This is a genomic window from Microbacterium sp. AG238 (assembly GCF_003610405.1).
Lineage (GTDB): Bacteria > Actinomycetota > Actinomycetes > Actinomycetales > Microbacteriaceae > Microbacterium.
The window spans coordinates 619,842-675,691 of record NZ_RAQC01000002.1; the positions used below are offsets into that span (position 1 = coordinate 619,842).

The following is a 55,850-nucleotide window of genomic DNA, read 5'->3' on the forward strand; positions in this document are numbered from 1 at the left end:
AGAGCAGGTTGACGTCTGTCAGGGTTCGTTCCGCGAGAGCGTTCGCGATGGTGCGCAGTAGCTCTAGCTTCTCGACGTCTATGGGCATGGGATCTCCTATCGACCGAACTCAGAATCGCCAACCCAGCTCGGTGGCCATCCCGAAGAAGTTCACGGTCCGTACGCTGCGCGCCCGCGCCACATTCGGCACCTTCTGGTTCTTGGGAATGGTGCCGGGTCCTGCTTCTCGCTCGTCGCTGACGACGGTCAAGCCATCGACCTCCGCATGTGCGATGAGGAACGGGTCAGCGGCGTTCTGGGTCTCACGTACCCAGTCCGGGTAGTCCTCCGAGATTTCAGCGGCGATCTCGATCTCCTCCGAGCCGACCTCGCAGATGAAGTCATTCTGGGTCTTCGCCCACTCATACAGCTCGTCTGTGCCGCGGTGCACTTCCTCGTGCACCTCCTCACAGATGCACGCTTCGCCTGCGTCGATCAGCTCCTCCAGGCGCTCCCACACGCTTGGGAAGATGTCACGGGGGTACTGGTTGGCCATGCGGATGAGGATGTTCGTATCCAGGGTGAAGCTCATTGCCCACCCGTCCGGAAATACTCGTCCTGCATCTGCTGGATCATCGGGATGCGAGCGTTCAGCAGGTAGGTCGCATCAAGAGCGGTGAGACGGTCCCGTTCAACGGCTCGCAGCACAGCTCCCAGGTAACGCGGGCCGAGGTCGCGATAGCGAAGTCGCCACGGGGGCACGAAGCCATCGCGAGACGCCTGGATCCTGCGGATCTCCTCCCACTCCGCGAAGGATCGTTCGCGGAACAGATCCAGGTGCTCCTGGCTCATGCGGCCCACAGTGCGCAGCCGCACCGCAGCCGCGAGAGGGCTGACGCGGAAGTAGCGCGCCAGGTTCTCGGGTGTGACGTCTGCTGGCCCGTCGAGCAGTACGCGCAGCGCCCCCGTAGGCATCAGGAACTCCGCCGCGAAGGTGTTGCAGACGGCCTCCTCGTCCACGTGCTCATCCAGCACGCATAGCCCGCTCGTGCGATTCGCGATGTGGGCGACCTCGTGGAACAAGGTGAAAATCTTCCCGTTGGGCGCGTCGGCACCATTGAGCACGATGATGGGCAGCCGATCAGCATGCACGGACAGACCGCGGAAGACCTCCAGCGCGATGCCCGTTGTTTGAAAGACGAGATAACCCGCCGCTTCAAGCTGGCCGCGCCAGAAGTTGAACACGGCGTTGGTCTGGGTCTCGTTAGGCCGAAACTTCGCCGTCAGGCCGAGCATCGCCCGGAAGTCGTTCGCGCGCTCGTGCACCGTCTTGCGGGTCACCCGCTGGGGCACCTTCAATTCGGGAACCTCGTCCGCGAGGTCCAGGAAGGTGCTCCTGTGCGCGGCTGCGCGCTTCAGCTCTTTGGCCAGCGCCGGAGGGATCTCAGCCCCACCGCGCCCGCGGAAGTCTGCCGTTTCTGGCACGTCGGACCCGGACGGTGCCGGTGCGAGGAAGTACGCCAGGGACCTGTCGAGCTTCCGGGCGAGCTTCTGCATTTGCCGGTACGTGGGTTCGGTGTCGCCCGCCTCGAACTCAGCCACGCGGCTCGCGGAGAGATTGGCCGCGCGCCCCAGCTCCTCGCGGCTCATGTGCAACATCTCGCGAGCAGCGGTCAGGGTCGCACCCTTGATCGGCACTCGAACGGTCATCGTTATGGTCCCCGGTCTTCCTTCACCGTTTGCTCGACTCTAGGGCACGCTAGTGCGAGGGCGAGACACTGCCGACGTCTCCAGGCTACGAGCGGGTCAGCGGCCCTTACGGGCTTGCCGTACCGTGGCGCGGGCCTTCGCCGCCTCCGCCCGTCTTGCCTCCGTTGCGACGGCCTCCCATCCGGCCTTGGCCATGTCGATGGAGTAGGAGACATCCGAACGGAACGCGGCGTCCACGAGTCGCCTCATGGCCACCCGACGCTCTCGTCGGTCCTCGTCCGAGTCGAGCGCACCGCCCGCCACCAGCGCATCCAGGTCAGGTTCGTTCGTCACAGAACGCCCTCCATAGCCGCGATGATCTCGGCATCCCTCTGCGTGCTCACATGTTGGTATCGCATGAAGCTCCTCACGTCGGTATGGCCCGTGCGTGCCATACCCTCCGCGAGCGTGGCGTACTTGGCGTACTCCGATGCGTGCACGTGGCGTAGGTCGTGGATGTGCAGCTCGTCCAGGCCGCAGGAGGCTCGCAGAGCCACGAACTTCTTGTTGAAGGTGTGATAGCTCATCCGGCCCCCTCGGGTGTCCCGGAAGAGGGCGTCGTCGTAGTCTCCCGGTGTGGAGGCGAGGTGCTCGCGAAGGGCATCCATGGCGGTCTGGGGCATGCTGAGCGGGCGAACCTGATCCGGGTGCCCCTTCGTGCCAGGGGCAAGCTCGTGGCGCGTCAGATGGCGGCGCACCGTGACCTTGTTGTTGGAGAGGTCCACGTCCCCTCGGTTGAGCCCGAGCAATTCGCCGATCCGCATGCCCGATGCGAGAAGGACGTGCACTTGAAGGCGTAGCTGGCTATCCCCAGCCAGCTCCATCAGCATCTTGGCGTCTGCGGGCGCGAAGGTTGGTCGCCGCTTCGAGACATCGGTTGCACCGCCCTTTACGCGACAGGGGGACAGGGCGATCTCGCCGTCCATGACAGCCTGTCTCATGGTCGAACCCAGAAGGCTGTACGCGTTACGGCGTGCAGAGCCCTCGGGCATCCGAGTCCACCACGAGCGCACCTGTGCCGGTGTGATGTCCGAAAGCCTCTTGGTGCCGAACGTAGGGATCAAGTGCTTCTGGAGCACGAATGTGTAGAGGTGGAAGGTGTCTCGTGCGAGCTGCGACTTCCGGGAGGACAGCAGGTCCTCTGCATACTTCTGAAACCTGACGGTCCCTCGCGCGGCCTCGGACTTCTGAGGCTTGGGCTCGCGCTTGGATTCCATCCCCAGCTCGTGCCGCATCTGTGTCCGGTACGCCTCGTCGTACGTCAAGTAGGTACCCAGCGACCGGTACTTCCCATCGCCTGCATACGCGCGTGCTTGCCACTTTGCGCCAACCCGCCTGGGCCTTACCATCTGATCTTCTCCATGTCCGTTGTACGCATGGAGGGCCGTCTTGATACACCCTGCGTTGGCATGAGTTGGCACCGACGGGACGGGCAGAGCCGTTCTCCCGGTCATCTGGCAAGTCCCTGGGGAGCGTGACTTATTCGTTACCTTCCGGTAGCCTCGAGAAGTCTTCAGGCGAGAAGCCCGCCCGAGACCGCTGCGTGGATTGCCTCTTCGGCTCGTCGTCTCCGCGGTGACACCCGAACGTCGCGTGGACCTACACGCAGTATCGACGAGCCAGCGCAGGTCATCGCGCAGAGGCGCCGGAGGACTGATTTGGCTGAAAACAACGATTCGTCGGTGGACGTACCCGAGGTCGACGCGACGAATCCCGACCGTTCCGGTCGCGCTCTGCGTGGCCGCCGCTTCCCGCTGGCGAAGAAGCAATCGCGGGAAGTCGCGACCGTCGAAAATCGCGCTGCCCGCCGCCGTAATCGCCGGGTGCACCCCGTGCGCAGTACCTTCACGGTCGCGGCCGTGGTGGGTCTCGTCGCCACCGTCGCCATCCCGGCTTTCGCCGCTGTGCGCGGCACGTCGGCCGACGCGATGACGCTGCAGCAGGTCGCCGCCGACAACGCGCAGTCGATCGTCGTCGCGTCCGAGGTGGGCCCCGCCTCCCTCGACCGCAGCGGGTTCACCGCGACCACGCCCGAGGAGATCCAGAAGAAGAAGGACGAGGAGGCTGCCGCCAAGGCCGCCGCCGAGGCCCTCGCGAACCGCATCTCGGCGAGCAGCTCGACCGCGTCGTCCTCGTACGGCGAGCCCATTCCGCTCGTCGCTCCGGGTTCAGGCCTCGTGCGTCGTCCGCTGATGTCGTTCAACAACTTCGGCACCCCGTATGCCGGCCACCGCGGCACCGACTACATGGCCGACCGCGGCACCCCGATCTACTCGGTCGCCGACGGCACGGTCGTCGCGTCGAGCGAGAGCGGACCGGGTTGGGGCGTGTACGTGAAGGTCGCCCACAACATCAACGGCACCAACGTCACGAGCCTCTACGCCCACATGGACTGGGGCACCCGCGCGGTGCAGGTCGGCGACACCGTCTCTGCGGGTCAGCTGCTCGGCCAGGTCGGCGACACGGGGCGCGCGTTCGGCACGCACCTGCATCTCGAGATCGTGGTCGACGGCGCGTACGTCAACGCCGAGTCATGGCTCGTCGCGAACGCGGGCTGACGACACGCATCATCCGTTCATCTTCCGTCGACCTTTCCGAGGTCGAGGGTGTATTACCCTGAACGCGACGCTCGCGCACGCCGAGGGGGAGCTGATGGGACCAGTACCGGGCATTCGAACCGTGAATGCGATCGGTCGCTACGTCCTGCGGCATCGTGTGCACCACTGCGGCCTCGGCCGTGAATCAAGGCGCTGTCTTCATGACGGCGCCTTTTTTCGTGCTCGCACCCTCGCGGGACCTGCCCGCACGGCATGCGCGACGTCGGTCATCGAACATCCGCTGAAGCCGTCAGGGCAGTTCGTGAGGACAGGAAATGCGCACTCTGGTACTGAATGCCGGGTATGAGCCACTCGCTGTGGTGTCGTTCCGTCGGGCCCTCCTCCTGGTGTTGAACGACAAGGCGACGATCGTCGAGCACGTCGTCCACGACCCCGTTCTCGGGATCGACGGGACGTACGAGCGCCCGGCGGTGATCGTCCTGACCCGGTATGTCCGTATCCCGAATGCGCGCCGAGTGCCGGTGACGCGACGCGGGGTGCTCCGTCGCGATGCACACCGATGCGCCTACTGCGGAAAGGCGGCATCGACTATCGATCACGTCATGCCTCGTTCGCGCGGCGGTAGCAACTCGTGGGAGAACCTCGTCGCCTGCTGCCTGCGGTGCAACAACCTCAAGAGCGATCACACGCCGCAGGAGATGGGATGGGAGCTGCGGTGGTCGCCGAAGCCGCCGCGCGGACCGCAGTGGACGGTGCGCGGAACGGAGCGATCCGATCCGCGGTGGGAGCCCTACCTGTCGCTCGCGGCCTGATCGTCGCTGTGCGCTGCTACTCCGGTTGTCGGCCGTAGGCGCGCAGGAACGCGTCGGCGCCATCGGTCATGATCTGCCGAACCCGTTCGGTGTCGGTCCGGCGGCGAGCCGGTTCGTTGAGAACTCGGAGCGTCGTGAGGGCATGAAAATGCTCGGCGGCGAGCCCCGGGTCGTCGAGGTCGAGCAGGCCCGCGGTCGCGAAGTGAGCGAAGCGCTCGGCGAGGACGTCGGCGTGCGCTCGGTCCAGAGGGTGGTCCTCGAGCTCGGGCAGGAGTGACTCGTTCTCCGAGATCAGCTTGATCGCGGCAGCGTAGTTCGTCGACGTGGCGAGGAAGCCCCCGAGTTCGGCCGCGAATGCGCTCACGGCCCGGTGCAGACCGCCGTGCGCTTCGAGCGCGATGGCGTCGGGCAGGTGCTTCTCGGCCAGCTCGCGAAGGGTGCTCACGGCTGTCTCGCCCGCGTTCTCGACCACTCCGAGCAGGAGCCTCCGCTTGTCGCCGTAGTAGTCGTAGACGGTGCGCTTGGACACGCCTGCGCGTGCGGAGACCGCATCCATACTCGATCGCTCGACGCCTACCTCGACGAAAAGCTCTCGCGCCGCCGTCAGTATCGCGGAGCGTTTCTGCTCTTGGCCTTGCCGGACCGGGCTCGCATCGATCATCGTCATCCATCTCCTCGCCCCAAATCTACACCGATCGGTGCAGTGGTACACCACACGGTGTAGTGTATCTGCCGTGCACAAGACAACCGAGTTATCTCTCCAAGCTCACGATCTCGTCAAGCGATACGGAACCGTCACCGCTGTCGACGGTCTCTCGTTCCAGGTGCGCCCCGGGCTGGTGACGGGCTTTCTCGGACCGAACGGAGCGGGCAAGTCCACCACCCTCCGCATGTTCCTCGGCTTGGACAAACCCACGAGCGGCGCCGCGACCGTGAATGGGCGTCGCATGCACGAGTTACCCCATCCGACGCGGGTGATCGGCGCCATGCTCGATGCACGTGCCGTCCACCCGCGGCGTACGGCCGTGGATCATCTGGCGTCCGTCGCGCGCGCCGGGGGCGTGCCGCGGGGGCGGATCGGGGAGGTCTTGGAGTTGGTGGGCCTGGCCGACGCGGGCGGCCGGCCGGCCGGCGACTTCTCCCTGGGGATGAAGCAACGGCTGGGGATCGCTACCGCGTTGATCGGCGACCCCGGCATCGTCATCTTCGACGAACCCCTCAACGGCCTCGACCCCGAAGGCATCCGCTGGGCTCGATCCCTGATGCGCGAGCTTGCTGCGGAAGGCCGATTGGTGCTGTTCTCGAGCCACCTGATGGGTGAGATGCAACTCACCGCGGACCGCCTCATCGTCATCAACCGCGGTCGCCTGCTCGCAGACCAGGCCCTGGACGACTTCATCGCCTCGCACACGAACGAGCATGTTCGCGTGCGCACCCCGGATGTCGCGGTCCTGCGTGATGCGCTCATGCGAGCCGGCTTTCTGGTGCGGGCAGACGCCGATCGCACCGACGTCCTCATCGTCGCGGGGGTGACGACGGAGAGCGTCGGCCGCATCGCCGCCGCTTCCGACGCCGAGGTGTTCGAGCTCACCCTCGTTCGGGATTCGCTCGAAGATGCGTTTCTCGCCATGACCACGACCGAGCAGAAGGCCGCCTGACATGAACCTCTTCGCTTCCGAATGGATCAAAGCCCGCAGTGTCCACAGCACCTGGATTCTCGCTGCCTCGGCGGTCGTCGTGACGGTGATGGTCAGCCTGCTGGGGGTAAGCGGGCTCGTGGCCGATTGGCAGGCCGCGCTCCCTTCCGATTTCGACCCCACCGGTATCAGCTTCAAGGGAATCCTGGTCGGTCAGATCCTCCTCGCGACCATCGGATCGCAGGCCATCACCAGTGAATACGGCTCGGGCCAGATCATTACGAGCCTCGCCATCGTGCCCCGGCGCGGAGCCCTGCTGGCGTCGAAGCTGGCGGTTTCGGCGCTCATCGGCGTGGTCGTGGCCGTCGCGGCGGTGGCAGGCAGCTTCGGTGCCACGCAGGCCGCGCTCGCGGCGGCCGGTCTGCCCGTGTCGGCGCTCGATGACCCTGACACCGTTCGGGCCATCGTCTGTGCGATCGTTTACCTCGTCCTGACGGCCGTCCTCGGCCTCGGGTTCGGCATCATCACGCGAAGCTCTTCCGGTGCGCTCGCGATCATCGTGACCGTGGCGCTTCTCGTGCCCGCTCTCGCCCCGGGCATGCCCGGGGTCATCGGCGAGTTCGCGGGTACTTATTGGCCCACGACGGCCGGGCAGGCCTCTTATGAGGTGTCGACGACGAGCGGGATGCCGCCGCTGGCGGGACTCGGGATCATGGCGATCTTCACCCTGTGGACGACACTCGCCGCTCTCGTCGTCCTCAGAGCGCGTGACGTGTGACGTCGGTACGGACGTCGTCCCGCTTATGCGTGCTTCGCGCGTAAGCGGGCTTTCTTCGCGTGGTTTCCGCACGTGTTCATGTCGCACCACCGCCGAGTGCGGCTCCTGCTGGCGTCGAAGAATGCCGCACGACAGGTCGGTGAGGCGCACAGAGCGAGCGCGCCGGGCCGTGCGCCGGAGATGATGTCCACCGCATCCGCGGCGATGACCCCCAGCGCGGCGTCGACCGTCGCGCGGGAACCGAGGTGCCAGCGCCGTTCGCCGGCCCCGGTCAGCACCGGGTTCGCCGTGCCTCGTGCACTGAACTCGTTGATCAGTGCCACCGCGTCGGGCGGCAACGTCGCATCCTGAGCCCGCGCTGTCGCGGCCGCATGGATCGCCTCGCGCAGGACGTATGCCCGGTCGAGGTCCGACGCCGAGCATCGCGCGACCGCCAGATCGAACTCGTCGAACCAGGCCTGCAGTCGAGCTGGTGTCGGAATGCGCTCGACTCTGGCGCCATGCCGCTCGGTCAGCGTGCCCGTGAAGCTCGTCGCCAGCACCGAGCCGATCCGGAATTCGGGAAAGTCGTCCGACATGGCACCACCATAGCTGGTTCCATTGATTGCGCGTCTCTGGTAGAACCGGCTATGACGGTTCGCACCTGCGTGCTGCGACGAATGGAGTGAACATGACCGCTTCCCACCCGTCAGAATCGGTATCGCCGTTCACTCCGCAGGTGACGGATGCCGAGCTCGACGACCTGCGTGCGCGACTGGGCGCGACCCGCCTGCCCGAGCGCGAGACCACTCGCGCCGACGCCTGCGAGCAGGATCGCTGGGCCCAGGGCCCGCCACTGGCCGATGTCGCCGCCCTCGTCGAGTACTGGCGGACAGCCTACGACTGGCACCCGTTCGAGCGGCGTCTTGCCGAGATCGGTCAGTTCCGCACGGTCGTCGATGGTCTCGGCATCCACTTCCTGCACCGACGGTCATCGCGCCCCGATGCGGTGCCGCTGATCATGACGCACGGCTGGCCGGGCAGTGTCGCCGAGTTCGTCGACGTGATCGATGACCTCGCAGAGCCGAACGATCCGACGCTGCCGGCCTTCCATGTCGTGGCGCCGTCTCTGCCGGGCTACGGCCACTCCGACAAGCCCGACGAACCCGGATGGGGCACCGAACGGATCGCCGCAGCATGGGTGCAACTCATGGCTCGCCTGGGCTACGACCGGTTCTTGGCGCACGGCGGCGACTGGGGCGGCCCCATCACGATCGCGCTCGCCGGACGGTTTCCGAGCCACGTGATCGGGATGCACACGACCACACCGCAAAGTCTGCCGGGCCTCAGCATCGATGGTCTCGACGCGACCGAGCGGCGGTGGGTCGCCGAGACGCACGCATTCGAAGAGAACCGACTCGCCTACGCGAAGGTCATGGCGACGTCGCCGCAGACCATCGGCTACGCGCTGGTCGACTCTCCGGTGGGCTTGCTCGCGTGGATACTCGAGAAGTTCTCCGAGTGGACGGACACGGTCGACACCCCTTTCGAGAGCATCACGCGCGACCGGCTGCTCGACAACGTGACGCTCTACTGGCTGACGCGCACAGGTGCGTCAGCGGCGCGCATCTACTTCGAGAGCCACCAGTCGCTCGACCCCCACCTCCGTGTCGACGTGCCAGCCGCTCTCACGACGTATCCCCACGACATCGAGAAGCACCCCCGTGCGTGGGCGGCGCAGCGCTTCCGAGACATCGTCCGGTGGCGAGAAGCGGAGCGCGGCGGGCACTTCCCGTCGCTCGAGATGCCCGGCGCCTTCGTCGACGATCTGCGGCAGGGGCTCGCCGCCGTGCTCGCGAAGGCCGGAGATGCGGTCGGCAACCTGTGAGCCTCACATCTGGGAGGCGTAACGTCCGGTCATGAGCGCATATTCACACCACGAAGCTCCTTCCACCCACAATCTCGGCCTCGATTCCGTGTTGGTGGGGTCGCTTCCCGCCGGCTTGATGACCGACGACCCGCCCGCGCGGTACACCGTGGAGGCGGTGTTCACCCGGCGTCCGGGCAAAGAGGAGATCCGAGACGTTCTCGGCGGGTCCACGCGCGAGCTGTTGGCGCATTCCGGCTACCCCGATGTCGTGCTGACTGTCTCGGATCGGCGTCTGGAGATCCACAACACGACGCTGGAGGAGCTACGCGACGGCCTCGCGGAGTTGATCGCGTTGAGACTGGCGGAGATCAGTGAACGGGTCCGAAGCGAGAAGGAGGCATCGGACGACAGCGCACGCACGTTCGCGGCGCGAGAGCTCGAGCGGGCCGCGGCGGTCGCGACCCTGGCGGAGACGGTGGTTTTCACCGCGCCGCCGGTCGAGGGCGACGCGGCTCGGCAGCGCGCCGAGGCGTACCGCGTCCAGATCGAGGGGTGGTCCGCAGTAGGGGGCGGCGTCTCTCGGTGAGCCAGGATTCGGCGAGGAGCGCACCCCACGCGGCGGTGGTCTTCCACCCCGGTAAAGCAGACGTCGAGCGGCTTCGCCAGATCGTCACGGCTCATGGGCGCGCGGCGGGTTGGGCACCGCCCCGGTGGTATCCGACCCAACCGGAGGACTCCGGGCGTGGAGCCGCTCAGGATGCCCTGGACGACAAGCCGGCCGTGGTGCTGGTCGCGGGCGGCGATGGAACGGTCCGTGCCGCGGCGGGGGTCCTGCAGGGCACCGGCGTGCCCATCGCGCTCATCCCCGCCGGGACGGGGAACCTCCTCGCCCGCGAACTGGGCGTCGCTCTCGCTGATCTCGATACGGCGGTGTCGGCGGCCTTCTCCGGGTGCGAGCGGCGCATCGATGTGGCTGTCGCCGATCTCAGCGACTCCGACGGCGAGTGGACCTCGCACGCTTTCGTCGTGATGGCGGGGATCGGGCTCGATGCTGACATGGCTGCCAACACGAATGCTCGTGCGAAGAAGCATCTCGGGTGGCTCGCGTACGTCTCGCCGATCGCGCGATCCGTTTTCGCCAACCGGCTGTTCCGCATCGACTACCGGATCGACGGGAGTCGGTCGCGCACCGAACGGGCGCACACCGTCATCGTCGGCAATTGCGGAACGCTCGCCGGAAACATGCTGCTCATTCCGCGGGCGAGCATCGATGACGGGTTCTTGGATGTGGTGATGATGCGACCGCGCGGCCGGCTCGGATGGGCCGGGATCGGTTCCCGTCTGACGCTGCAAGGAGCCGCGCGGCGATCGCGCTTCACCCGCCGTATCCTTGCTCGGGCTCCGGAGCTCCACTCGCTCGCCTATGCACGGGGTCGGGTATTCGAGGCCACGTTCGAGGTTCCGCGTGTGGTGCAGCTCGACGGTGACAGCTTCGGTCACGTCAGTGCTGCGCGCATCACCGTCCGTCCTGGCGCGCTCCTGATCCGTGTGCGCAAACGGGACCCTGAAACCGCTCCGGTGTCAGGGGCGGCGCCCCGCACGCTGTCGGATGATCCCGAACACGAGGGTCCCGATGGTCAACACGACGCCGATGATTCCTAGCCAGAGCAGCCCCTCGAACGCGAACCCCACGATCGACAGCACCACCCACACGATGATCAAGATCACGAGTACTGTCCACATGCTCGTGACCATACGCCTCGCCAGCCGCGGGGGATACGGGTAGCAGCGGCAGCAGGCCTCACACCGACGCGGAGCGGATGTCGGAAGTCGGTCGTATCTTCGATCTCGACATTGATGGTCTAGAACATATGTTCTACCCTTGCTGAGTGAGGTCGATCATGCGCAATCCTGCTGCCGCCGAGGACGTGCAGCGACTGCGCGCGCAGATGGAGCGGATGCAGGGGCGCCGCCTCGACGCTCCGGTGCTGCCGACTCATCCTGCTCTGGCCGGACTGCTGCCCGGGCGGGGGCTGCGGCCCGGCGCCGCCTACTCGCTCGGCTCGTCGTCCTCGCTGCTGTTCGCGCTGCTCGCACAGCCGTCGCAGACCGGCTCGTGGTGCGGCGTGGTCGGGATGCCGGGCTTCGGCGCCGAGGCGGCGGAGCACGCCGGGGTCGATCTGTCGCGTGTGGTGCTGATCCCCGACCCGGGCGCACGCTGGCTCGCCGTCACCGCGACGATCGCCGATGTGCTGCCCATCGTCGCCGTGCGCCCGCCCGAACGGGCGAAGGACTCCGACATCGCCAAGCTCGCCGGCCGGCTGCGCGACCGAGGGACGGTGCTGCTCGTGCAGGGGCCGTGGCCGCAGACCGAGGCGATGCTCGACGTCGCCGATCCGCGGTGGTCGGGGTTGGGCGACGGCGATGGTTACCTCAGCGACCGCGAGCTGACGGTCACCGTGTCGAGCCGGCGGTTCCCGGTGCCCCGGTCGGCGCGGATGCTGCTGCCGGCGCCCGACGGTGCGATCTCGGCCGCTCCGCAGGAGCGGGCTCTCGCAGGCGGCCCCGTGGCCGAGCCGATCCCGATGCGACGGGCGGTCTGACGTGGGGGAGCAGGAGGCGGTGACACCGTTACGCAGCCTCGTGGTGTGGGTGCCCGACTGGCCGGTCGTGGCGTTCGTGCGTGAGAGCGGCGTCGACTCGAACGCACCGATCGCGGTGTTCGAGAAGGGGATGGTCGTCGCGTGCTCGGCGTCGGCCCGCGCCGACGGCGTCTCCCGGGGGCAGCGTCGCCGCGACGCGCAGGCGCGATGTCCCGCACTGCAGGTGGTTGATGCCGACGCGGTGCGCGATCATCGGGAGTTCGCGCCGATCGTCGCGCGTCTCGAAGAGATGGCGCCGGGCGTACAGGTGCTCGAGGCGGGGCTCTGCGCGCTGCGCGTGCGCGGTCCGGCGCGTTTCTACGGCGGCGAGACCGAGGCTGCCGGTGCCCTGCTGGCGGCAGTCGCCGAGGGTGATCTCGATGTGCGGGCCGGTGTCGCCGATGGCCCGTTCACGGCGCAGCAGGCGGCTCGGATGAGTACCCGTCCCGACCGGCCCATCCGGGTGGTCGACGCCGGACACTCGGCGGAGTTCCTCGCGCCGTTGACGATCGCCGTGCTCGACGATGACTCCGTCGACCTCTTCGCCCGGCTGGGTGTGCAGACCCTCGGCGACCTCGCCGCGATCGAACCCGAACGACTGGTCGAACGTTTCGGCCCCCGCGGCGCCCGACTGCACGCCCTCGCCTCGGGTGCCGACTCGCGCCCGGTGACCCCGCGCACCCCGCCGCCCGAACTGCACCGCGAGGTCTCGTTCGAGCCTCCGCTCGACCTGGCCGATCAGGTCGCGTTCGGCATGAGGGTCGCGGCTGAGGAGTTCATCGCCGGACTCGGCGCGGTCGACCTCGTCTGCACCGAGCTGCGCGTCATCCTCACCGGCGACCGCGGCGAGACGAGCAACCGGGTCTGGCTCCACCCCGGCACCTTCGACCCCGCCGCCGTCGTCGACCGGGTGCGGTGGCAGCTGGCCGAGAGCGGCAAGCTCACCAGCGGTGTCGCGCGGGTCAAGATCGAGCCCGAAGCGGTGGATGCGGCATCCCATCACGCCGTCTCGCTGTTCGGCTCGGGTCCTGAGCAGAAGGTGCATCACGCCTTGTCGCGCGTTCAGGCGATGCTCGGCCACACGGGTGTCGTGACGCCGGTCGTCGGCGGTGGACGCTGGCTCGCCGAGCGGCAGGTGCTCGTGCCGTGGGGCGACCGGCCGGTGACGAGCTCGCGCGAGCGGCCGTGGCCGGGCAGCCTGCCCGATCCGCTGCCGGCGACGGTCTTCGAACGTGCGCTGCCGCTGGCGGTCGTCGACCGCGAGGGCGACATGGTCGCCGTCGACGGACGGGGCGAGCTGACGGCGATCCCCGCGGCGCTCGTGTCATCGACCGGGTCGCGCGGCATCCGCTCATGGGCGGGGCCCTGGCCGGTGATCGAACGGGAATGGGACGCCGTGCGAGCACGCCGTGCCCACCGCTTCCAGATGGTCGATGCGACCCAGACCGCGTGGTTGCTGGTGTGCGACGGCGGCGAATGGTCGGTCGAGGGGCGGTACGACTGATGGGCTTCAACAACCCCTCGGTGCCGTGGTCCGAGATCGAACGACTGCTCAGCGGCAACCGTGCGCCGAGCGCGCCGGCGGGCGCCGACGGCGGCGACAGTCCCGCGTGGTCGCGCAAGCGCGGAAAGTACTCGGCGCCGAGGATCGAGCGTCCCGAGAACGCGGTGCCATACGCCGAGCTGCACGCGCACACGTCGTACTCGTTCCTCGACGGAGCCTCATCGCCCGAAGAGCTGGCCGAAGAGGCCGAACGGCTGGGGTTGCACGCTCTCGCCGTCACCGACCACGACGGCTTCTACGGCATCGTCCGCTTCGCCGAGGCCGCCGAGCAGCTGGCGGTGAAGACGGTGTTCGGGGCGGAGCTCTCGCTCGATCTGCCGCAGCGCGTCGGCGCGGCGCGCAACGAGGCCGACCCGCCGGGCGAGCACCTGCTCGTCCTGGCCCGCGGCGAAGAGGGATACCACCGGCTCGCCCGTGCGCTCACACAGGGACAGCTCGCGGGAGCGGAGAAGGGCAAGCCCCGGTACCGCCTCGACGATCTGGCCGACATCGCCGGAGGCCAGTGGAGCATCCTCACCGGATGCCGCAAGGGCGCCGTGCGCCGGGCGCTCATCGAACGAGGACCGGATGCCGCAGCCGCCGAGCTCGACGTCCTGGTCGACCGGTTCGGGCGAGACGCCATCGAGGTCGAGCTGATGGACCACGGCGAGCCGCTCGACTCGCGGCACAACGACATCCTGGCGGGCCTGGCGCGCGAGCGAGGTCTGTCGCTCGTCGCGACGAACAATGTGCACTACGCCGTGCCCGAGCGCGCCCATCTCGCCGCGGCGATCGCGGCGGTGCGGGCCAACCGCGGCCTCGACGAGCTCGACGGGTGGCTGCCCTCCCACGCGGGGGCGCACCTGCGATCAGGGGCCGAGATGACCCGTCGTTTCCGCCGGTACCCCGGAGCCGTGGCCCGCACCGTCGAACTCGCCGACGAGCTCGCCTTCCCGTTGCGGCGGGCCAAGCCCGCGCTGCCCAAGCTCCCCGTTCCCGAGGGGCACACGCCGATGTCGTGGCTGCGCCACCTCGTGTGGGAGGCGGTGCCCCGCAAGTACCCGAACCTGCCGGCCGACGACCGCGACCGCATCGAGCGCGAACTCGCGGTCATCGAGCAGAAGGATTTCCCCGGTTACTTCCTCATCGTCCACGGCATCGTGCAAGAAGCGCGGCGGCGCGGCATCCTGTGCCAGGGGCGCGGTTCCGCCGCGAACAGCGCCGTCTGCTATCTGCTCGACATCACCGCGATCGACTCGATCTACTACCGGCTGCCGTTCGAGCGCTTTCTCTCCGCGCTTCGCGAGGAAGAGCCCGACATCGACGTCGACTTCGACTCCGACCGGCGCGAGGAGATCATCCAGTGGGTCTATGCCACCTACGGGCGTGAGCGTGCGGCGCAGGTGGCGAACGTCATCCAGTATCGGCCGAAGAACGCCGTTCGCGACATGGCCAAGGCGCTCGGCCATTCCCCGGGGCAGCAGGATGCCTGGTCGAAGCAGGTCGAGCGCTGGGGCGCCACCCTCGACACCGGTCCCGACCACGACATCCCCGAACGGGTGCTCGTCTACGCCGCCGAGCTGCTCAAGGCTCCCCGGCACCTGGGTATCCACTCGGGCGGCATGGTGCTGACCGACCGGCCCGTCGGCGAGGTCGTGCCGATCGAGCACGCCCGCATGCAGGACCGCACGGTCATCCAGTGGGACAAAGACGACGCCGCCTGGATGGGGCTGGTGAAGTTCGACCTGCTCGGCCTCGGGATGCTCGCCGCGCTGCAGTACTGCTTCGACCTCATCGAGGGGGCGACGGGCGAGATGTTCGAGCTGTCGACCCTGCCGAAAGAAGAGGCCGCGGTCTACGACATGCTGTGCCGGGCCGACTCGATCGGGGTGTTCCAGGTCGAGTCCCGCGCCCAGATGGGGCTGCTGCCGCGGCTGCAGCCGCGCCGGTTCTACGACCTCGTGATCGAGATCGCGCTCATCCGGCCCGGTCCCATCCAGGGCGGTGCGGTGCACCCGTACGTGCGGCGCAAGCTCGGGTACGAGACCACGACGTACCCGCACGAGAAGCTCAAGCCCGTGCTCGAGCGCACGCTCGGGGTGCCGGTCTTCCAAGAGCAGCTCATGCAGATGGGCATGGTCATCGGCGGCCTCTCCGGCGAGGACGCCGACCTGCTGCGCCGCGCGATGGGGTCCAAACGCGGCGTCGAGCGCATCGACTCGCTCAGACAGAAGCTCTACGACGGCATGGCTGAGAACGGCCTCGTCGGAGATGCCGCCGACGACATCTACGCCAAGATCCAGGCGTTCGCGAACTTCGGCTTCGCCGAGAGCCATTCGCTCTCGTTCGGACTGCTCGTCTACGCGAGCTCGTGGATCAAGCTGCACTACCCGGCGGCGTTCCTCGCGGGGCTGCTGCGGGCTCAGCCGATGGGCTTCTACTCACCGGCGACGCTTGCGGCCGACGCCCGCCGTCACGGGGTCGAGGTGCGACGCCCCGACCTGCAGCTCTCGGGGGCCGAAGCCGTGCTCGAACACGTGTCGGGCGCGGCGGGACGGCCGGGTCCGACGGGACTCGACAGCTGCCTGGGCGAGCAGCCGCCGGTGCCGGTTTTCGACATCAACGCTCCCGACGAGTCGGCGGCGCATCGCCGTGACGGCGGCTTCGCGGTGCGGCTCGGGCTCGCCGCGGTCACCGGTATCGGCAAGAGGTTCGCCGAGCGGATCGTCGCCGAGCGCGAGGCATCCGGCCCCTATCGCGACATGCGCGACCTGGTGCGCCGCACCGGCGCCGACACGACGCAGCTCGAAGCGCTCGCGACCGCGGGAGCGCTGGAGTGCTTCGGGCACACCCGCCGCGAGGCGATCTGGCTGGCGGGGGCAGCCGCGCAGGACCGCATCGAGTACTTGCCCGATTCGCTCATCGCCGTGCAGCCGCCGCTGTTCACCGATCAGTCGAGCTACGACGTGCTCGCCTCCGACCTCTGGGCCACCGGCATCTCACCCGACGACCATCCGATGACCCACTACCGCTCGCAGCTCGACGCCCGCGGGGTGCTGACGGCGAACGATCTGCGCGCACACGAGACCGGGCGCCGCGTCGAGATCGCCGGACTCGTCACCCACCGGCAGCGTCCGGCGACGGCATCCGGCATCACCTTCCTCAACATCGAAGACGAGCACGGGCTGATGAACGTCATCTGCTCGACGGGGATGTGGCACCGCTATCGGAGAGTCGTGCGCGACAGCCCGGCGCTCATCGTGCGCGGCATCCTCGAGCGGTCGAACGAGGGCGTCGTGAACATCCTCGCCGATGCCTTCGAAGACCTGCGGGTGGGGGTGAGGCACCAGTCACGAGACTTCCGGTGAGCCGCGCCGCGACGCGCCCCGGCCCGCCGCAGCGCGCGCCGACCCGACGCGAATGGTTGCCACGCGCGGGGGAGAGCAGCCATCCGGGTCGGGTCGGGTCGGTTCGACGCGACGCGGGTCAGGCGGGGAGAGCCGACAGCACCGCCCAGCCGCGCGAGGGGAGGGATGCCTCGCCGGCGCGCCGGTCGATGTCGCCGGACAGTGCTCCGGCGAGCAATCGCGTCGCATCGGCGACCGGCACCGTCACGGGGGCGTCGCCGATATTGAGGGCGGTGATGACGGCATCCGTTCCGGTCGCGGTCCGCAGCACCATCGCGGTGTTGTCGATGTGGATGACGTCGGTGTGCGCGCGATGCAGCCAGGGATGCTGTCGCCGCACGGCGATGAGCTGCTGATGCGTGCGGAGGATGTGCTGCGCACTCTCGGGCAGCGAATCGGGCGCGGGCGGCGTTTCTGCGAACTCGGGGCGCACCGCATCGTCGCCGCCGAGGCGTTCCTCCTTCACCGCCTCGTAGCCGTATTCGTCGCCTGCGTAGACCGACGGCACACCCGCGACGGTGAAGAGCGCAGCCAGCGCATGCGGCACCAGGTCGAGGCCGACTGCCGAGGCGATGCGTGTGACGTCGTGGTTGCCGACGAAGGTCTGCGGTGCGAACACCGGCAGCAGCTCGTTGTTGCGCTCGATCGCGTGCTTGAGCTCGAACAGGTTGCCGTCGGCGATGCTGTGCCAGATGCCCTGCCACAGCTCATACTGCGTCAGCGAGTCGATCGTCGACTCCTCGACGATGCGGGCGGCGTCGCCGTGGATGACCTCGCCGAGGAACCACGCCTCGGGGTACTCGGCCCGAACCCGCGGCAGCACCTGAGCCCAGAAGGCGGGCGGCACGGCGTAGGCGGCATCCAGTCGCCATCCGTCGATGCCGCGGTCCAGCCAGTGGGTCATCACCTCGACGACGAGGTCGGCGACGGCGGGGGAGTCGTGGTTCAACGACACCAGGGCGTCGTGCCCCTCGAAGACGTCGGCGTCGACCGGCTCGCCCTGCTGCCATCCGTCCCATCGCACGCGGAAGAGGTCGGCGGTGGCGGCGTCGGGGCCCCGCTCCTCGAGCTCGTGGAACGCGGGGTGCTCACGACCCACGTGATTGAAGACGCCATCGAACAGCACACGGATGCCGCGGTCGTGAGCAGCCGCGATGAGGCGGTCGAGGTCGTGCCCGTCACCGAGGCGCGCGTCGAGGCGGAAGTAGTCGGTCGTGTCGTAACCGTGCGTGCTCGAGGCGAGCACCGGGCCGAGCAGCAACCCGTTGAGCCCCAGCTCGACCGCGTGATCGAGCCAGGCCTCGATGCGACCGAGCCGGTGCTCGACGGGCTGGTCCGCGCCGGCGGCATCCGCTAGAGCGTCGTGCTGGTCGGGCCGGATCGGCGCTCCCGTGAATCCCAGCGGGTACACGTGCCACCACATGACGGTCTCGGCCCAATTGCTCATCCCCGCAGTCAACACGAGCGGGCACCCCTCCGGGAACGACGTGCGAGAAGCCGCGCGGAGGCTTAGGGTGCGGCGCCGGGCGCGGGACGGCGGTCCATCAATCGCCACGATCCGCCTGTCAGCGGCGTGAGCGTCACGACGGTGTACACGACGGCGATCACCCCGAACGCGACGAAGAGTCCCACGCCGTCGGCCATGAATCCGCCGACGAGTGCACCCAGCGGAACGCCCGCCCACGTGCCGGCGTTGAGCAGGCCGAAGACCCGCCCCCGCATGCGCGCGGGCACGCGCTCGAGCTGCACGGCACCGAGGATCGGGTTGAGTGCTCCGGCCGCGAGTCCGGATATGGCGACGACGGCGATCAGCACCGCGAAGGGCGCACCGAACGCGAAGACGGCGCTCGACGGACCGCCCGCGATGAGGAAGCAGATCGCGAACGTCAGCCGCCGAGGCACCCGGTGCGCGACGAAGCCGAAGGCGATGTTGCCGATGAGCGCGCACCCGCCCATGACCGCGACGATCACCGCGAGCGCGCCGGCGCCGCCGAGCTCGGCGTTCGCGTACAGCGGCAGAAGGGTCGAGCTGCGCGCGGCGTCGAGCAGGTTCGTGATCAGCACCATGCCCACGATGAGTCGCATGAGCGGATCGCGGACCACGAACCGGAACCCGTCGCGCAGCTCGCGCCAGTACGAGCGCGGGGTTTCGGCATCCGTTTCGGCATCCGCGTCGCCGTCGGCGTTGTCGTCAGCGGCGATCCGGACGGTCGTGGCGGGAACCATCAGGCGGGTGACCGCGGCCGAGACGAAGAACGCGGCGGCGTTCGTGATGAGCGCTGCCATCGGCCCGAGGAGAGCGACGAGGGCGCCGGCGACGGATGCGCCGATGAGCTTCGAGAGGCGCTCCGAGCCGTCGAGGAGTCCCACGCTCCGCTCGAGCCGGATGCGAGCGGCCTCAGTGAGCTCGGGCAGCATGACCCGGCGCGCGATCTGCCCGGGTGTATCGAGAATGCCGCTCGCGAACACGATCAGCAGCAGGGCCCAGAACGGCAATCCCACGGTGAGGGCCAGCGCGGGGATCGCCAGCACGGTCGCTCCGCTCACGACGTCGGCGATGATCGCGGTGCGGCGGCCGCCGACCCGGTCGATCACCACGCCGCCGAAGACCCCGCCGAAGATGACGGGCGCGGTCGCGGCGAACGCGGCGAGACCCACCTCGACCCCGGAGCCGCCCGTGGCCAAGACGTAGAACGGGATCGCAAAGGCCGTGATGACATTGCCGGTCTGCGAGATCGCGTGGGCCGAGAGCAGCGCGTACAGCGCTCGGGATGCCGCGCGCCGCGGAGCCTCGTCGGCGGCGCGCGCCCGGGAGTCGGTCGCCGTCATGGCCGGCGGTAGGCCTGATAGACGAGGGCGACCGGTGCGGCGGTGTCGTCGTCATCGTCGTGCCGCGCGCTCGCTTCCTCCCACCGGTGCATCAGGGATTCGAGCTCGGCGCGCATCGCGGTGAGCTCATCGAGCGTGAGGCGCAGCGTGCGGTCGCCGGTCGCACCGGCGGCGACCCATTCGGCGGGGAGCGTCGGCATCGCGTCGATGTACTCGCTGTAGCGCGCGGCGTAGATCTGCGCGATCGACTTCTCCAGAGCCGACGATGCGGCAAGCTGCGACGGATCGTCGAGGTGCGCGGCCGGCTCCCACGTCGTCAGGGCGCTCGCCGCCTGCCACCAGCGCTCGCGCTGGTCGGCGCTGCGCGGCTCGGCGGGCTCGATGAGGTCGATCGAAGCGAGTTTGCTCAGGTGGTAGCTGATGGTGCCGGGCGCCTCGTCGACGACGTCGCCGAGCTGCGCGGCCGTCTGCGGTCCGTTCTCGCGCAGGATGCCGAGCAGGCGCAGTCGCGTGGGATGCGCGAGTACGCGCATCGCGGCAGCGGTCTCGAGGCGTGACGTCGATCGGTCTGCTGAAGGCATACCCGCAACGCTAGATGCACAAGAACCATTGCGCAACATCTGTTGTGCATCTGGGTGGGCGGTCGGCGGCTCCGCCTGGCCCGCGCTGGCTCAGCTCTGCGCGGCGAGCCACTCCGCGAAGGTGACGGTGCCGCGTTCGGCGTTGGCGTGTCCGCGCAGGCGCCCCGATGACATCGCGCGGCCGAATGATCCGGGCAGGCGCATCTCGAGCGTGATCCTGCGGATGCCGCGGGCATCGAGCAGCGCCCGGACCATGTCGATCAGCAGCTCGTCACGCGGTCCGGTCAGGTCGCGTGCCCGGCCGGCCGGCGCGCCTTCTGCGAGGGTGACGAGGTGCTCGGCGACCTCGTGCGCGGCGACGGGGCGGACCCGGGCCGCGGGCACCACCGTGATCGGCCCGATCTTCCCGCGGACGAGGGTCTGTTCGGCGAACTCGTGGAACTGCGCCGCGCGCAGCAGCGTGTGAGGGAGCGCCCCACGTTGCACGGCCCGCTCGTGCGCGAGCTTGCCGCCGTAGTAAGCGGCATCCACGCCGTCGATGCCGACGATCGACAAGGCGACGAGGTGCCCCACCCCGGCCTCGATTCCCGCCCGCTGCAGGTTCGCCGACACCCTCTCGAAGAACCGGCGCGATCGGTGTCGCGAGAGCGTCTGGATGCCGCTGACGTCGACGATCGTGTCGACGCCTTCCAGCACCGCGGCGGGCAGCGGGCCGTGTTCGAGGTCGTGCCCCTCGCTGCGCGCGAGCGCGACGACCTCGTGACCCCGGTCGGTCGCGATGCGATGGACGTGCCGGCCGACTGTGCCGGTGCTCCCGGCGATCGCGATTCTCACGAGGTCAGTATGACGGGGCCGGAAGCCTCGAACGAGACTCGAGGGTGGATCTCGCGCTCCTGACCGACCCCGCCCTTCGCGGATGCGCGGCGTACCGGGCGAATGCTCGACCGAGGCGAGCTCGTCTGCGTTCGCCTGTCACCTGTCGCCCCTATGCACGTCGTGAAGGGGCGTGACGTGGCAGGTGACGTGGAGGCTCGGGCTAAGCCGCGGCCTCTCGCGGGTCGCATCGAGTTCCGCTGCATCCGGCGAGCGGCCGTCGTGGTGTGCCGCCGACAGGCTCAGCGGTCGACGCTGACCACCCCGAGCTCGTAGGCGAGGATCACAGCCTGTACACGGTTCGCGAGATCGAGCTTCACGAGGATGCGGCCGAAGTGTGCCTTCACCGTCGATTCGCTCAGGTGCAGCGCAGCCGCGATCTCCGCATTGGTCAGGCCCTGTCCGACGTGGCGGAACACGTCGCGCTCGCGCGGTGACAGCGCCGAGAGGGCATCGGGGGATGCCGGTCGGCCTGTCGGCGAGAGATGCGGCATCGCTGCGTCGATGAGCTTCGCGGTGATCCGGGGCGACACGACGGCATCGCCCGCCGTCACGGCCCTCACCGCGGCGACGAGTTCGTCGGGGCGGGTGTTCTTCAACAGGAATCCGGCCGCGCCCGCGCGCAGCGCGCCGAACGCGAACTCGTCGAGGTCGTACGTCGTCAGCACGATGATTCGCGTGTCCGGCAGCCCCGCGGTCAGCTGTCGCGTGGCCTCGATACCGTCGAGTCCCGGCATCCGCACGTCCATCAGCACGACATCGGGCCGCAGCCGCTGCGCGGCCTGTACCGCTTCGGCGCCATCTGATGCCTCACCCACCACAACCAGGTCGGCCTGAGCCTCGAGCACGAGCCGCAAGCCGTACCGGATGAGCTCCTGATCGTCGACGAGCAGCACTGCGGTACGCGCGTCGGCTGCGCCGGGCTGAGTCATCGTTCCTCCGTCGAGAGGCGGACGAGAACCCGCCAGCCACCGCCGGCGACTGGTCCCGCCTCCACCGAGCCATCGTAGAAGGCCGCACGTTCGCGGATGCCGACGAGCCCGCGCCCCGGGGTCGCCGAAGGCAGAGCCGGCGCCGACACGTCCTTCACCAGGATCGTCACCTCGGAGCGCTCGAACACCAGCCGCACGAGCACGTCGCGCACGTCGCGGCCATGCCGCAGGACGTTCGTCAGCGCTTCCTGCACGATCCGGTAGATCGTCAGGCTCACGGCAGCGCCCTCCGTTACCGCTCCGGTCTGTTCCAGGCGCACCGGGATGCCGGCCGACCGGAACTCCTCGACGAGCGCCGGGATCCGTTCCACCCGCGGCACATCCGTCGCCGGCGATGCGTCGCGCTCGTCGCGCACCGCGGTCAGGAGTCGCCGTACCTCGCCGAGCGTCCGCCGTCCGGTCTCGCTCACGCGGCCGATGGCGCGATGGGCCTCGTCGGGCCGCTGGTCGACCGAGGCCTGCGCGCCGTCGGCGAGCGCGACCATGACCGCGACGCTGTGCGCGATGACGTCGTGCATCTCGCGGGCGATGCGTTCGCGCTCGGTCGCGGCCGCGATGCTCGCCTCTTGGTCGCGTTCGCGCCGCAGGTGCTCGGCCCGCTCGGCGAGCGCTGCGGCCTGTCGTCGGCCGTGCCCGGCGTTGATGCCGAGCAGCGTGGCGATGAGGAACGCGGCGACGAGCACGACGGCGACGCTCGCCCAGTCGGTCGGCCAGGCTGCGGCATCCTCCCGTTGGGCCAGACCGAGCAGCGGCACGCCGAAACGGACCCGAAACGCGAGCGCGAGCGACGCCACGATCGCTCCCGCGGTGGCCCACCCGAACCAGAACCAGGCGCGGCGGGCCTCGTCGAGACCGGCGCGGTAGAGCGCGACGACCACGAGGAGCATCTCGGCTCCGGTGCCGACGGCGAACGACATCAGCATCAGCGCGACGGCAGCGCCGAAGCCGATCGCCGGATGCCGCCGCGAGATCACGATCGCGGCCACCCCGGCGAGGCCCAGCAGCACGATCGGCCACAGGGGAGTGGTGATCGTCGATTCGACGGACAGGTACCCGAAGAACGCCGCGATGATCGAATACGAGACGAGGATGACGGCATCCGCCACGTCTCGTCGTCGTTGGGACGGGCTCACGCGTCCCTCGTCCGCAGCGCCACCGCGCCGATCACGAGCGCCCCCGCAGCCCAGACCGCCGCGATCAGCCAGCCCGCTCCGACACTCATGTGTCCGCTCCACAGGTCGAGGAACGGTCCGCCCTCGATCCCGACTCGGCCCATGGCGTCGCCGGCGTTGCCGAGCAGGCCGAGACGGATGACACGCGAGAGGAGCCCGAACGGCAGCAGCGAGCTGAGCACGGGAAGCAGCAGCGTCGCGGCGAACACGATGATCGATCCTGTGGTCGTCGAGCGGACGAGCGTCGTCGCGCCGAGACCGAACACCGCGCAGAGCCCGAGATAGACGGCCGATCCTACGAGGGCGAGCATCACGCCCGGTGCGGTGAGGGGCGCGCCCAGGCCGAAGCCCTCGTAGATCGGGTTCGTCACCGCCCACGCACCGAACACAGTGACGAGCGACGCTGCGGTGACGGTGGTGAAGGTGACGAGCGTCTTGGCCGCCAGCATCCGCACCCTCTGCGGCACCGCCACCAGCGTCGTCTGCATGGCGCCGGAGGAGTACTCGGCGCCGATCGTCATGACGCCGAAGATACCGGCGATGATCTGCCCGAGCACGACCATCGGCACGGTGACGTCGGCGATCGTGCGCTCGATGGATGGAACCGAGGGCACGCCGGATGATTCGAGGGTCAGGCCGAGGAAGAGGCTGCCGCCGATTCCGACGGCCAGGATGCCGACGAGCGCGAGCACGGATGACGGCAGGCTCACGACCTTGATCCACTCGGAGTGCACCACCGCGGTGAACGGCGGGCGCTGGGTGCGGGCGTCGGCGCGGTGCGGCTTGGTGGTGATGGCCATTACTTGTCCTTCTCGCGGTGGCTGGGAGCCGACGGGTATTCGGTCGCCTGCGCGGTGAGGGCGAGATAGGCGTCTTCGAGCGAGCCCGACACCGAGGCCACTTCGTAGAGCACGACTCCCGCGGCACCGGCGATGCGCGCGACGTCCTCGGCGGGCAGGTCGGTGATGTCGAGTGCGCCGTCGTCGCGCGTGATGACCGTCACTCCGGGGCGCGCGACCGCCGCCACGAACCGTTCGGTGTCATGCGTGCGTACCCGGACGACCGGCTGCGTGACTCCTGCGATGACGTCCCGCATCGGCCCGTCGGCGATGATCGCGCCGCGACCGATGACGATCAGGTGGTCGGCGGTCTGGGCCATCTCGCTCATGACGTGCGAGGAGAGCAGCACCGTGCGGCCCTCGGCGGCGAGTTCGCGCAGCAGGCGGCGGATCCACAGGATGCCGTCGGGGTCGAGGCCGTTGATGGGCTCGTCGAGGGTGATCGTCTGCGGGTCGCCGAGGAGCGCTGCGGCGATGCCCAGCCGCTGGCCCATGCCGAGCGAGAAGCCGCCGACGCGCTTGTTCGCTACCGAGTCGATACCGGTGCGCTCCATGACCTCGCGCACGCGCGGCGCGCGGATTTGATGGGTCGCGGCGATCGCGAGGAGGTGCTTGTAGGCGGTGCGGCGCTTGTGCGCGGCGCGCGCGTCGAGCAGCACCCCGACCTCGCGCAGCGGTGCGGGCAGGTCGCGGTAGGCGCGGCCGTTGACCTCGGCCGTGCCGGATGTCGGCTTGTCGAGCCCCACGATCATGCGCATGGTGGTCGACTTGCCGGCGCCGTTCGGGCCGAGGAATCCCGTCACCCGGCCCGGCTCGACGGCGAAGTCGATGCCGTCGACCGCGACCTTCTGCCCGTACCGTTTCGAGAGCGATTGAACACGAATCATGTGTCACCTTTCGTCCCCATCGACGCTACGAAGGGGCGCGAGATGCCACATCGGACCGCGGTTCGGACTTACTCCGGCGACCAGTACCTGGGTCTACATGGGCGGTTCGGGCCGGGTCGGGCCTTGCCTTGATGGGCGCGCGGGACCGCGATGGGATTCACCTGGCACCTGTTGCCGCTACCGGCGCCGGGACAGGGCGCGAAGTGCCAGCTGAGGCGTCGTGTCAGCTCTCAGGCCCCGAGGATCCGCTGGAACAGCCGGTGGTCCTGCCAGCGTCCGGCGATGAGCAGATACTCGGGAGCGAGCCCGAACTCGACGAAGCCGCATTTCCTGAGCACGGCCTGCGACGCGACGTTGTCGACGAGCGTGCCGGCCTGGATGCGGTGCAGCTGCAGGTCGTCCGTCGCGAGGCGCGAGATCTCGTTCACCGCGGCGGTCATGAGGCCGCGACCCGCGTAGCGCTGGTCGATCCAGTAGCCGAGGTTGCCGCTCTGGAACGCCCCACGGGTGATGCCCGAGAGGGTGATCCGCCCGATGATCCGCGATGCGTGGGCGAGGACGAGGGGGAGGGCGGCGCCGGCTTCGTGGCTCGCGATGAGCGCGGCGATTTCGGTGCGCTGACCTGCTTCAGTGCGGAAGTCGTTGGAACGGATCGGCTCGAACGGCGCGAGGTGCGCGGAGTTCACGCGGTACGCCTCGGCGAGGGCGGCGGCATCCTCTGCGCGGAGCGAACGCAAGACGACGTCGTCGTGCAGGTCGATCTCGACGGGAGATGCAGTCATCGTGCTGCCTCCGTCGCCGCTGTCGCCGCCAGAGCGGCCTTGATGCCGACGCGAGTTCCCCACATCATCACGATGACCATGAGCGCGGCGCCTACGAGCACCATGATCCCGAGCGCCGCCGGCGGCATCGGCACGAGCGAGACCACGCCGATCGCGACGGACACGTAGCCCGTGACGAGTGTCGCGCCTTTCGAGCGCACGTGAGCGGCGAGCCAGGCTGCATCGCTGGACATGGTGCTGGGTGTGCGGATGCCGGCGAGCGAGTTCCGCTTCAGCTTTCCGGATGCCGCGGCCCGCGCCATCCAGATCAGCAGAGCACCCGAGCCGGCCATCGTGACGAACAGGACGATGCGGGGGATGATCTCAGCTTCCATCCTCTCGACCCTATCGAGGCGTCTTCGGCGCGCGCGGGCCGGACAGACGAGAGCCCCGGCGTCCGCACTGAGGATACGGATGCCGGGGCTCTCGAAGTCTGTCGGGGTGTCAGCCCCGGACGCCGAGCGCGAAGCTGATCGCGCCCTCGCCGTCGACCTGCGCGTCGAGCACGCGGTCATCGAGCGCGAGGGCTGCGGCCGGGTCGACGAAGATGCGGGCACCGTCAGCTTCGACGACGGCATCCTCGCTGTGCGGGGCCTCGGCGAGGGAGAGTGCGAAGCCGGTCTCGGGGGAGCCGGAGTCGCTGATTCGGATGCCGCCGGTCTCGGCGGGGATCTGGGCGGTGAGGTTCTTCACCGCGGTGGCGGCGTTCTCGGTGAGCGTGAGCATGAAGCTCTCCTTCCGTGGATTGCTGCGGAGCCCGCCACGATTCCGAGAATCCAAGTCGAACGCAAACGTGAGCGCCGACTCCCAGGGGATTCTGAAGGTCGGCGGGCGACTACCGGGTCAAAGGGTGTTGACGAGAACGAAGCTCACGATCAGCCCGAGGAGCAGGCAGCAGACCCACGCGGTCGCCGCCGACACGTACCAGTTCTGCCGGAGCTCGAGACCGAGGCGATCCGGGTGACCACGCGGGGTGCGGCGGAGACTCCGCTGCGTGAAGAGCATCGGCGGAACCATCAGCACGAAGCACAGCAGCAGTCCGATGAGTTGCAGGAGCGCGTTCGATGACCGCCCACCGGGAGCGATGATCTGCCACACCTCGGCCAGAGCGAGAGTGATGTTGCGCGGTCCGCACAGCGCGACGAGTCCCGCGGCGCCGATGACCATGACAAGGATGCGCAGGACGCGATCCGGTCGCGTTACGGAGACTTTCGGCGGCGTAGCTCCGTGGTGCTGGTGGGCCCAGAACTCGCGGTGCGCTCGCCGCCCCGCGAGCGGCCAGACCGCGACCGCGATAAGTCCCGCGGAGAGCCAGCCGAGCCACTCGCCGCCTTGGATCGGGATGCCGAGGGCGTCGAACGCGATCAGTCCGCCGATCCATGCGGCCATCGTGGCGACGAAGAGGACGAACGCAGCGATTATCCCGAGCGCCGTCCGCAGCGGCCTGCGCGTTGGCGCGGTGGCTGGGGCTTCTCGGGTCACGTTGGTCAGCATAGGGCTGGGGCGCGCTGGGGTTGAGGAGGGAGGGGATGCCGCGGCCCGCGGCCGTCTAGACTTGGGGTGCCTTGCCTCTGTAGCTCAGTGGAAGAGCCACTCCGTCCTAAGGAGCGGGTCGGGGGTTCGAATCCCTCCAGGGGCACCGTTTTCGCAGGCTGGCCTACGCGAGACCGTCACATCCGCGAGCAGGGGCAGTCTGCGGTACGGTCACACCGTGACGAGTGAGCCGGTGAAAGAAGCGTTGTCGCAGTTTGTCGAAGAGCGTGACTGGGGTCAGTTCCACACGCCGAGCAATCTCGCCAAGAGCATCTCCATAGAAGCTGCGGAACTGCTCGAGTGCTTCCAATGGAGCGACGATGCTGACGAGACTCGGGTCCGAGAAGAGCTGGCTGATGTCGTAACCTACTGCACGCTTCTCGCGGAGCGGCTTGGTCTCGACCTCGACCAGATCGTTCTCGACAAGCTGGCTGAGACTCGCACGAAGTACCCCGTGGACAAGTCAAGGGGACGGAGCGCCAAGTATGACGCCCTCTGAGATTGAGGAGCTCGACCTCACCGTGTCGGACGTCCGGGCATGGGCATCTGAAGATGAGCGGCGGACAAATTGGCCGGTCGTGTATGTCCTTGACAGTGCCGGCGCCCCGGGCCCTCCACTCGTCTATGTCGGCGAGACCATCAACGCCGCCTCGCGGATGGAGCAGCACCTCCGGAATCCGGCCAAGGCAGCGTTGCGCCGGTCACGGGTGGTGATCGACGAAGCATTCAACAAGTCAGCTTGCCTCGATCTCGAGTCGCACCTCATCCGTTGGCTTGCAGGTGACGGGCACTTCACCGTGCTCAACGGTAACGAGGGCATCATCGATGCGCGCTACTACGAGCGGGAACGGTACCGGGAGAGCTTCCGTGAGGTCTTCGAGCAGCTGCGCGCCGAGGGAGTATTCCAGCGGAGCATCCCCGAGATCGAGAACACCGATTTGTTCAAGCTCTCGCCGTTCAAGGTCCTCACGCACGAGCAAGCTGTTGCCGTCGAGCAGATCGTCGAGGCGCTTCTCCAGGATTTGGCGGCGGGCACTCGATCGACCAGTGTCATCCAGGGGCACCCAGGCACCGGCAAGACCATCGTCGCGATCTTCCTCATGAAGCTGTTGGGTGACATCCGCGACTATGACGACGCCGACGAGGTCGAACAAGACTCTCTGTTCGCGGAGTTCTTCGTCCCTGAGAACCGGGAGTTGCTGAAGGGCGTCCTAATCGGGCTCGTCGTCCCGCAGCAGTCGCTACGCGACTCGATCAAGAAGGTCTTTCGGAAGACCCCCAAGGTCAGCGAAGAGCTCGTTCTCAACCCCTTCGATGTGGGCAAGTCGACGGTGCCGTTCGACCTGCTGATCGTGGACGAAACGCACCGGCTCAATCGCCGCGCGAATCAGTCCTCGGGCGTCCGAAACCGGGACTTCGCTGAGATCAACGCACGGCTCTTCGGATGGGACGACACGGCCAAGACTCAGCTCGACTGGATCCGTGCGCAGAGCCGTCACCAGATCTTGCTCATCGACGAGCGGCAGGGCGTACGGCCAGCAGACCTCCCGAGTGACGTGCTTGACACCGAGATCAGGGACGCGCAGCGAAACAAGCGGTGGTTCCCCCTAGCGAGACAGATGCGCGTGAGAGCGGACGCCGACTATGTCGGATTCACTCGTCAGCTGCTGCGGGGCGAGGCGCGGGCGGGAGACCGCCCTGACTTCGGCGAATACGATCTGAGGTTCTTCGACAGCGTCGCGGCCATGCAAGCTGCGATCCGCAAGCGCGACCGCGAGGTTGGGCTCGCCCGTCTCGTGGCCGGTTACGCCTGGGATTGGAGGACACGAGGGAACAAACCCGGATCCGACTTCGAGCTGGAAGGTATCCCGTTCACGTGGAATCGCACTGACAAGGACTGGATCAACTCTCCCGGGTCGCTGGACGAGGTGGGATCCATCCATACGGTTCAGGGATACGACCTCAACTACACCGGCGTGATCATCGGCAACGACTTGCGCTATGACGGACGAGTCGCTGTGGATCGCGATTCGTACCGCGATAGGAAGGGCAAGGAGAACCTCGGTCAGCTCGGTCGGCCTACGACGGATGCAGATCTCCTTGCGTTGGTCCAGAACATCTACGGTGTCCTGCTGACGCGCGGGATCTTAGGGACGTACGTGTACGTATGCGACCCCGGTCTCCGGGATTACATGAGATCAGTCGTCGATGGCGGCCCGCGAGGAGGCTGAGCCTGATCCGAGTGTGAGTGCACGTGAACGGTTCTCTAGCGGAGTCCCGGTTCGGCTCACCTCCCGCGAGCCAACTCCAACGCCAGCGACGTCCGGTCGCTGTGTCCCAACTTCCTCAGCAGCGCCGAGACCGCGTTCTTGACGGTGCCGTGAGCCAGGTGCAGGCGCGTCGCGATCTCCGCGTTCGGTAGCCCGAGCGCGAGCAGGTCGGCGACGGCCTGCTCCGTCTGCGTCAGCTCGGGGGAGAGCGGGGGAGCGGCACCGCCGTGACGGCTGAGCGCGACGCGAGCGACACGCGGGTCGATGACCAAGCCGCCATCCACGACCTGCCTGATCGAGTCGAGCAGGCGGTCGGCTGAGACATCCTTCAGAAGGAAGCCCGCGACTCCCGCTTCGAGCAGCGATCGAACGAGTTCCGCGTCGTCGAACGTCGTGAGGGCGAGCACCGGCAGACCCGGATGATGCACCGCGCACTCTCGGACGAGCCCTAATCCATCGAGGACCGGCATGCGCGCATCTGCGAGGACGATGTCGGGGCGGACGGTCGGGATGAGCGCAAGCGCCCGCGAACCGTCCTCCGCTTCGCCGACCACCTCGACGCCGCTGTCGGTCTCGAGGATCATTCGCAGGCCGCGACGGAGCAGCTCTTGATCGTCGACGACGAGCACGCGGATGGCGTTCAAGCGATTCCCGCCGGCACGCTCGCATCTTCCGGGACTCCCGCAGTCTCGCCGGCCGCCCGGACGGGCAGCAGCATCGAGAGGCGGAAACCCGACGCTCCTCCCTCAACCGCCAGCGAGCCACCCAGCTCCTCGGCCCGAGCACGCAGCGAGCGCAGGCCGAAGCCTTCTGCCGGCGGTGTCCCACCCTGGGACGCAGTGCCGTCGTCGTCGAGCGTCGCCTGGATCGACGAGGGGCCGACCTCAATGCGCAGGCTGGCCGTCGCGGCATCCGCATGTCGGATGACGTTCGTCAGACCTTCCTGAACGAAGCGGAGGAGAAGCAGCGCGTGCTGCCGAGGCAGAGATCGCTCGCCGTCGATCTCGACCGTGACGGTCAGCCCCGTGCCGCGGAAGCTCTCGGCCAGCGTGCCGAACGCTTCGATGTCGCCGAGCTCTCCGAGCTCGATCGGGTGCATCGCGCGGACGAGCCGCCGCATCGCTTCCAGGCTCTCGCCGACGACCGCTCGGGCGTGGACGACCTCATCGCGAGCTGCAGCCGGATCGGCGACGCGGCTCGCGTAGTCCAGCGAGAGCCCGACCGCAGTGAGGCGATGGCCGAGGTCGTCGTGCAGTTCGCGGGCCGTGCGCTCCCGTTCCTGCGCGAGGACCAGATCGCGATCGGCGGCGTACCGTCGCTGCAACTCGGCATGCGCCGCGTCGAGTTGCGCGAGGGCATCCTGCAGATCATCGTTCACGCGCAGACTGTCTCGCAGCACGACCGCGACCGCCGCCGCGATCCCCGCCAGCACTGCCGTGCCAATGGCCTCCGCGAGCATGAACTCTGCCGGGCTGCCGCTGGTGAGATGCAGGGTCAGGACGGTGATCACGAGCGTGGTCGCATAGCCCCACAGCACTCTCGTCGCGGAGAACGTGACGCCCAGCATCAGCAGAGCCGCCCAGATGATGCCGTAGTAGAGGGCGCCGTTGCCGAACGACATCACGACGACGGCGATGACGGCGAACAGGCCGGCCGCAACACGCGAACGCTGGCCCGATCTACGCCACAGCACCCAGAGGGCAATGGCGATGGCCGTCAGAACCGTGACCGTCGCGGTGAGCCAGAGGGGGCGGATGTCGTAGGAGTAGAGCACCATCAGAACCGGGCCGGCCAGCCCCAGGCTCATGGCGATGTCGAGCAGACCGGTACGGAGAGTCGGAATGCGCGCCATGGCTTCAGCGTATGCAGGCGACGCGGGTCATGGCGGTGACCCGAGTCACGGCTTTTGCCCGGCGGGAAGTGACTGCCGGAATGAGCAGCACTGACCCGAGAACGATGCTCAGCCAAGGGCCGGCTTTTAGCTTTGCGATATGAGCTCCTTCTCGGCATCCAGCGCCGCTACTTCGCGCGACCTCGCTCAGCTTGCGCACCCGCCCCGGCTTGGCGTCGGCCCGCTCGGCATCATCGTGAGAGCAGTCGTCGCGATCGCGATCCTGATGGCGGCGAACCTCGTGGCGGGGGTGATTCCCGCCGTTGTGGTTCTGATTCCGGGGGCGGCGGAGGTCTTCGGTGGTTCGTCCCCGTGGGGGTTCGCGTTGGCCGCAATCGTGCAACTGTCGGTGCTCGGATTCGTCCTACTCGTGCTGCGCATCTGGATGACCACGGTCGAGCGCGCACCCCTGCGAGCCGCGGGGTGGAGCTGGCGACGCAGTTCGGGCCTGTGGCTTGCTCTCGGCATCGGGATCTCCGCCCTCTCCGTGGTCATCGTCTATTCAGCGCTTCCGGCGATCGGTCCCATCCGGGACGACGAACTTTCCGGCGGAGAACAGGATGTCGTGCTCGTCAGCGCGCTGCTGATCATCTACTACCTCGGGCTCGCCTTCGTGCAGCAGTCACTGCCCGAGGAACTGCTGTTTCGCGGATGGCTGCTCTGGCGACTGCGCGACCGCCCCGTCTGGGCGATCACGGTGACCACGCTCGTCTTCACCGTGATCCACCTGGTGTCGCAGGGCGGACAGCAATCGGTCGTGGAGCACGTGCTGTACCTCGCGCTTCCGCTCGGGTTCTCCTTGCTCGCCGTCGGACTGCTGCTGTGGACCGGATCGCTGTGGGCCGCCGTCGGCGTGCACGGTGGCTTCCACGTCGGCAACTACATCGCCGTGGCGGCGATGCCGGAAGTGGATGCCGTCAGCTCGTGGCTCGCGATCGGGGGAGTTCAGGCGGTTATCGGAATCGTCCTGACGGTCGGTGCGCTGAGGTGCGGAAGAGGCATCGTCTGACGGTTGTACGCAGGAGCGTGCTTTCCGTAACGCCGCCTCGGAAGCAACCCTCCGTTACGTCGGGGTGTGATGTGGGTATCTTGCCGTGGCGTCGCGCAACTGGATCGTGCTCTGCGTTCAAGCCCGTCAAAGCCCAGGACTCTCTATCGATCTCAGCGTCACGCTGTAACCACTACCGAGCTGGCCCTGCAGCTTTTCCTTAAGTTCCTGGCCGCGCCTTTTATGCGCCGCTGCCGCTTCGGCGGACATCCAGCCGTCTACTTCATCGAACTGGAGGTTGAAATCTCGCGCCCAATCGAGGATCTCCTCGCGTAGATCTTCAGAAACGATATCAATCGCGAAGTCGTAATCGTTTCCGAGGCGCACCGGCCACCCAGTGTAGGGGACACCAAGTTCGACTGCTAGACCCACGCCGCAACCCTGTTGCAGTCCGACTGGGTGGTGGGGTAGCTGGTGATGACGCGATTGTTAGTCATAGACACGACAACCGATGGGCTGAAATCGAGCACAACTTGTTGCTGAGGATTTATGATCTCGACAGGAGCTGTGTAGCACCTCTTCCCGCCGTATTCCACGGTCCAACGCGTCGGTTCAGTCAGAACAGCTTCCGTCGAGATGGCCATCAGGTCGTCCCAGGACAGGGGGATGCCACCTTGAGCCAACCGGGTCTCCCACTGCGGTTGATGTTCTTTTTGAATGTGATGCCATCCGTACGTTTTGGCGTTGATGGGGCCACATTGCAAGTAAACCGGAGAATTTCCTCCCGGGACAGAAGGATAGGTTCGAAGTGGGAAATCGGGGAACTGTGGTGCACCGACGCCAAAGCATGCAGCATACGCGATGGGGTCGTCAATGAGTCGAGGTGTAACCGTACCGGCGGGTGCCTCTATGGGTTCCGGTATCAGCTCGGTTATTTCAAACGCCTCGCCCGTTACCGCATTAACGGCTGTCCACCCAGTCAAGTCGTGAACCGTACGCGAGGACATGGAGTAGCCGAGCGTAGGTTCCGCTGAACTCGTAGATGCGGAGACAGGGGCAGGAGCAACGTGCGCGAACGAGACGGTCGAGAGCACAAGTATCGAGGATGCTAGCAGAGTGTTTTTCATGAGGCGCAGTTCCTTCGCGTTTCCGCTGAGTGGCCGATTTGCTCGCCGCTCTAGATATAGATCATCCTGCACGAAAGTGATCGATCATCGCAAGCTTTTGTGGGCGAGCGAGCGAAACGACTCGAGTTTTGGTCGATCTATTACTGGGTGGCGCCTGCGGTCTCCATCGTGATGGGCTGCGCGCACGACGGAACACGTCGCCGCTTGGCTCGGCACTGCTCGCGCGTCCTGGCGTCGTCGTCTTCTTCATCCTGGCGGCTCACGCGTTGGGCGGTATCGGGCTGAAACGCGGCATCGGGTCGCTAATTCTCGGTCTGTATCGGCTACGAGATGTAGGCAACGAGCTCGACCTCGTGGCGTCTTGAACCTCCGCCCGTAGCGCTCGGCTAGCATTTCCGCATGGCCACAGCACCCCGCATCATCGACGTCTCGATCGGGAGCGACGGCATCCGCCTCGGCCAGTTTATGAAGTTCGCGGGCCTGCTCGACTCGGGCGGCGATGTGAAGGAAGCCATCATCGACGGCTTCGTCACGGTCAATGGCGAGGTCGACCGCCGCCGCGGACGCCAGCTGCAGCACGACGACGTTGTCGTCTTCGATGGACGCGGGGCTCGGGTTCGTCCGTAGCGCCGAGGCTCTCAACACCGCCCTCAAGAGTCGCTCTCATGGCTGGAGCGTCCCGGTAACGGTCGGGTTCGATGCCACGCACGGGCAGCGGCTGGGACGCCGTCCGCCACGAGCGCGGATCGTTCTCGAACGGGGTTCTCGCTCACGACGGCGACCTCGTCCTTTTGTGATGGACCACGTCCGGTCGCGGCATGCGCTGCCCTCTGGCCGGGCCTGCGCGCGCAGCGACGCGGCACTGCCGCCTCCGCGGCCGATTCGTGGGGCGGTCTACAAGCGGAGGCTGCCGCTGATAATCGCTTCGGCGACGACGCTGAGGCGAGTTTGCGTCGATCGGGCGTGGGCGCGGATGAGGCGGAAAGCGCCGTCCATGTCGAGGCCATGACTCTGCGCGATGTATCCCTTGGCCTGCTCGATGACGACGCGGCTATCCAGCGCATGTTGCAGCTTGCTCTGCGTGGTGAGCGACTCTTCGACGATGCGCTGTTGCAGGATGCTGATGGTCGCAATATCGGTGAGGGTTCGCGCGGCAGCGGCGTCAGGCTCGTTCAGGACGCCGGGGCGGTCCCGGAACAGATTCAACGAGCCGAGGATCGAGTTGCGCAATCGCATCGGGATGGCGTGCAGAGAGGCGAACCCCGATCTGCGAGCATCGTCGGCGAACTTCGGCCAACGGCCGCCGACCTCACGGAGATCCTCTACCGAGACAACTTGCCCTGTGGCCACCGCTTCGACGCAGGGCCCCTCACCGGCCTCGACCTGCATGAGCCCGACGAGTTCGCTGCGCTCGCTCGTGGAGACGATGACCTCGAGGTCGCCGGCAGGGCTGAGCAGGAGAATCCCGGCGGCGGCGGCGTCGAAGATGCTCGTGCATTCGTCTACCAGCAATTGGAGGAGGTCGACGATATCGAAATCGTCGACGAGGGAGTCAGCCAGCGTTCCCACCGTCTGCAAGAGCTGATCTTCGCGAGTGCTCATAGTTCAGTCTAGGACGCGGACGTCAGGCGTCGAAGGTGAGCCGTCGCTCGACGACGTCGGACGATACCTCGCTCAAGGTGCGGCCGCTGGAAAACGCACGACCCCGAAGAACGAGGAGCGCGTCATCAACCCCGATCGATAGCTGCGCAGCGACCATACCGGTTGCTTGATGCACTTCACGTCGGGAATGGGGGCCGTCGAGGATGCCGTCCTCGACACGGTCGAGGTTCTCGAGTGCCCGCCTCAACAGGTGTCGTGACGCGACCTCGGCGAGTACCTTCACGTCTTGGACGGTTTGCGACGGCAGTCGGCCCGGTTCCTCGTTGTACAGGTCGACGGCCCCGACATTCAGCTGACCGACGAACAGCGGAAACGCGTATAACGAGCCGATGTGAAGCGCTCGTAAGGAAGTCATCGTCGCCGGCCAACCGCTGGAGCTGCGTTGCAGATCGTTCTCGAGGATCGGTCGGCGTGTCCGCACCGCGTCCCAGCACGGCCCTTCTCCCAGATCGATTTGGATCTCGTCGATGCGAGCAGCGATGCTGCTGCTCGCGCACACTGTCTGGCTTCCGAGCGGTTTTCCCAGGGTAGAGATCGCAGCGCCGGTCACTCCCGTCGCTGTAACGAACGGATCGCACAGGTTGTCGGCCGTGTCGGCGGTGACCAAGCGCGTGAGGGCCTCAGCGAACGCATGTCGGTCGTCGCCCGGGAGGGACGTGCCCATGGATCCCTCCTACCGTCCTTGTCGCAAAACTAGGCGCTAGGTCCTGGTGTCGTGTGCTCAACATAACAGCCGGAACGCTCATCGCCCCGCAAGGCCCTCATGCATCTCAGCGACCGGATCATAGAACGATCGAATGGGTTGCTCTTCTCGGCCGACCCTGTGTAAGCGTCTCTGAGCCGGCCTCCCAGTTGCCCCGCCCCGGCCAACACTGTCGACACGCTGCGGGGAACGGTGCTCTTCGATCCCCAAAATCGCTCCAGTCCCGTGCGTCCGCTCGTTCAGTGTCGACGGGGTCGGCCGGGGTCTGGGGCAACCTGGGATGACCGTACTCGTCGCCGCCTGCGACCACAACCCCGTGTTGAAACGAGTGCACGCGAAACAGACGGTCTCAGCTGCTTGTTCTCGGCAACTGGCGTCCAGCGAAAAGAGGGTATCGGGCGCACGGGTTTTCACGTACGGTGTGCAGATCCAGCAGACCCCGTACCGGCGGCGGTCTTGCACGGAGCGGCCCCAAAACGCCCCGGCAGGATCGCCGCCAACCCGAGCGATCGCACGTCAGCCGTGGCGGCAGGCAGCTTGGACCGCTGCGCAGTGCTCGCCGGCGCATTCCGCCTCCGGTTAGCATTTCGGCACGGCTGAAACTCTCCGGATCATCGACGTCTCGATCGGGAGCGACGGCATCCGCCTCGGCCAGTTCATGAAATTCGCGGGCCTGCTCGACTCGGGCGGCGATGTGAAGGAGGCCATCATCGATGGCTTCGTCACGGTCAACGGAGAGGTCGACCGACGCCGCGGACGTCAGCTGCAGCGCGACGACGTCGTCGTCTTCGACGGCCGCGGGGCTCGCGTCCGCCCGTAGCGCCAGCAATGATGGCAACGAACACGACGGTTCCAGCGACGAAGCCGGGGCTGCGGAACTCACTGGGCGCGGACATCAGTTTCGGCGGCGGTCCTTTTCGCTCGCCCCGCGCCGTTTCCGATGGAGCCAGTAAAGCCCACCGCTCGAAAAGGTGATGGTCGCGAAGGTGACGAACGTCACGACGGGGGAGTCGGGAGGGAGCACGTTTCCCAGAACCACGACCAGGGTCAGCAGAGCCAGTACGGATGCCGACCATATGGTCCAGTGCTTCTTCACGAGCCCTCCACGATTGACCCCGATGCTATCGACTCGTGTCCGTCTTTCGGACGGGCGCACCTGAGCCCCACCTCGCCAGCCCTCACGCCCACCTGCGCCAAACTGTCGACATGGAACAGTTCCTCGACGCCGACGTTCCCGTGGGGCGTGCGGCGGTCGCCGGCATCCCGCTTCCGCCGTTCGCGACAGCCGCCGACCACCAGCGCTACCTCGACATGCTGCAGCTGTACCTCGCGATGCTCGATCCGGGAGGCCCCGCGACGAACACGGTCATCCTCAACGAAGCTCTCGCCGCCGAGCGTCGGAGCGCGGATGCCGGACCTCTCAGCCCCCTCGCGCTGACCGCGAGCCTCTCATCGTTCTTCCCCGCGCCCTGGACTCCCGACGCCCTCGCCACAGCACTCGCCGGCCGCTTCGGCGCGCCGGTCCGACACCGCGACGCGTGGCGGTGGATGGGTGATCCGGACTTCTCCGCGATTCCCCGCGAGGGCGGCGGCTGGGACATCGTCCGCCACGAGCGCGGATCGTTCTCGAACGGGGTTCTCACCCACGACGGCGACCTCGTGCTGCTGTGGATGGACCATTTCCGGTCGCGCTTCCCCCTGCCCTTCGGTCACTCGTACCAGCGCAGCGACGCGGATCTGCTCGCGCCGGCAGTCCGCGCCGCTCGCCGCGCCCACGATGTGAACACCGCCTATCCCTACCTGGTCACCTGGCGCACAGAACGCGACGCTGCGCTCGGCGAGAGCTAGACGCCCACCCGTCGCGAAGCGACACCGGATGCTCGACAGATCCTCAACGGCCTGGAAGGGTGTCCAGATGAGAGGCACCGAGAGCAGGCGGCGGTGGGCGTGGGTCGGACTCTGGTTCGGCGTCATCTACGGCGTGATCGTCGCGCTTCTCCTCATCGCGGGTGTCTTGGCACCCGGGCTGTGGTTCACCGTCGTGGCGATGGTCCTCCTGGCCGTCTCCCAGGGCCTCGTGCTCAGGTCGATCAGCCGCGAAGAGCGGCGACCGTGAGTTGATCGCCCGCTAAGGGTCTCCGGCGCAGATGGAAGAATCGTGGGGTGACCGCAACTCTCGTCGCTCAGGGCCTCGCCGGCGGATACGGCCACCGCACACTCTTCGACGGCGTCGATCTCACCGTCAGCCCGGGGGATGTCGTCGGCGTCGTCGGGGCCAACGGTGCCGGCAAGTCGACGCTCCTCCGCATCCTCGCCGGACGCGACACGCCCCAGTCGGGCACCGTCAGCCTCGCGCCCGCCGATGCCTTCGTCGGCTGGCTGCCGCAGGAACACGAGCGCGTTGAGGGCGAGACCGTCGCCGCGTACATCGCGCGCCGCACCGGATGCGCGGAGGCGACGGCGGAGATGGATGCCGCGGCATCCGACCTCGGCGATCCCTCGATCCCCGGCGCCGACGACCGGTACGCCACCGCTCTGGAGCGCTGGCTCGCGAGCGGTGCGGCCGACCTCGACGAGCGCCTGCCGATCGTGCTCGCCGACCTCGGGCTCGAGCTCGACGCCGACGGCATCCATATGACATCTCTCTCGGGCGGTCAGGCGGCACGCGTCGGACTCGCGGCCCTGCTGCTCTCGCGCTTCGACATCGTGCTGCTCGACGAACCGACGAACGACCTCGACCTCGACGGGCTCGAGCGCCTCGAAGCGTTCGTGCGCGGCCTGCGCGGGGGAGCCGTGCTGGTCAGCCACGACCGCGAGTTCCTCGCACGCAGCGTCACCCGCGTGCTCGAGCTCGACCTCGCGCAGAACTCTCACCGCATCTATGGCGGCGGCTACGACGCCTACCTCGAAGAGCGGGCGACCGTGCGGCGTCACGCTCGCGAGAAGTACGACGAGTTCGCGGGCAAGAAGGCCGACCTCGTCGCGCGTGCCCGCGTGCAGCGGGAGTGGTCGAGTCAGGGCGTCCGCAACGCGATGAAGAAGAACCCCGACAACGACAAGATCCGGCGCAAGGCCGCGACCGAGTCGAGCGAGAAGCAGGCGCAGAAGGTGCGCCAGATGGAGAGTCGCATCGCGCGGCTCGAAGAGGTCGACGAGCCCCGTAAGGAGTGGCAGCTCGAGTTCACGATCGGCGCCGCGCCGCGGTCGAGCTCCGTCGTCTCGACGCTCAACGGCGCCGTCGTCCGGCAGGGCCCGTTCACGCTCGGGCCGGTGTCGTTGCAGGTGAACGCGGGCGACCGCATCGGCATCACCGGGCCGAACGGTGCCGGCAAATCGACGCTGCTGCGCACGATCCTCGGCAGGCAGGCTCCCGACGAGGGATCGGCCGGCCTCGGGTCGAGCGTGAGCATCGGCGAGATCGACCAGGCCCGCTCGTTGCTCGTGGGCTCGCGACCGCTGGCCGACGCCTTCGAAGCGCTCGTGCCCGAGATGGCATCCGGCGAGGTCCGCACGCTGCTCGCGAAGTTCGGTCTCAAGGCCGACCACGTGCTGCGCCCGGTCGACGAGCTGTCGCCGGGGGAGCGCACGCGCGCCGGTCTGGCGCTGCTGCAGGCGCGCGGCGTGAACGTCCTGGTGCTCGACGAGCCGACCAACCACCTCGACTTGCCCGCGATCGAACAGCTCGAACAGGCGATCGAGTCGTACGACGGCACGCTCCTGCTCGTCACCCACGACCGGCGGATGCTGGATGCCGTGAGCACCAACCGTCGCTGGCACGTCGAGGGCGGCCGCGTCACCGAGGCCTGAGAGTACTGCGTCCGCCCGGGAGCCAAAGGCGATCGCGAAAAGCGGCACAGATAGGCCGCGAGACAAGGCATGGCTTCGGCCGGCGCGAGAACCTCAGAGCGATATATGGGCAGACTATGAGGCTCGTCGGACGCCCGGCCCTCAGACCGGAGTGACGAGGGGGCATCGCGTCTGACACGACGCGCTTCGTCGGCGAGGTGGACGGCGTCGAGCTGTTCCTCGCGAAGAGCCAGGACGACGAGATCTGCCTCATTCAGCTCCGCGATGGCAACTTCGAGAGCACCGCATGCTCCTCCGGCGGCGGACTCGGGACGATCATCACGGGAGAGCCCGCCGTCGAGGTCGGCGACTTCCGCTACCTGCCGGATGCCGAGAACCGCCCGGGCCGTGAACAGATCAGTGACAGCGTCGTCGTCATCCGGGGTGGGCTGTAGCCCGACCCCTGCCTCAATCGGCCGGCGGCTGCTCGGTCTGAGCGCTCCACTGCGCCCGCAGCACGCTGATGACATCGTCGAGCCGCGCTCCGGTGCGCAGCGCCTCGTCGGTCAGCTCGCGGATGCGCTTGAGCACGGCGTGGGGGAGCACCGCCGCCGATTCGGCGACGCGGGTTCCGGCGGCGGTGCGGCTGACGACGAGCCCCTCCTGCTCGAGCAGCTTGTAGGCCTTCGCGACGGTGCCGGGCGCGACGCCGAGGTCGGCGGCGGTCTGACGGACGGTGGGCAGGCGCTCATTCGCGGCAAGCATGCCCGACACGATGAGCCCACGCAGCTGGAGATAGATCTCGCGCGACGGCGTGCTCTCGTCGGCGCTGGAAAGCGGCCGGGTGATGGTCATCGGGCGTACCCGACATCCGTCCCCGGCGCTCCGGGCGCGGGGGCGATCGCGGCGGCGACCGAGTCGCGATCGGCGCGCGGGACGAGCGAACCGCCGACGACGAGGAGCATGCCGACGGCCACGATCTCGACGATCGGCGCGGCCGCGCCGGCGAGAGATGCAAGCTCCGCGTATCGCCATGCGACGTCGTACGAGGTGGTGGTGCCCGGGCCGTCGATCATCAGGGTCGTCGTCGAGGCCGCGTTGCCGATGAGACGCCACGCTGCCCCCAACGCGAGCAGGCACGCGCCCGTCGCCAGCCACACGATGCCGCCGGCGGTGCGGCGGCGGGCTGCGCGCTCGAGTGCGACGGTCTCGGGCCGGAGGAACGACCGCGCGGCGTTGCGGTCGAGGGCCCGCCAGACGACGATCACCAGCAGCGTCAGGCCGACGAGGGCGGGAACGCCGTAGGCCCAGCCATAGAACACGACGCGGAGGGGATCGACATCCGCTGCATTCGGGATCGGGATGACGAGCCACAGCCAATCGCCGTCATCGTTCGGCGACGAGGCGAGGCAGGCCGCGACGGTCGTCGCGACGAGCCCGAGCGCTGTGATCGTCAGAGCGACGAGGGTCATGGGCGAGCTGAACGAGACCCACGACCTGCGCACCGGCGGCGATACGGGACGCTCGGGCGCGCCCGATCCGCGCGTGCGAACGATGGCGAGCGCGGCGATGATGCCGGTCAGTGCGACGGCGAGCGGCGCCGCTACACGCCACCACGACGCCCCGGAGCCGTCCCAGACGTAGCCGCGGAAGAAGAACTCGAGGAAGAAGCCCAGAGCCACGACGACGCCCGCGACGGCCAGGGCGACATGCTCCCCGGCGTACCGGCGCCGAAGCGCGGATCCGCGCTCTCCGATGAGCCCGGCTCCGCGCTCGGCGCCACCGCTCGTGTTCGCGCGGATCGCGACGACGGTCGCCGCGGCGACGAGTCCGAGCACGAATGACACTGGCGGCCATGTCGCGATGGCGCCGGTGAGTTCGAGGGGCCCGAAGGTCGCGAGAGAAGGGATGAGCATGCGTGACGCCTTTCGCTTGTACCCCGATGGTGGAACAAAATGTATCAGGTTGATGGCACAAGGCGCCCCGCAGCTCGTGAGCAACTAAGGTTGACAAGCGCGCTCCGAGCAACCTAGGTTGCTTACATGGAATCCACTCGAATCGCCGGCGTCGCCGCAGACACGCGTGATCCGCGCGCGGGGCTGCGTGCCATCGCGTCGCTGCGTTCCCTCACGGAACGCCTCGAGCTCGCGCAGGTCGAGGCCGGCCTGCGCGCGGGCATGAGCTGGCAGGAGATCGCCGATGCGCTCGGCGTCTCGCGTCAGGCCGTGCACAAGAAGTACGCCAAACGGATCGACCCGACCATCGACATCCCGAGGAGAACCCGATGAGCAAGCTGACGGTCGCGACCGCGACGATGTACGAACTGTCACTCGCCGGTGCGGAGGAAGCCTCCCGGCTCGGCGAGCAGAGCGGCGACATCGACCACCTGCTGCTGGCGCTGACGATCAACGAGCAGGTCGCCGGGCAGGTTCTGCGCGCCCTGAGCGTCGACCTCGAACGCACACGTGCGGCGGTCGAGCAGCAGCACGCCGATCAACTCGCCTCGCTCGGGGTGCAAGCGGCGGCCCCCGGCCCCGGTCGCATCACCTACCACGAGCGCGGTGACTTCGAGTGGAACGACCGCGCCCTCGAGGTGCTGCGGCGCGCGGCCAAGGGCGGAAAGCGCGGCGACGCCGCTGCGGTGCTGCGCGAACTGCTCGCCGAGGGCAGCGGGCTGATCGCAGCGATTCTCGAGCGCCTCGAGACGACTCCCCAGCAGGTGCATGAGGTTCTCGATCAGGCGGAGCGGTACCCCGCCGTACCGAGCCGGGCCATGGATGACGGCGCGTCGATCTCCGGCGCCGGCGAAGCCCATGTCTCCGCCCCGGTCGCGGAGGTCTGGGCGCTCCTGAGCGATCCCGCACGGATGCCGGAGTGGGATCCCGGTTTCGGCCGGGTCGATGATCTGCCCGACGAGATCGAGCCGGGGGCGAGCTGGACCGCCTACGCGCTCGAGACCGCGCCGAACGGCAAGCCGCAGCGGGTGAATCCCGAGCGTCGCCGTGCCCGCATCGAGCTCGTCGAGAGCGAGCCGACGAGCGCGATCGAGTGGGTGACGACCTGGCCCGATTCGCCGAAGTCGAACCGGCGCCGCATGCGGGTCGTGCTGGAGCCCGCTGCCGGCGGCACCCGGCTGCTGATCCAGCAGGGGTGGGAGCGCACCGCGAAGCGACGGGCTCTTCCCCTGCTGCGTCGAGTGATGCGGCCGCTGTACAACGCCGCGATCTGGCTGCAGATCTCACAGATCGGCGCGTCGATCGGTCGCGCGTTCCGGTGAACGCCGGGCAGCGCGGTGGAGCTCGGCTCGATTCTGCCGGCAGGTAACCCGCCGGCGCGTGACGCCGCCTAGGAGCGGCGGGCGATGAGCACGGCGATGACGGCGACGACACCGATGACCGCCGCGATGCGCGCGGCCTTGCCGGTGCGACGGGTGAGGCTCAGCGCGCCGTCGGCGATCGCGACGTTCTGATCGATCCGGGCGGTGGCGAACCCGGCGGCCGCGTCGACGATTCTGTCCGCCACGTCGGGTACGGCGTCGGGCAGTGCCTCCTTCGCGGCATCCCGAACCTTGTGGATGGCGCCCTTGCCGGCATCCCCGACGCCGTGCACGACCCGCGAAGCCGCGCCCGTCACGCCCTTCGGGCGCTCGGGCTGGTCGGGCGTGGACGCGTGGTCGGTCGTGTCGGCGGCGGCAGCAGGCGTGGCGTCATCGTCGGCCGTGGCAGGTGAGGTGTTGGCGTCGGTCATGACGGCTCCGTTCGTCGGTGCGAGAGGTCCCGAGGAAACTGTCGCACCGCCGACGAGTTGCCGAGAGGCCCTAGCCGCGGCGTGGGTTTTCGCGTATGCCGGCCTCAGCCGAGCGCGTCGATGACCTCGGTTCGGCGCTGCGGGAGATCGCGGCTCGCGGCATCCCAGATGCGCGTCATGCGCGACGTCGAGAAGCGCGGCCACCCGGGGTCGCCGCCCTGGATGAAGGCGACCCACGCCGCGTGCATGTCGCGCGCGAGGTCGGCGGGCGCGTCGGGGCCCGCCAACAGCAGCGCCTCGGGGTCGCCGAGCCGATCGAAGGCGAAGCCGATCTCGAGCGCATGTGCGGCATCCAAACCTCGGATGGGGCTGCGCCAGCTGAACTCGTAGACGAACGTCGGCGCGGTGCGGGCACGGGCGATCCGCGTGGCGGGGGCGCGCAGCGTCCGGTCGGTGAGGAGCTGACCGAGCACCTCGCCGGGCGATGCGCCGGGAAAGGCGCGCGCGACGGCCCGCGCCGCCCGCTCCGGCACCCCCATGGCGCGGCGGGCCACCCACGCCTGCAGGCGGCCGATCTGCGAGACCGCCTCGGGCGTGAGCCACAGACGGTACTCGTCGGTATTGGTCCCGATCAGGATCGGGAGATCGGCCGACCGCAGCGCGATCTCGGGCGCCTCGGGCAATGACTCGTCGTCGAGGGCGAGCACAAAACCGGGGGCGCCGCGCAGCGGGCTCGACCCCGCCGACGCTCGCGAACGGGCACTCAGCAGATCGGCGATCGGCGCCGCGGCGAAGGCGTCACGAGTGGTCGGGATGCCGAGCTCGCGGGCCACCGCGTCAGACGCGCGGCGTGCTCTGTCAGGCTCGGCGGCCTCGAGCGGGCCCGACTGGATGATGGCGCCCGCGACGAGAGCGCGAGAGGAGGGCTCGCTCACGAGTGCGGCCACGAGAGCGCCGCCCGCCGACTCGCCCATGAGCGTGATGCGCGCCGGATCGCCCCCGAAGGCGCCGACCTCGTCGCTGACCCAGCGCAACGCCGCCGCGGCATCCCGCAGTCCGAGGTTGAGGGGTGCACCATCGAGCACGCTGAAGCCTTCGACGCCGAGCCGGTAGTTCGCCGAGACGAAGACGATGCCGTCCCGGGCGAACGTGGTGCCGTCGTACATCGTCTGGGCGGCAGCGCCGCGCTCCAGCGCGCCGCCGTGCAGCCACAGCACGACGGGCGCATTCTCCGCCTCCGCCGGCGCCCACACGTTGACGGTGAGGATGTCGTCGCCCTCGATCGTCGGCACCGTGAGGAGTTCGCCGAGGGCGCCGGGGTAGGGGGTCTGCGGCGCGGTCGCACCGAACCGCGTCGCGTCGCGCTCGCCGTCCCACGGGTCGACCGGTTCGGCGACGCGGAACCGGCGCTCGCCCACCGGCGGTTTCGCGTACGGGATGCCGAGGTAGCGGTCTATCCCGTTCGCGTGAGTGCCCCGCACCACGCCCCGCCCGATGGTGGCCCGTGCCTCGTTCGAGACCGCTTCGTGCGACATCCCTGCTCCCTCCGTTCCGTCCACCGTATGAGAGCCGCTTATGAGGCGTCTCGGCATCCCCCCGGCGCGGCCGTCATGCGCGACGACCGATCAGCGGATCGTCCAGGGCGCACGCTCATTCGGCTATGTCGGCGTGGCATCGCCGGTTCTAGCGTGTGAAATCCGGCTGCTACCCGAGCAGCTCGTCGCACACATGCAAAGGGGCATCGATGTCTACTCCACCCCGGCGGCTCCGCGGCCGTCGCCTTCTTCCGCTCGCGATCACGGTCGCCGTCATCGCGCCGCTCGCGGCCTGTTCCGCACCCGCCGACGAGGGCCCGGTCACCCTCACATTCCAGACCTGGGTGCCCGGTATCGACCAGGCCGTCGACCTCTTCAACGAGCAGCACGACGACATCCAGGTCGAGCTGCAGACGATCGTCTCGGGCGCCGAAGGCGGCTACGCCAAGATGCTCTCGGATGTCCAGGCCGGCAACCCGGCGGATGTCGCGCAGGTCGGCTACGACCAGATGCCGACCTTCCTGCTCAACGGCGCCCTCGAAGACATCACCGACTACGTCGGCGACGACGTCGACGTCTTCTCCGACTGGCAGATCGGCGCGACGACGTTCAGCGACCGGGTGTACGGCATCCCGCAGGCGGCGGGCCCGATGGGGCTCTACTACCGATCGGACGTGTTCGCCGAGGCGGGCATCACCGAGGCCCCCGCGACGTGGGACGACTTCTACGCGGCCGCCGTCGCGGTGCGGGCGACGGCGCCCGACCGCTACATCGCGGCGTTCGCGCCGAACCAGGCCGCCTGGATGGAGGGCCTCGCCGAACAGGCGGGCGAACCCTGGTTCCAGGTCGAGGGCGACGCCTGGAAGGTCGCGATCGACAACCCCGACACCTTGCGCATGGCCGAGTACTGGCAGCGCCTCATCGACGAAGACCTCGTGAAGGTGCAGGCCGACCTGTCGAGCGAGTGGTTCGCCGACGTGCAGGCCGGGCGCATCGTGTCGTGGATGAGCGGCTCGTGGGCCGACGCGATCATCCGCAACAACGCCCCCGAGACCTCGGGCCTGTGGTCGGTCGGACTCATGCCGCAGTGGGACGAGGCGAACCCCCGCTCGGCGAGCTGGTCGGGCGGGTCCGCGAACGTCGTGCTGAAGGGTTCGGCGCACCCCGAGCAGGCGGCCGAGTTCGCCCTGTGGCTCAACAGCAACCTCGACAGCGTGAGCCTGCTCACCGAGAACGGCGCCGGCTGGCCTGCGATCGCCGACGTCGACTCGATCCCGTCGATCCAGTCGGCCCCCGAGGTGTTCGAGTTCTTCGGCGGCCAGGACATCTGGGATGTCTTCGCCGAGTCGAATGAGCAGGTGGCACGCGACTGGCAGTGGCCGCCGCTGGTCGACGCGCTCAACGCGAGCCTCCTCGACGAGGTCGCCGCCGCTGTCGAGTCGGGCACGCCCCTCACCGAGGCCTACGCCAAGGTGCAGGAGCAGATGGTGGCCGAGATGACGGCGAAGGGGATCTCGGTCGCCGACTGATCCGAACGGGGCGGGTGGCAGCGACGCCACCCGCCCCTCCCGGTCGCGCCCCGAAGGGAATCGCATGCACACCACCCGAAGCCGACTGCCGCTGTTGCTGCTGCTCGGCCCGTTCCTCCTCGCCTTCGCCGTCTTCTACGTCGCCCCCATCGTCTGGGCGATCGTGCAGAGCCTCTTCTCGGTCCGCGCGAGCGGGCTCGGGCTCGGTGCGCCGGAAACGCTCTTCGTCGGCCTCGACAACTATGTCCGGGCGCTCGCGAACCCCGCGTTCGTCTCGAGCCTCGGACGCATCGCCGTCTTCGCACTCATCCAGGTGCCGTTGATGGTCGTGCTCTCGGCGGTGCTCGCCCTGCTGCTCGAGTCGACCCGGGCCCGCTGGCCGCAGTTCTTCCGCGTGGCGTTCTTCATGCCCTACGGCGTGCCGGGCGTCATCGCCTCGCTGCTGTGGAGCTTCCTCTACGTGCCGAGCACGAGTCCGATCCTCCAGGGGCTCTCCGCCCTCGGCATCTCGGCCGCCCCGCTCGAATCGGGCACCGTCATGTTCGCCATCGCGAACATCGGCATCTGGACGTTCGCCGGCTACAACATGCTGGTCCTCATCGCGGCGCTCCAGGCCGTGCCCGCCGACCTGTACGAGGCCGCGCGCATCGACGGGGCGGGCGAATGGCGCATCGTGTGGGAGATCAAGCTGCCGCTGCTGAGGCCTTCGCTCGTACTGACGACGGTGTTCACGATCATCGGCACGCTGCAACTGTTCGTCGAACCTCTCGTGCTCCGCCCGCTGACGACCGCCATCAACACCGACTACACACCGAACCTCGCCGCCTACAACCAGGCGTTCACGCAGAGCAACCCGAATCTCGCCGCCGCGATGGCCGTCATCGTCGCCGTCATCGCCTTCGTGTTCTCGTTCGTCTTCCTGCGGCTGGTCAACCGGAAGGGGAACCGCGCATGGTGATCGCACCCGTCACCGAATCCACCCGCTCGGTCACCACCGGCGCGGCATCCGATCGCCGCGCTGCCCGCCGCGGCGGCGCCGGGGGACCGGGTGCCGGCTTCTGGGGGTCGCTGCCGACCTTTGCCGTCCTCGTCGCCGCCCTGGTGTACTTCGCGCTGCCGGTGGTGTGGGTGCTGTTCGCGGCGACCAAGAGCAACGCCGACCTGTTCGGCTCGTTCGGGCTCTGGTTCAGCGACGCCCCGCAGCCGCTGACCAACCTTCAGAACCTCTTCGCGACCGACCGCGGCATCTACACCCAGTGGCTGCTCAACAGCCTGTTCTACTCGGGGCTCGGCGCGCTCATCGCCACCGTCCTCAGCGGGGCCGCGGGGTACGCGTTCGCCAAGTACGCCTTCGCCGGGCGTGAAGCGGTGTTCGCGATGATCCTCGGCGGCGTCCTCGTGCCCGCGACCGTCATCGCGCTGCCGACCTACTTCATGTTCAACGCGGTGGGCCTGACCGGGACGTACTGGTCGTTCCTGCTGCCGAGCATCGTCAGCCCGTTCGGGGTGTACCTCTGCCGCATCTACGCCACCGCGGGCGTGCCCGACGAGGTGATCGAGGCTGCGCGCCTCGACGGTGCCGGCGACGTGCGCATCTTCGCGACGATGGCCACCCGCATGATGGCGCCCGCCCTCGTGACGGTGTTCCTGTTCCAGTTCGTGGGAATCTGGAACAACTACCTGCTGCCGCTCGTCATGCTCAACGACGCCCGCACGTTCCCGGTCACCCTCGGGCTCATGCTCTGGAACGGTCAGACGCAGCGAGCGCCGCTGTATTACGAGCTCGTCGTCACGGGAGCCGCGGTCTCGGCCGTGCTGCTCATCGTGGTCATGGCCGCTCTGCAACGATTCTGGCGAGCCGGTCTCACCGCCGGCGCGACGAAGGGATGACCCGATGACCCGCTATCTCGGCTCCGGACACGACCCCGCCCCCGACACCCGCGCGCTGACGGGGGTCGTGCCCGCGCACCTGCCGCCGCGCCTGACGATCACGCTCTGGGACTTCTCCTGGTACACGCGTGCCGGCGACGGCGAGCCCTACGCCGACCTCGGCGCCGCTCTCGATGAGGCGGTCGATCGCGGCTACAACGCCGTCCGCATCTGCGCGGCACCGCTGCTGCTGTTCGGCGGCCTCGGGCTCGACGACCTCGCGAGCGACCTCGAGATCGAGGGGCTCGGGCGCTCGCCGCACGGCGAGGTGTTCGGCAACGGAACGCGGTGGTACGACGTGCCCGGCGGCTACCGGCTCGACCTGCGCTCGCGCTTCTTCGACCTGCTGCGCGGTGCCCGTGAACGGGGCATCGTCGTCATCCTCGCAAGTTGGGAGTACCAGCAGTCGCCGGCGTTCGCGGCGGACGAGCGCTGGTTCCGCGCGATCGATGCGGTGCCGCTCGCCGAGCGCTACGACGTCCTCGCGACGGCGACGATCCGGATGCTCGACGAGATCGAGTCCGCGGGGCTGGGCGACACGATCGCGTTCACCGAGCTCCACAACGAGGTCGACTTCTCGATCGTCCCCGCCTTCGCCGACGGCGGGGACCCCGCCCTCGATCGAGTGCGCGCCGCGCATCCCCGCCACCTCGTCACCGCGAGCTACGGCAAGGCCCCCTTCCTCGATCTCGCCGGGCTGTCCGACCGATTCCAGGTGGCGCAGCTGCACGTCTACGCGTACGGCGTGCTCGATGCGCTGCAGCGACGCATCGACATCCGTTCCGAAGGCACCGACGGCTTCCCGGGTGAGGCCATGCGGGCGCTGCTGGTCGACGACGCGCCCTCGTTCGCCGAGTACGGCCGGGCCGCCGACTGGAAGTTCGAGGCCACCGTCATCACCGACCAGCAGATCTACGGCTACGACTGGGTCGACCCCGACCTGTGGGACCGGTGGCTCTACAACCACCACGGGCTCTACCGCGAAGAGATGCTGCGCGAGATCGGGTCACGAGTGATGGCGCTGGCCGCGTGGTCGCGGCGCCGCGGCATCCCCGCCGTCGTGGGGGAGGGCTGGGTGGGTTACACCCCGCTCCGGGCCGACTTCGAAGACGGCCCCGTCGGCACGGAGCTCGCCGAGCACGGCGTCCGCACGGCGCTCGGGCACGGCGTGTGGGGCATGGTGCTCAGCTCGAACGCGGCGCCCCATCATCCGCAGTGGTCGGATGTCGCGTGGCAGCGGCGCCTCAACGCCGAGATCCTCGCTGCCCCGACGACGGCCGCCGACGACCGGGATTGAGCGGCGTCATCCGCGACGCTCCTCGCGGTAGTGGCTCGGGCTCATCCCGTGCACGCGTCGGAAGTGCCGCGAGAAGTAGAACGGGTCGCTGTAGCCGACGTCTGTCGCGATCTGGCCGACGGTGCGATCGGTGCGCTCCAGGAGGGTGCGCGCCGCCGTCATCCGGAGCGCCGTGTGGTACGCCAGGACGCCGCCGCCCGTCGCGCGCCGGAAGAGCGACGTGAGATGGGATGCCGACACCCCGACCAGTGCCGCCAGCTCGCTGACCGGCACTGCGCTGTCGAGCCGCTCGGACAGGAACGTCATCGCGCGCTCGAGCGGGTCGCCGCGCTCGGGTAGTGCCTGGTCGGACGCGAGCTGGGTCATGAGCTTGAACGCGGCACCCGTGACGGCGACCAGACGCACGGGCGACTGGTCGCGTTCGAGCCCCCGCACGATCTCGTCGAGCAGCGACACCGCGCGCTCGACGCTGTGGAGGCGCACGAGCGGTCGTGCGGCCGTGGTGCCGATCGCCGCGGTGAGGTCGTCGACATCGGAGCCGACGACATGGCACCACCAGATCGTCCAGGGATCGTCGGCATCCGCGCCGTAGGCGTGCGGCGTGCGGGCCGGGATCACCACCGCGGTGCCCGCCTGCACGCGGTGGCGCGTGCCACCGATCTCGACCCACCCGGAGCCCGCCGTACAGACGATGACGATCGTCGTGCGGATGCCGCGGTCGCGGGTGCGACCATGATCGGCGGCATGCGGGAACCAGCCGGCGTCGGTGACGACCAGGCGGCGGGTCACGGGGCGCTGCAGCGCGGCGGTGATCGCCGGTGCCGGCACGACGCACAGGCGTTCGCCCGCGAAACCGTCTGAGATGGCCATGATCGTCATCCTGACACATCGGCGGATCGTCCAGGTGCACGGCCGCTTCCGCCATGTCGCGGCCGGGTTCGCTCGGCGACGCTGGAGGCATGCATTCGACCTCGACATCCTCGCTGCGTCTTCCCGAGCCGCCCGCGGACGAGCAGGTGACGCTCGATGACGGCGGCGTGGCCGTCTGGGAGCAGCCGCTCACGATTCCCACGTACGAGCCGGCGCCACCGGAGAAGCTTCCGATGTTCTTCGACCGCCGGGTCTACCAGGGGTCGAGCGGACGGGTGTACCCGCTGCCCTTCACCGAGCGGATCGCCGCCGAGCCGCGCGACCGCGACTGGCGTGCCGTGCACCTCGAGAACCGCTGGATCCGGCTGGTGCTCCTCCCCGAGCTCGGCGGCCGCATCCACATCGGCTACGACAAGACCGCCGACTACGACTTCTTCTACCGCAACAACGTGATCAAGCCCGCCCTCGTCGGGCTCGCCGGTCCGTGGGTGTCGGGCGGCGTCGAGTTCAACTGGCCGCAGCACCACCGACCCGCCACCTTCCTGCCCATGGAGAGCTGGATCGAACACGAACCCGACGGGGCGGTCACGGTCTGGATGTCGGATCACGATCCCTTCGCGCGCATGCGCGGCACCCACGGCATCCGCCTGCGTCCCGACAGCTCGCTGATCGAGCTGCGCGCCCGGCTGCACAACCGCACCGAGGTGCCGCAGACGTTCCTCTGGTGGGCGAACGTCGCCGCGCGAGCGCACGAGGATTACCAGTCGTTCTTCCCGACCGACGTCCGGTACGTCGCCGATCACGCGCGTCGCGCCATCACAGCCTTCCCACGAGCCGACCGCCCCTACTACGGCGTCGACTACCCGGCTCGGGTCGATGCGGCCCACCCCGATGCCGACCGCATCGACTACTACGGCAACATCCCCGTGCCGACGTCGTACATGGTGGTCGAGACGCGGGACGACTTCTTCGGCGGCTACGACCACGCGGCCGGAGCGGGCTTCGTGCACTGGGCCGATCGCCGCATCGCGCCGGGCAAGAAGCAGTGGACGTGGGGCAACGCCCCCTTCGGCCACGCCTGGGACGACCAGCTGACCGACGGCGACGGCCCCTATGTCGAGCTGATGGCCGGTGTGTACACCGACAACCAGCCCGACTTCTCGTACCTCGCGCCCGGCGAGGTCAAGACGTTCTCGCAGTTCTGGTTCCCGATCACCGGCATCGGCGCCGCGCATCAGGCCACGAGGGATGCCGCCGTCTCGGTGCGTCTCGAGGAGGGTCACGTGCACATCGGCGTCGCCGTCACCTCGGATGTCCCTCGGGCCCGCGTGCGCGTGACGGTCGGGGCCGACACGGAAGAGCGCGTCGTCGACCTCGGGCCGGGCCGCCCCTGGATCGACTCGGTGCCCTGCCCCCACGGGGTCGACGCCACCCGGATCGAGGTCGTCGTCCACGACGGCGATCGCGAACTCATCCGGTGGCGGCCGCGCTCGGATGACGACGGCGCGCCCGAGCCCGCCGTCGCGACCGAGCCGCCGCTGCCCGCAGACATCGCCTCAGCCGACGAGCTCTACCTCACGGGGGTTCACCTGGCGCAGTACCGCCATCCCACACGGCATCCCGAGCCCTACTGGGAAGAGGCGCTTCGCCGTGACCCGGGCGACGCGCGCTCGAACACCGCGCTCGGCGCCTCGGCCTACGCTCGCGGCGAGTACGACGTGGCTGCCGGATACCTGCGTGAGGCGATCGAGCGCCTCACGTTCCGCAACCCGAACCCCGCGGACGGCGAGGCGCACTACCGCCTCGGACTCGTCGAGACGCGCCGGGGCCACGACGCTGGTGCCTACGACGCGTTCGCGAAGGCCGCCTGGGATGTGCGGTGGGCGCACCCCGCCAGCGTGCAGATGGGGTTGCTCGACGCGCGGGCGGGGCGCGACCTCGCCGCACTCGGCCGCCTCGACGACGCGCTGCGTCACGGGTTGGATGACCCGCTCGCGCGCAACGTCCGGGTGATCGTGCTGCGCCGTCTCGGGCGCGAGTCCGAAGCCGACGCTGAACTCGCGACGCTTGAGCAGAGCGATCGGCTCGACGTGTTCACCGCCTACCTCGCTCGCCGCGCCCTGCCGGACGACGGGCTCATGCTGCTCGATCTCGCGGGCGACCTCGCCCGCGCGGGGCAGCGAGACGACGCGCTCGCCGTCCTCGCCGCGGCGGCCGGGGCCTCGGCCACCGGCACCGGCGGCATCGCTCCGGTCGCCGAGTACGAGCGGGCGCGGCTGCTCGACGAGGCAGGCGAGACGGATGCCGCCGCCGACGCTCGCCATCGCGCGCGGCGCGCACCCGCTGACTGGGTGTTTCCCGCGGGGCTCGACGCCCACGACGCCCTTGAAGCTGCCGTGGCCGCCGATCCGGCTGACGCGCGGGCGCGGGCGCTGCTCGGCATGTGGCTCTACGACCGCGGCCGCCGGACGGATGCGTTGGTGCAGTGGCGTGCGGCCCTCGACGACGCGACGCGCGATGGCGTGCTGCTGCGCAACGCCGCGCTGGCCACGGCGGAGGTCGAGGGCGATCTCGACGCCGCCGCCGCCCTGTACGACCGGGCCGTCGAGGTGAGCGACGACCCGCGCCTGTGGTTCGAGCTCGACCAGCTCGCGCAGCGGCGCGGCATCTCGGCAGCGGCCCGGTTGGCGAGACTCGAGCCGTATCGAGACCGGCTCATCGTGCGCGATGACCTGCTCGTCACGGTGGCCGACCTGCTGACGACGACCGGGCGTGCCGCCGAGGCCCTCGACCTGCTCCTGAGCAGGCCGCTCCAGCCCTGGGAAGGCGGCGAGGGCGTCGCGATCCGCGCGTTCGCCCGGGCATCGATCGCGCGCGCCGGCGAACTCGGACACGACGCCGCGCGCGCAGCGGCGCTGCTCGAACGAGCGCTCGACACGCCGCGCTCGCTCGGCGAGGCATGGCATCTGCTCGACAGTCGTGCGGCCCTCTGGCTGCGGCTCGGGCATTGCCGGGCGAGCCTGGGTGACGCGGCCGCGGCCGACGACGCCTGGCGCACGGCGGCGACGGAAGCGGCGACCGCCGAGATCGACGCGGAATCGCTCGACGGCGCGCGGGCCGCCTGCGCCCGGGGAGACGAGGAAGCTGCCGCTGACCTGCGGTCACGCGTCGCGGCACGGGTGAGCGAGCTGCGCTCGGCTCCCGCGCGCGTCGACTACTTCGCGACGTCACTGCCCGAGACGCTGCTCTTCTCGCTCGATCCGGCCGAGGCGGCGCGGCGCCGTGCGGACGAGCTCGCGGCGGCCCTCGCTCGCTACGACGAGGAACACGCCGCGGCTCGCGCAGCCGGCCCGGCGACCGGATCGGCGAAGCGGCCGGTGAACGCATGATCGGCATCCCCGACCGCATGATGGCCAGCGTGCTGGTCTCGCCGGGCCGGCTCGAGGTCCGCGATGTCGCCCTGCCGGTGATGGAACCGGGCGACGTGCTCGTCGAGCTCACCGCCGTCGGGCTGTGCGGTTCGGACGTGCACTTCTTCGAGCACGGCCGGGTGGGTGACCTCGTGGTGGAGAGCCCGCTCATCCTCGGTCACGAGGCCGCGGGAGTCATCGCTGCGGTCGCCTCGGCAGCCGACGAGCACCGGATCGGCGAGCGCGTCGCGATCGATCCGCAGCGCCCCTGCCGGTGGTGTCCGGCATGCCGGGCCGGGCGCTCGAACCTCTGCGAGCGGATGCGGTTCCCTTCGGCGCCGCCCGAGAACGGCGCGTTCGCGCGATACCTGGCGGTGCCCGCGGATGCGGCGCACCCGTTGCCCGAGACGATGAGCGACGACGAGGGAGCGCTGCTCGAGCCCTTGTCGGTCGGTATCGCGGCGGTGCGCAAGGCCGGGGTGGTGCCGGGTTCGAGGGTGCTGGTCGCCGGGGCCGGACCCATCGGCATCCTGACCGGTGCCGCGGCGCGAGCCTTCGGTGCCGCGGTGGTCGTCGTGGCCGACCCGGTGGCGGCTCGACGGGATGTCGCGCTCGCGCACGGAGCCACACGCGCGGTCGATCCCGCCGAGGTGGCCGAGCTCGACGGCCGTATGGACGCGTTCGTCGACGCTTCGGGTGCACGAGCGGCGATCGCCGCGGGCCTCCGGTCGCTCCGCGGCGCCGGGCGTGCCGTGCTCGTCGGCATGGGGTCCGCGACCGTCGACCTCGACCTGTTCCTGCTGCAGAGCCGTGAGCTCGTGGTCGAGGGGCTCTTCCGATACGTCGACACGTGGCCGCTCGCCATCGAGCTGGTCGCCTCGGGTGCGGTGCGGGTCGACGACCTCGTCACGGCGCGTGGTGGGCTCGACGACCTCGCGGGCTTCTTCGCGCGCAACTCCGACCCCGACACGATGAAGTTCCTCGTCGACCCCCGGGTGCGGTGACGGTCGAGGGCTCCCGCGCCTGAGGGGTCAGCGCCCCTGGCGCTTCTTGTAGGGCTTGGGCTGGCCCTTCACGATGGGTGCGCGACCCGATCCCTTCGAGGCCTTCGCCTTGCCGCCGCCCGCTGCCTTCTGCCGGGGCGCGACCGCCGGCGCGGGTGCAGCCGCGACCTCGGCTCGCGCGTCGGCGAGCAGCAGGGTGCCCGCGGGCGTGAGTCGCGGCTTACCGCCGTCCTTGACGAACAGCGGCTGCCCGACCTCTTCTTCGAGCCGGTCGATCGACGAGTAGAGCACGGCGAGCGAGACGCCCAGGTGCTCGGCGGCCCGCGGGAAGTGCAGGGTATCGGCGACGGCGACGAAATGGACGAGGTCGCGGATCTTCACAGGGTCACCTTCCATCGCGGCGGATGAGCGCCGAGCGTAGCGAACGCAGCAGCAGCAACAGGCCGCCGAGCCCGACCACACTACCCAGGAACGGGAACACCGACACCGAGTCGGTCAGCAGCGGGCCGTGCTGGACGACACCGAGCATGACGCCGACGATCACGAGGGTGGCCCCCACGAGCGTCGTGGTGAAGCGCCCCGTCAGCGACTCGACCCACGACCGGTCGTCGGGCGATTCCA

The 55,850-nt window shown here is 68.7% G+C and carries 57 protein-coding genes, 1 tRNA gene and 2 pseudogenes (2 of these 60 cut by a window edge); 28 read left to right on the plus strand and 32 right to left on the minus strand.

Annotation, left to right across the window (positions count from 1 at the left end):
- The 5 genes from DEU36_RS14645 to DEU36_RS14665 form a co-directional block, all read right to left on the minus strand.
- Positions 1–88, minus strand: partial view of a toll/interleukin-1 receptor domain-containing protein gene (locus tag DEU36_RS14645; RefSeq protein ID WP_120265046.1) — the 5' end (the start) only. The gene continues 953 nt to the left of window position 1, outside the view; the window shows 88 of its 1,041 coding nt (coding positions 1–88); it begins with the start codon at positions 86–88; its stop codon lies beyond the left edge, outside the window.
- Between the two features lie 21 nt (positions 89–109).
- Entirely contained in the window at positions 110–571 is a 462-nt protein-coding gene (locus DEU36_RS14650; RefSeq protein WP_120265047.1) for a DUF4411 family protein, read from the minus strand.
- Entirely contained in the window at positions 568–1,689 is a 1,122-nt protein-coding gene (locus tag DEU36_RS14655) for an ImmA/IrrE family metallo-endopeptidase (protein WP_120265048.1), read from the minus strand. The genes DEU36_RS14650 and DEU36_RS14655 overlap by 4 nt, the downstream gene beginning before the upstream one ends.
- 96 nt (positions 1,690–1,785) lie before the next feature.
- Positions 1,786–2,022 carry a hypothetical protein gene (locus DEU36_RS14660; RefSeq protein WP_120265049.1) on the minus strand — a complete coding sequence of 79 codons (237 nt, stop codon included), beginning with the start codon at positions 2,020–2,022 and terminating at the stop codon, positions 1,786–1,788.
- Positions 2,019–2,993: a site-specific integrase gene (locus tag DEU36_RS14665; RefSeq protein ID WP_183045421.1), complete on the minus strand. Its 975-nt coding sequence runs from the start codon at positions 2,991–2,993 to the stop codon at positions 2,019–2,021. Before DEU36_RS14665 ends, DEU36_RS14660 begins: the two co-directional genes overlap by 4 nt.
- Before the next feature lie 417 nt (positions 2,994–3,410).
- On the opposite strand from DEU36_RS14665, the gene DEU36_RS14670 reads away from it, so the two are divergent.
- Positions 3,411–4,286 carry a M23 family metallopeptidase gene (locus tag DEU36_RS14670; protein ID WP_259455392.1) on the plus strand — a complete coding sequence of 292 codons (876 nt, stop codon included), beginning with the start codon at positions 3,411–3,413 and terminating at the stop codon, positions 4,284–4,286.
- A 314-nt stretch (positions 4,287–4,600) separates the two neighbouring features.
- Positions 4,601–5,098: an HNH endonuclease gene (locus tag DEU36_RS14675; RefSeq protein ID WP_120265052.1), complete on the plus strand. Its 498-nt coding sequence runs from the start codon at positions 4,601–4,603 to the stop codon at positions 5,096–5,098.
- Positions 5,099–5,114: 16 nt separating this feature from the next.
- Here the strand turns inward: DEU36_RS14675 and DEU36_RS14680 are convergent, their stop codons facing one another.
- Together DEU36_RS14680 and DEU36_RS16440 are read right to left on the minus strand one after the other, a co-directional pair.
- Entirely contained in the window at positions 5,115–5,627 is a 513-nt protein-coding gene (locus DEU36_RS14680; protein ID WP_259455393.1) for a TetR/AcrR family transcriptional regulator C-terminal domain-containing protein, read from the minus strand.
- Positions 5,628–5,633: 6 nt separating this feature from the next.
- Positions 5,634–5,765, minus strand: a pseudogene (locus tag DEU36_RS16440) (TetR/AcrR family transcriptional regulator); the annotation flags it as partial.
- 67 nt (positions 5,766–5,832) lie between these two features.
- On the opposite strand from DEU36_RS16440, the gene DEU36_RS14685 reads away from it, so the two are divergent.
- Both DEU36_RS14685 and DEU36_RS14690 read left to right on the plus strand, forming a co-directional pair.
- Complete coding sequence (locus tag DEU36_RS14685) at positions 5,833–6,756, plus strand: ABC transporter ATP-binding protein (protein WP_120265054.1); 924 nt, start codon at positions 5,833–5,835, stop codon at positions 6,754–6,756.
- Between the two features lies 1 nt (position 6,757).
- Positions 6,758–7,513 carry an ABC transporter permease gene (locus DEU36_RS14690; protein ID WP_120265055.1) on the plus strand — a complete coding sequence of 252 codons (756 nt, stop codon included), beginning with the start codon at positions 6,758–6,760 and terminating at the stop codon, positions 7,511–7,513.
- 23 nt (positions 7,514–7,536) lie between these two features.
- On the opposite strand, the gene DEU36_RS14695 is transcribed toward DEU36_RS14690, so the two are convergent.
- The gene (locus DEU36_RS14695) at positions 7,537–8,091 is read right to left on the minus strand and encodes an ABATE domain-containing protein (RefSeq protein WP_120265056.1); all 555 of its coding nucleotides are present in this window, start codon (positions 8,089–8,091) and stop codon (positions 7,537–7,539) included.
- Between the two features lie 92 nt (positions 8,092–8,183).
- On the opposite strand from DEU36_RS14695, the gene DEU36_RS14700 reads away from it, so the two are divergent.
- The 6 genes and pseudogenes from DEU36_RS14700 to DEU36_RS14725 all read left to right on the plus strand — a co-directional run bounded on the left by DEU36_RS14700 (position 8,184) and on the right by DEU36_RS14725 (position 16,915).
- Positions 8,184–9,380 carry an epoxide hydrolase family protein gene (locus DEU36_RS14700; RefSeq protein ID WP_120265188.1) on the plus strand — a complete coding sequence of 399 codons (1,197 nt, stop codon included), beginning with the start codon at positions 8,184–8,186 and terminating at the stop codon, positions 9,378–9,380.
- Positions 9,381–9,411: 31 nt separating this feature from the next.
- Entirely contained in the window at positions 9,412–9,948 is a 537-nt protein-coding gene (locus DEU36_RS14705) for a hypothetical protein (RefSeq protein ID WP_120265057.1), read from the plus strand.
- Positions 9,949–9,983: 35 nt separating this feature from the next.
- Positions 9,984–10,682, plus strand: a pseudogene (locus DEU36_RS14710) (diacylglycerol/lipid kinase family protein); the annotation flags it as partial.
- Between the two features lie 581 nt (positions 10,683–11,263).
- The gene (locus DEU36_RS14715; RefSeq protein WP_120265059.1) at positions 11,264–11,965 is read left to right on the plus strand and encodes a hypothetical protein; all 702 of its coding nucleotides are present in this window, start codon (positions 11,264–11,266) and stop codon (positions 11,963–11,965) included.
- A gap of 19 nt (positions 11,966–11,984) precedes the next feature.
- Complete coding sequence (locus DEU36_RS14720) at positions 11,985–13,508, plus strand: DNA polymerase Y family protein (RefSeq protein WP_259455395.1); 1,524 nt, start codon at positions 11,985–11,987, stop codon at positions 13,506–13,508.
- Complete coding sequence (locus DEU36_RS14725) at positions 13,508–16,915, plus strand: error-prone DNA polymerase (RefSeq protein WP_120265061.1); 3,408 nt, start codon at positions 13,508–13,510, stop codon at positions 16,913–16,915. Before DEU36_RS14720 ends, DEU36_RS14725 begins: the two co-directional genes overlap by 1 nt.
- A gap of 118 nt (positions 16,916–17,033) precedes the next feature.
- On the opposite strand, the gene DEU36_RS14730 is transcribed toward DEU36_RS14725, so the two are convergent.
- The 12 genes from DEU36_RS14730 to DEU36_RS14785 form a co-directional block, all read right to left on the minus strand.
- A complete protein-coding gene (locus tag DEU36_RS14730) occupies positions 17,034–18,401 on the minus strand; it encodes an alpha-amylase family glycosyl hydrolase (RefSeq protein WP_120265062.1) in 1,368 nt (455 codons plus the stop codon).
- 62 nt (positions 18,402–18,463) lie between these two features.
- Positions 18,464–19,783, minus strand: a complete 1,320-nt coding sequence (locus tag DEU36_RS14735; protein WP_120265063.1) for an MFS transporter — start codon at positions 19,781–19,783, stop codon at positions 18,464–18,466.
- On the minus strand, positions 19,780–20,364 hold the full coding sequence (locus tag DEU36_RS14740) for a helix-turn-helix domain-containing protein (protein ID WP_183045422.1): 585 nt from the start codon (positions 20,362–20,364) through the stop codon (positions 19,780–19,782). The genes DEU36_RS14735 and DEU36_RS14740 overlap by 4 nt, the downstream gene beginning before the upstream one ends.
- A gap of 90 nt (positions 20,365–20,454) precedes the next feature.
- Entirely contained in the window at positions 20,455–21,198 is a 744-nt protein-coding gene (locus tag DEU36_RS14745; RefSeq protein WP_120265065.1) for an SDR family oxidoreductase, read from the minus strand.
- A 281-nt stretch (positions 21,199–21,479) separates the two neighbouring features.
- On the minus strand, positions 21,480–22,169 hold the full coding sequence (locus tag DEU36_RS14750; protein WP_120265066.1) for a response regulator transcription factor: 690 nt from the start codon (positions 22,167–22,169) through the stop codon (positions 21,480–21,482).
- Positions 22,166–23,362, minus strand: coding sequence for a sensor histidine kinase (locus tag DEU36_RS14755; protein ID WP_147374442.1), 1,197 nt, complete (start codon positions 23,360–23,362; stop codon positions 22,166–22,168). The genes DEU36_RS14750 and DEU36_RS14755 overlap by 4 nt, the downstream gene beginning before the upstream one ends.
- On the minus strand, positions 23,359–24,201 hold the full coding sequence (locus tag DEU36_RS14760; protein ID WP_120265068.1) for an ABC transporter permease: 843 nt from the start codon (positions 24,199–24,201) through the stop codon (positions 23,359–23,361). The genes DEU36_RS14755 and DEU36_RS14760 overlap by 4 nt, the downstream gene beginning before the upstream one ends.
- Positions 24,201–25,127 carry an ABC transporter ATP-binding protein gene (locus DEU36_RS14765; RefSeq protein WP_120265069.1) on the minus strand — a complete coding sequence of 309 codons (927 nt, stop codon included), beginning with the start codon at positions 25,125–25,127 and terminating at the stop codon, positions 24,201–24,203. Before DEU36_RS14765 ends, DEU36_RS14760 begins: the two co-directional genes overlap by 1 nt.
- A 230-nt stretch (positions 25,128–25,357) precedes the next feature.
- A complete protein-coding gene (locus tag DEU36_RS14770; RefSeq protein ID WP_120265070.1) occupies positions 25,358–25,909 on the minus strand; it encodes a GNAT family N-acetyltransferase in 552 nt (183 codons plus the stop codon).
- Complete coding sequence (locus DEU36_RS14775; protein ID WP_183045423.1) at positions 25,906–26,283, minus strand: SdpI family protein; 378 nt, start codon at positions 26,281–26,283, stop codon at positions 25,906–25,908. The genes DEU36_RS14770 and DEU36_RS14775 overlap by 4 nt, the downstream gene beginning before the upstream one ends.
- 109 nt (positions 26,284–26,392) lie before the next feature.
- A complete protein-coding gene (locus DEU36_RS14780; protein WP_023954731.1) occupies positions 26,393–26,674 on the minus strand; it encodes an iron-sulfur cluster assembly accessory protein in 282 nt (93 codons plus the stop codon).
- A 117-nt stretch (positions 26,675–26,791) separates the two neighbouring features.
- Entirely contained in the window at positions 26,792–27,430 is a 639-nt protein-coding gene (locus DEU36_RS14785; RefSeq protein ID WP_147374443.1) for a hypothetical protein, read from the minus strand.
- Between the two features lie 85 nt (positions 27,431–27,515).
- On the opposite strand from DEU36_RS14785, the gene DEU36_RS14790 reads away from it, so the two are divergent.
- From DEU36_RS14790 to DEU36_RS14800, 3 genes are all read left to right on the plus strand, one after another.
- Positions 27,516–27,587 (plus strand) — tRNA-Arg (locus DEU36_RS14790).
- A gap of 72 nt (positions 27,588–27,659) precedes the next feature.
- Positions 27,660–27,980, plus strand: a complete 321-nt coding sequence (locus DEU36_RS14795; protein ID WP_120265072.1) for a nucleotide pyrophosphohydrolase — start codon at positions 27,660–27,662, stop codon at positions 27,978–27,980.
- Complete coding sequence (locus DEU36_RS14800) at positions 27,967–29,712, plus strand: DUF2075 domain-containing protein (protein ID WP_120265073.1); 1,746 nt, start codon at positions 27,967–27,969, stop codon at positions 29,710–29,712. Before DEU36_RS14795 ends, DEU36_RS14800 begins: the two co-directional genes overlap by 14 nt.
- Before the next feature lie 56 nt (positions 29,713–29,768).
- On the opposite strand, the gene DEU36_RS14805 is transcribed toward DEU36_RS14800, so the two are convergent.
- Positions 29,769–30,395, minus strand: a complete 627-nt coding sequence (locus DEU36_RS14805) for a response regulator transcription factor (RefSeq protein ID WP_120265074.1) — start codon at positions 30,393–30,395, stop codon at positions 29,769–29,771.
- Positions 30,392–31,603 carry a sensor histidine kinase gene (locus tag DEU36_RS14810; protein ID WP_120265075.1) on the minus strand — a complete coding sequence of 404 codons (1,212 nt, stop codon included), beginning with the start codon at positions 31,601–31,603 and terminating at the stop codon, positions 30,392–30,394. Before DEU36_RS14810 ends, DEU36_RS14805 begins: the two co-directional genes overlap by 4 nt.
- A gap of 139 nt (positions 31,604–31,742) precedes the next feature.
- Here DEU36_RS14810 and DEU36_RS14815 point away from each other — a divergent pair, with 139 nt between their 5' ends.
- A complete protein-coding gene (locus DEU36_RS14815) occupies positions 31,743–32,651 on the plus strand; it encodes a CPBP family intramembrane glutamic endopeptidase (protein ID WP_120265076.1) in 909 nt (302 codons plus the stop codon).
- Positions 32,652–32,777: 126 nt separating this feature from the next.
- Here the strand turns inward: DEU36_RS14815 and DEU36_RS14820 are convergent, their stop codons facing one another.
- Positions 32,778–33,062, minus strand: coding sequence for a hypothetical protein (locus DEU36_RS14820; RefSeq protein ID WP_183045424.1), 285 nt, complete (start codon positions 33,060–33,062; stop codon positions 32,778–32,780).
- A 1,094-nt stretch (positions 33,063–34,156) separates the two neighbouring features.
- On the opposite strand from DEU36_RS14820, the gene DEU36_RS14825 reads away from it, so the two are divergent.
- Positions 34,157–34,384 (plus strand): RNA-binding S4 domain-containing protein, encoded by a 228-nt coding sequence (locus DEU36_RS14825; protein WP_120265078.1) that lies wholly within the window; start codon positions 34,157–34,159, stop codon positions 34,382–34,384.
- Between the two features lie 267 nt (positions 34,385–34,651).
- Here the strand turns inward: DEU36_RS14825 and DEU36_RS14830 are convergent, their stop codons facing one another.
- Together DEU36_RS14830 and DEU36_RS14835 are read right to left on the minus strand one after the other, a co-directional pair.
- Complete coding sequence (locus DEU36_RS14830; protein WP_120265079.1) at positions 34,652–35,359, minus strand: GAF and ANTAR domain-containing protein; 708 nt, start codon at positions 35,357–35,359, stop codon at positions 34,652–34,654.
- Between the two features lie 22 nt (positions 35,360–35,381).
- Complete coding sequence (locus DEU36_RS14835; protein WP_120265080.1) at positions 35,382–36,083, minus strand: GAF and ANTAR domain-containing protein; 702 nt, start codon at positions 36,081–36,083, stop codon at positions 35,382–35,384.
- A gap of 649 nt (positions 36,084–36,732) precedes the next feature.
- On the opposite strand from DEU36_RS14835, the gene DEU36_RS14840 reads away from it, so the two are divergent.
- The 5 genes from DEU36_RS14840 to DEU36_RS14860 all read left to right on the plus strand — a co-directional run bounded on the left by DEU36_RS14840 (position 36,733) and on the right by DEU36_RS14860 (position 40,363).
- Complete coding sequence (locus DEU36_RS14840; protein WP_120265081.1) at positions 36,733–36,942, plus strand: RNA-binding S4 domain-containing protein; 210 nt, start codon at positions 36,733–36,735, stop codon at positions 36,940–36,942.
- Between the two features lie 386 nt (positions 36,943–37,328).
- Positions 37,329–37,970, plus strand: coding sequence for a hypothetical protein (locus DEU36_RS14845; protein ID WP_120265082.1), 642 nt, complete (start codon positions 37,329–37,331; stop codon positions 37,968–37,970).
- A gap of 67 nt (positions 37,971–38,037) precedes the next feature.
- Positions 38,038–38,238: a hypothetical protein gene (locus tag DEU36_RS14850; protein ID WP_120265083.1), complete on the plus strand. Its 201-nt coding sequence runs from the start codon at positions 38,038–38,040 to the stop codon at positions 38,236–38,238.
- 47 nt (positions 38,239–38,285) lie between these two features.
- Positions 38,286–39,929, plus strand: a complete 1,644-nt coding sequence (locus DEU36_RS14855) for an ABC-F family ATP-binding cassette domain-containing protein (RefSeq protein ID WP_120265084.1) — start codon at positions 38,286–38,288, stop codon at positions 39,927–39,929.
- A 197-nt stretch (positions 39,930–40,126) separates the two neighbouring features.
- A complete protein-coding gene (locus tag DEU36_RS14860; protein WP_120265085.1) occupies positions 40,127–40,363 on the plus strand; it encodes a hypothetical protein in 237 nt (78 codons plus the stop codon).
- Between the two features lie 13 nt (positions 40,364–40,376).
- On the opposite strand, the gene DEU36_RS14865 is transcribed toward DEU36_RS14860, so the two are convergent.
- Positions 40,377–40,763: a GntR family transcriptional regulator gene (locus DEU36_RS14865; protein WP_120265086.1), complete on the minus strand. Its 387-nt coding sequence runs from the start codon at positions 40,761–40,763 to the stop codon at positions 40,377–40,379.
- On the minus strand, positions 40,760–41,824 hold the full coding sequence (locus DEU36_RS14870; RefSeq protein WP_120265087.1) for a hypothetical protein: 1,065 nt from the start codon (positions 41,822–41,824) through the stop codon (positions 40,760–40,762). Before DEU36_RS14870 ends, DEU36_RS14865 begins: the two co-directional genes overlap by 4 nt.
- A gap of 126 nt (positions 41,825–41,950) precedes the next feature.
- Between DEU36_RS14870 and DEU36_RS14875 the strand changes: the two genes are divergently transcribed.
- Positions 41,951–42,196 carry a helix-turn-helix domain-containing protein gene (locus tag DEU36_RS14875; RefSeq protein ID WP_120265088.1) on the plus strand — a complete coding sequence of 82 codons (246 nt, stop codon included), beginning with the start codon at positions 41,951–41,953 and terminating at the stop codon, positions 42,194–42,196.
- Positions 42,193–43,185, plus strand: coding sequence for an SRPBCC domain-containing protein (locus tag DEU36_RS14880; protein ID WP_120265089.1), 993 nt, complete (start codon positions 42,193–42,195; stop codon positions 43,183–43,185). Before DEU36_RS14875 ends, DEU36_RS14880 begins: the two co-directional genes overlap by 4 nt.
- Before the next feature lie 68 nt (positions 43,186–43,253).
- Here the strand turns inward: DEU36_RS14880 and DEU36_RS14885 are convergent, their stop codons facing one another.
- Complete coding sequence (locus DEU36_RS14885; protein ID WP_120265090.1) at positions 43,254–43,655, minus strand: hypothetical protein; 402 nt, start codon at positions 43,653–43,655, stop codon at positions 43,254–43,256.
- 104 nt (positions 43,656–43,759) lie between these two features.
- Entirely contained in the window at positions 43,760–45,190 is a 1,431-nt protein-coding gene (locus tag DEU36_RS14890; RefSeq protein ID WP_120265091.1) for a carboxylesterase/lipase family protein, read from the minus strand.
- A gap of 209 nt (positions 45,191–45,399) precedes the next feature.
- Between DEU36_RS14890 and DEU36_RS14895 the strand changes: the two genes are divergently transcribed.
- The 4 genes from DEU36_RS14895 (at position 45,400) to DEU36_RS14910 (ending at position 49,945) form a co-directional block, all read left to right on the plus strand.
- Positions 45,400–46,719 carry an ABC transporter substrate-binding protein gene (locus DEU36_RS14895; RefSeq protein WP_120265092.1) on the plus strand — a complete coding sequence of 440 codons (1,320 nt, stop codon included), beginning with the start codon at positions 45,400–45,402 and terminating at the stop codon, positions 46,717–46,719.
- 64 nt (positions 46,720–46,783) lie between these two features.
- Positions 46,784–47,677, plus strand: a complete 894-nt coding sequence (locus DEU36_RS14900; protein ID WP_183045425.1) for a carbohydrate ABC transporter permease — start codon at positions 46,784–46,786, stop codon at positions 47,675–47,677.
- Positions 47,671–48,609 carry a carbohydrate ABC transporter permease gene (locus DEU36_RS14905; RefSeq protein WP_120265093.1) on the plus strand — a complete coding sequence of 313 codons (939 nt, stop codon included), beginning with the start codon at positions 47,671–47,673 and terminating at the stop codon, positions 48,607–48,609. Before DEU36_RS14900 ends, DEU36_RS14905 begins: the two co-directional genes overlap by 7 nt.
- Positions 48,610–48,613: 4 nt before the next feature.
- On the plus strand, positions 48,614–49,945 hold the full coding sequence (locus DEU36_RS14910) for a cellulase-like family protein (protein ID WP_120265094.1): 1,332 nt from the start codon (positions 48,614–48,616) through the stop codon (positions 49,943–49,945).
- Between the two features lie 6 nt (positions 49,946–49,951).
- On the opposite strand, the gene DEU36_RS14915 is transcribed toward DEU36_RS14910, so the two are convergent.
- On the minus strand, positions 49,952–50,815 hold the full coding sequence (locus tag DEU36_RS14915) for an AraC family transcriptional regulator (protein ID WP_120265191.1): 864 nt from the start codon (positions 50,813–50,815) through the stop codon (positions 49,952–49,954).
- An 89-nt stretch (positions 50,816–50,904) separates the two neighbouring features.
- Between DEU36_RS14915 and DEU36_RS14920 the strand changes: the two genes are divergently transcribed.
- Positions 50,905–54,204 carry a DUF5107 domain-containing protein gene (locus DEU36_RS14920; RefSeq protein WP_183045426.1) on the plus strand — a complete coding sequence of 1,100 codons (3,300 nt, stop codon included), beginning with the start codon at positions 50,905–50,907 and terminating at the stop codon, positions 54,202–54,204.
- Positions 54,201–55,229 carry an alcohol dehydrogenase catalytic domain-containing protein gene (locus tag DEU36_RS14925; protein WP_120265096.1) on the plus strand — a complete coding sequence of 343 codons (1,029 nt, stop codon included), beginning with the start codon at positions 54,201–54,203 and terminating at the stop codon, positions 55,227–55,229. Before DEU36_RS14920 ends, DEU36_RS14925 begins: the two co-directional genes overlap by 4 nt.
- Before the next feature lie 27 nt (positions 55,230–55,256).
- Here the strand turns inward: DEU36_RS14925 and DEU36_RS14930 are convergent, their stop codons facing one another.
- Complete coding sequence (locus DEU36_RS14930) at positions 55,257–55,610, minus strand: LysR family transcriptional regulator (protein ID WP_259455396.1); 354 nt, start codon at positions 55,608–55,610, stop codon at positions 55,257–55,259.
- Between the two features lie 4 nt (positions 55,611–55,614).
- Positions 55,615–55,850, minus strand: partial view of an AarF/ABC1/UbiB kinase family protein gene (locus tag DEU36_RS14935; RefSeq protein ID WP_147374444.1) — the 3' end only. It continues 1,741 nt past the right edge of the window; 236 of the gene's 1,977 nt are visible here — the last part of the coding sequence; its start codon lies beyond the right edge, outside the window; the stop codon is at positions 55,615–55,617.

Coding starts and splice junctions, on each gene's coding strand:
- DEU36_RS14650 (WP_120265047.1), bottom strand. CDS start 571: ATGAGCTTCACCCTGGATACGAACATCCTCATCCGCATGGCCAACCAG.
- DEU36_RS14655 (WP_120265048.1), bottom strand. CDS start 1,689: ATGACCGTTCGAGTGCCGATCAAGGGTGCGACCCTGACCGCTGCTCGC.
- DEU36_RS14675 (WP_120265052.1), top strand. CDS start 4,601: ATGCGCACTCTGGTACTGAATGCCGGGTATGAGCCACTCGCTGTGGTG.
- DEU36_RS14690 (WP_120265055.1), top strand. CDS start 6,758: ATGAACCTCTTCGCTTCCGAATGGATCAAAGCCCGCAGTGTCCACAGC.
- DEU36_RS14695 (WP_120265056.1), bottom strand. CDS start 8,091: ATGTCGGACGACTTTCCCGAATTCCGGATCGGCTCGGTGCTGGCGACG.
- DEU36_RS14700 (WP_120265188.1), top strand. CDS start 8,184: ATGACCGCTTCCCACCCGTCAGAATCGGTATCGCCGTTCACTCCGCAG.
- DEU36_RS14705 (WP_120265057.1), top strand. CDS start 9,412: ATGAGCGCATATTCACACCACGAAGCTCCTTCCACCCACAATCTCGGC.
- DEU36_RS14715 (WP_120265059.1), top strand. CDS start 11,264: ATGCGCAATCCTGCTGCCGCCGAGGACGTGCAGCGACTGCGCGCGCAG.
- DEU36_RS14725 (WP_120265061.1), top strand. CDS start 13,508: ATGGGCTTCAACAACCCCTCGGTGCCGTGGTCCGAGATCGAACGACTG.
- DEU36_RS14730 (WP_120265062.1), bottom strand. CDS start 18,401: ATGAGCAATTGGGCCGAGACCGTCATGTGGTGGCACGTGTACCCGCTG.
- DEU36_RS14735 (WP_120265063.1), bottom strand. CDS start 19,783: ATGACGGCGACCGACTCCCGGGCGCGCGCCGCCGACGAGGCTCCGCGG.
- DEU36_RS14740 (WP_183045422.1), bottom strand. CDS start 20,364: ATGCCTTCAGCAGACCGATCGACGTCACGCCTCGAGACCGCTGCCGCG.
- DEU36_RS14750 (WP_120265066.1), bottom strand. CDS start 22,169: ATGACTCAGCCCGGCGCAGCCGACGCGCGTACCGCAGTGCTGCTCGTC.
- DEU36_RS14760 (WP_120265068.1), bottom strand. CDS start 24,201: ATGGCCATCACCACCAAGCCGCACCGCGCCGACGCCCGCACCCAGCGC.
- DEU36_RS14765 (WP_120265069.1), bottom strand. CDS start 25,127: ATGATTCGTGTTCAATCGCTCTCGAAACGGTACGGGCAGAAGGTCGCG.
- DEU36_RS14770 (WP_120265070.1), bottom strand. CDS start 25,909: ATGACTGCATCTCCCGTCGAGATCGACCTGCACGACGACGTCGTCTTG.
- DEU36_RS14775 (WP_183045423.1), bottom strand. CDS start 26,283: ATGGAAGCTGAGATCATCCCCCGCATCGTCCTGTTCGTCACGATGGCC.
- DEU36_RS14780 (WP_023954731.1), bottom strand. CDS start 26,674: ATGCTCACGCTCACCGAGAACGCCGCCACCGCGGTGAAGAACCTCACC.
- DEU36_RS14800 (WP_120265073.1), top strand. CDS start 27,967: ATGACGCCCTCTGAGATTGAGGAGCTCGACCTCACCGTGTCGGACGTC.
- DEU36_RS14810 (WP_120265075.1), bottom strand. CDS start 31,603: ATGGCGCGCATTCCGACTCTCCGTACCGGTCTGCTCGACATCGCCATG.
- DEU36_RS14815 (WP_120265076.1), top strand. CDS start 31,743: ATGAGCTCCTTCTCGGCATCCAGCGCCGCTACTTCGCGCGACCTCGCT.
- DEU36_RS14825 (WP_120265078.1), top strand. CDS start 34,157: ATGGCCACAGCACCCCGCATCATCGACGTCTCGATCGGGAGCGACGGC.
- DEU36_RS14830 (WP_120265079.1), bottom strand. CDS start 35,359: ATGAGCACTCGCGAAGATCAGCTCTTGCAGACGGTGGGAACGCTGGCT.
- DEU36_RS14835 (WP_120265080.1), bottom strand. CDS start 36,083: ATGGGCACGTCCCTCCCGGGCGACGACCGACATGCGTTCGCTGAGGCC.
- DEU36_RS14845 (WP_120265082.1), top strand. CDS start 37,329: ATGGAACAGTTCCTCGACGCCGACGTTCCCGTGGGGCGTGCGGCGGTC.
- DEU36_RS14850 (WP_120265083.1), top strand. CDS start 38,038: ATGAGAGGCACCGAGAGCAGGCGGCGGTGGGCGTGGGTCGGACTCTGG.
- DEU36_RS14865 (WP_120265086.1), bottom strand. CDS start 40,763: ATGACCATCACCCGGCCGCTTTCCAGCGCCGACGAGAGCACGCCGTCG.
- DEU36_RS14870 (WP_120265087.1), bottom strand. CDS start 41,824: ATGCTCATCCCTTCTCTCGCGACCTTCGGGCCCCTCGAACTCACCGGC.
- DEU36_RS14875 (WP_120265088.1), top strand. CDS start 41,951: ATGGAATCCACTCGAATCGCCGGCGTCGCCGCAGACACGCGTGATCCG.
- DEU36_RS14880 (WP_120265089.1), top strand. CDS start 42,193: ATGAGCAAGCTGACGGTCGCGACCGCGACGATGTACGAACTGTCACTC.
- DEU36_RS14885 (WP_120265090.1), bottom strand. CDS start 43,655: ATGACCGACGCCAACACCTCACCTGCCACGGCCGACGATGACGCCACG.
- DEU36_RS14890 (WP_120265091.1), bottom strand. CDS start 45,190: ATGTCGCACGAAGCGGTCTCGAACGAGGCACGGGCCACCATCGGGCGG.
- DEU36_RS14895 (WP_120265092.1), top strand. CDS start 45,400: ATGTCTACTCCACCCCGGCGGCTCCGCGGCCGTCGCCTTCTTCCGCTC.
- DEU36_RS14900 (WP_183045425.1), top strand. CDS start 46,784: ATGCACACCACCCGAAGCCGACTGCCGCTGTTGCTGCTGCTCGGCCCG.
- DEU36_RS14905 (WP_120265093.1), top strand. CDS start 47,671: ATGGTGATCGCACCCGTCACCGAATCCACCCGCTCGGTCACCACCGGC.
- DEU36_RS14910 (WP_120265094.1), top strand. CDS start 48,614: ATGACCCGCTATCTCGGCTCCGGACACGACCCCGCCCCCGACACCCGC.
- DEU36_RS14915 (WP_120265191.1), bottom strand. CDS start 50,815: ATGGCCATCTCAGACGGTTTCGCGGGCGAACGCCTGTGCGTCGTGCCG.
- DEU36_RS14920 (WP_183045426.1), top strand. CDS start 50,905: ATGCATTCGACCTCGACATCCTCGCTGCGTCTTCCCGAGCCGCCCGCG.
- DEU36_RS14925 (WP_120265096.1), top strand. CDS start 54,201: ATGATCGGCATCCCCGACCGCATGATGGCCAGCGTGCTGGTCTCGCCG.